At 39.0% G+C, this 57671-nt stretch carries 48 protein-coding genes (1 of these 48 running past the window's edge); 25 read left to right on the top strand and 23 right to left on the bottom strand.

Features of this window, described 5'->3' with window-relative positions; all coding sequences use genetic code 11:
- From rpsA to IQ31_RS22860, 5 genes are all read right to left on the bottom strand, one after another.
- Positions 1-1431, bottom strand: the 5' portion of a protein-coding gene (rpsA, locus tag IQ31_RS22880; RefSeq protein ID WP_075991301.1) for a 30S ribosomal protein S1. It extends 501 nt beyond the left edge of the window; only the first 1431 of its 1932 coding nucleotides appear in the window; the start codon lies at positions 1429-1431; its stop codon lies beyond the left edge, outside the window.
- A 228-nt stretch (positions 1432-1659) separates the two neighbouring features.
- A complete protein-coding gene (locus IQ31_RS22875; protein WP_145330312.1) occupies positions 1660-2625 on the bottom strand; it encodes a YihY/virulence factor BrkB family protein in 966 nt (321 codons plus the stop codon).
- 1 nt (position 2626) lies between these two features.
- Positions 2627-3034, bottom strand: a complete 408-nt coding sequence (locus tag IQ31_RS22870) for an acyl-CoA thioesterase (RefSeq protein ID WP_075991303.1) — start codon at positions 3032-3034, stop codon at positions 2627-2629.
- Entirely contained in the window at positions 3034-4074 is a 1041-nt protein-coding gene (gene mltG / locus IQ31_RS22865) for an endolytic transglycosylase MltG (RefSeq protein WP_088160436.1), read from the bottom strand. Before mltG ends, IQ31_RS22870 begins: the two co-directional genes overlap by 1 nt.
- Before the next feature lie 143 nt (positions 4075-4217).
- Complete coding sequence (locus IQ31_RS22860) at positions 4218-5204, bottom strand: PASTA domain-containing protein (RefSeq protein ID WP_075991305.1); 987 nt, start codon at positions 5202-5204, stop codon at positions 4218-4220.
- A gap of 146 nt (positions 5205-5350) precedes the next feature.
- Between IQ31_RS22860 and IQ31_RS22855 the strand changes: the two genes are divergently transcribed.
- Positions 5351-6358, top strand: coding sequence for a D-alanine--D-alanine ligase family protein (locus IQ31_RS22855; RefSeq protein WP_145330310.1), 1008 nt, complete (start codon positions 5351-5353; stop codon positions 6356-6358).
- 116 nt (positions 6359-6474) lie between these two features.
- Here the strand turns inward: IQ31_RS22855 and IQ31_RS22850 are convergent, their stop codons facing one another.
- From IQ31_RS22850 to IQ31_RS22835, 4 genes are all read right to left on the bottom strand, one after another.
- The gene (locus IQ31_RS22850) at positions 6475-7683 is read right to left on the bottom strand and encodes a serine hydrolase (RefSeq protein WP_244294564.1); all 1209 of its coding nucleotides are present in this window, start codon (positions 7681-7683) and stop codon (positions 6475-6477) included.
- A 64-nt stretch (positions 7684-7747) separates the two neighbouring features.
- Entirely contained in the window at positions 7748-8398 is a 651-nt protein-coding gene (locus tag IQ31_RS22845) for a hypothetical protein (RefSeq protein ID WP_145330306.1), read from the bottom strand.
- Between the two features lie 4 nt (positions 8399-8402).
- Positions 8403-8897 carry a dihydrofolate reductase gene (locus tag IQ31_RS22840; protein ID WP_088160440.1) on the bottom strand — a complete coding sequence of 165 codons (495 nt, stop codon included), beginning with the start codon at positions 8895-8897 and terminating at the stop codon, positions 8403-8405.
- A 65-nt stretch (positions 8898-8962) separates the two neighbouring features.
- Positions 8963-9784, bottom strand: a complete 822-nt coding sequence (locus IQ31_RS22835) for a thymidylate synthase (protein WP_088160441.1) — start codon at positions 9782-9784, stop codon at positions 8963-8965.
- 267 nt (positions 9785-10051) lie between these two features.
- Here IQ31_RS22835 and mtaB point away from each other — a divergent pair, with 267 nt between their 5' ends.
- A complete protein-coding gene (mtaB, locus tag IQ31_RS22830) occupies positions 10052-11374 on the top strand; it encodes a tRNA (N(6)-L-threonylcarbamoyladenosine(37)-C(2))-methylthiotransferase MtaB (protein WP_075991309.1) in 1323 nt (440 codons plus the stop codon).
- A 177-nt stretch (positions 11375-11551) separates the two neighbouring features.
- Here the strand turns inward: mtaB and IQ31_RS22825 are convergent, their stop codons facing one another.
- On the bottom strand, positions 11552-12448 hold the full coding sequence (locus tag IQ31_RS22825) for an EamA family transporter (RefSeq protein WP_145330304.1): 897 nt from the start codon (positions 12446-12448) through the stop codon (positions 11552-11554).
- 175 nt (positions 12449-12623) lie between these two features.
- Between IQ31_RS22825 and IQ31_RS22820 the strand changes: the two genes are divergently transcribed.
- From IQ31_RS22820 to IQ31_RS22810, 3 genes are all read left to right on the top strand, one after another.
- Complete coding sequence (locus IQ31_RS22820) at positions 12624-13196, top strand: C40 family peptidase (protein WP_046673998.1); 573 nt, start codon at positions 12624-12626, stop codon at positions 13194-13196.
- A gap of 91 nt (positions 13197-13287) precedes the next feature.
- Positions 13288-13791 (top strand): hypothetical protein, encoded by a 504-nt coding sequence (locus tag IQ31_RS22815; RefSeq protein WP_236560122.1) that lies wholly within the window; start codon positions 13288-13290, stop codon positions 13789-13791.
- Positions 13792-14136: 345 nt separating this feature from the next.
- Positions 14137-15696, top strand: coding sequence for a calcineurin-like phosphoesterase C-terminal domain-containing protein (locus IQ31_RS22810; protein WP_145330302.1), 1560 nt, complete (start codon positions 14137-14139; stop codon positions 15694-15696).
- A 387-nt stretch (positions 15697-16083) separates the two neighbouring features.
- On the opposite strand, the gene IQ31_RS22805 is transcribed toward IQ31_RS22810, so the two are convergent.
- From IQ31_RS22805 to IQ31_RS22785, 5 genes are all read right to left on the bottom strand, one after another.
- The gene (locus IQ31_RS22805) at positions 16084-17409 is read right to left on the bottom strand and encodes a mechanosensitive ion channel family protein (protein ID WP_145330300.1); all 1326 of its coding nucleotides are present in this window, start codon (positions 17407-17409) and stop codon (positions 16084-16086) included.
- A gap of 39 nt (positions 17410-17448) precedes the next feature.
- On the bottom strand, positions 17449-18819 hold the full coding sequence (locus IQ31_RS22800; protein ID WP_145330298.1) for a nucleoside permease: 1371 nt from the start codon (positions 18817-18819) through the stop codon (positions 17449-17451).
- Positions 18820-18864: 45 nt separating this feature from the next.
- Positions 18865-19491 carry a bifunctional nuclease family protein gene (locus tag IQ31_RS22795; RefSeq protein WP_088160444.1) on the bottom strand — a complete coding sequence of 209 codons (627 nt, stop codon included), beginning with the start codon at positions 19489-19491 and terminating at the stop codon, positions 18865-18867.
- 115 nt (positions 19492-19606) lie between these two features.
- On the bottom strand, positions 19607-20581 hold the full coding sequence (locus IQ31_RS22790; protein WP_115049713.1) for an electron transfer flavoprotein subunit alpha/FixB family protein: 975 nt from the start codon (positions 20579-20581) through the stop codon (positions 19607-19609).
- A gap of 20 nt (positions 20582-20601) precedes the next feature.
- Positions 20602-21339 (bottom strand): electron transfer flavoprotein subunit beta/FixA family protein, encoded by a 738-nt coding sequence (locus IQ31_RS22785; protein ID WP_145330296.1) that lies wholly within the window; start codon positions 21337-21339, stop codon positions 20602-20604.
- Between the two features lie 401 nt (positions 21340-21740).
- Here IQ31_RS22785 and IQ31_RS22780 point away from each other — a divergent pair, with 401 nt between their 5' ends.
- Positions 21741-22073 (top strand): tetratricopeptide repeat protein, encoded by a 333-nt coding sequence (locus IQ31_RS22780; RefSeq protein WP_070565050.1) that lies wholly within the window; start codon positions 21741-21743, stop codon positions 22071-22073.
- An 84-nt stretch (positions 22074-22157) separates the two neighbouring features.
- Entirely contained in the window at positions 22158-22577 is a 420-nt protein-coding gene (locus tag IQ31_RS22775; RefSeq protein WP_145330294.1) for a copper resistance protein NlpE, read from the top strand.
- A gap of 171 nt (positions 22578-22748) precedes the next feature.
- Here the strand turns inward: IQ31_RS22775 and IQ31_RS22770 are convergent, their stop codons facing one another.
- The 4 genes from IQ31_RS22770 to rsmI all read right to left on the bottom strand — a co-directional run bounded on the left by IQ31_RS22770 (position 22749) and on the right by rsmI (position 27206).
- Positions 22749-23885: a cysteine desulfurase family protein gene (locus tag IQ31_RS22770; RefSeq protein ID WP_145330292.1), complete on the bottom strand. Its 1137-nt coding sequence runs from the start codon at positions 23883-23885 to the stop codon at positions 22749-22751.
- Between the two features lie 208 nt (positions 23886-24093).
- Entirely contained in the window at positions 24094-25719 is a 1626-nt protein-coding gene (gene lnt, locus IQ31_RS22765; protein WP_145330290.1) for an apolipoprotein N-acyltransferase, read from the bottom strand.
- 23 nt (positions 25720-25742) lie between these two features.
- Positions 25743-26504, bottom strand: coding sequence for a PH domain-containing protein (locus tag IQ31_RS22760; protein ID WP_145330288.1), 762 nt, complete (start codon positions 26502-26504; stop codon positions 25743-25745).
- A 36-nt stretch (positions 26505-26540) separates the two neighbouring features.
- Positions 26541-27206 carry a 16S rRNA (cytidine(1402)-2'-O)-methyltransferase gene (rsmI, locus tag IQ31_RS22755; protein WP_112373630.1) on the bottom strand — a complete coding sequence of 222 codons (666 nt, stop codon included), beginning with the start codon at positions 27204-27206 and terminating at the stop codon, positions 26541-26543.
- A gap of 111 nt (positions 27207-27317) precedes the next feature.
- Here rsmI and IQ31_RS22750 point away from each other — a divergent pair, with 111 nt between their 5' ends.
- The 6 genes from IQ31_RS22750 to IQ31_RS22725 all read left to right on the top strand — a co-directional run bounded on the left by IQ31_RS22750 (position 27318) and on the right by IQ31_RS22725 (position 37181).
- On the top strand, positions 27318-28391 hold the full coding sequence (locus tag IQ31_RS22750) for a class I fructose-bisphosphate aldolase (RefSeq protein ID WP_145330286.1): 1074 nt from the start codon (positions 27318-27320) through the stop codon (positions 28389-28391).
- Between the two features lie 309 nt (positions 28392-28700).
- Positions 28701-29972 carry a serine--tRNA ligase gene (gene serS, locus IQ31_RS22745; protein WP_145330283.1) on the top strand — a complete coding sequence of 424 codons (1272 nt, stop codon included), beginning with the start codon at positions 28701-28703 and terminating at the stop codon, positions 29970-29972.
- A 647-nt stretch (positions 29973-30619) separates the two neighbouring features.
- Positions 30620-33856, top strand: a complete 3237-nt coding sequence (locus IQ31_RS22740; protein ID WP_145330281.1) for a SusC/RagA family TonB-linked outer membrane protein — start codon at positions 30620-30622, stop codon at positions 33854-33856.
- A 13-nt stretch (positions 33857-33869) separates the two neighbouring features.
- Positions 33870-35360, top strand: coding sequence for a SusD/RagB family nutrient-binding outer membrane lipoprotein (locus IQ31_RS22735; RefSeq protein ID WP_075991327.1), 1491 nt, complete (start codon positions 33870-33872; stop codon positions 35358-35360).
- 517 nt (positions 35361-35877) lie between these two features.
- On the top strand, positions 35878-36165 hold the full coding sequence (locus IQ31_RS22730; protein ID WP_145330279.1) for a hypothetical protein: 288 nt from the start codon (positions 35878-35880) through the stop codon (positions 36163-36165).
- Positions 36156-37181, top strand: coding sequence for a hypothetical protein (locus IQ31_RS22725; RefSeq protein ID WP_145330277.1), 1026 nt, complete (start codon positions 36156-36158; stop codon positions 37179-37181). The genes IQ31_RS22730 and IQ31_RS22725 overlap by 10 nt, the downstream gene beginning before the upstream one ends.
- A 198-nt stretch (positions 37182-37379) precedes the next feature.
- On the opposite strand, the gene IQ31_RS22720 is transcribed toward IQ31_RS22725, so the two are convergent.
- Positions 37380-38039 (bottom strand): hypothetical protein, encoded by a 660-nt coding sequence (locus IQ31_RS22720; RefSeq protein ID WP_208734352.1) that lies wholly within the window; start codon positions 38037-38039, stop codon positions 37380-37382.
- A gap of 19 nt (positions 38040-38058) precedes the next feature.
- Entirely contained in the window at positions 38059-38649 is a 591-nt protein-coding gene (locus IQ31_RS22715; protein ID WP_145330273.1) for a hypothetical protein, read from the bottom strand.
- 615 nt (positions 38650-39264) lie between these two features.
- Here IQ31_RS22715 and IQ31_RS22710 point away from each other — a divergent pair.
- Genes IQ31_RS22710 through IQ31_RS22695 form a run of 4 tightly spaced genes read left to right on the top strand, consistent with a single transcriptional unit; the run spans position 39265 to position 46279 of the window.
- On the top strand, positions 39265-39639 hold the full coding sequence (locus IQ31_RS22710; RefSeq protein ID WP_145330271.1) for a hypothetical protein: 375 nt from the start codon (positions 39265-39267) through the stop codon (positions 39637-39639).
- A gap of 14 nt (positions 39640-39653) precedes the next feature.
- On the top strand, positions 39654-41720 hold the full coding sequence (locus tag IQ31_RS22705; protein ID WP_145330269.1) for a TlpA family protein disulfide reductase: 2067 nt from the start codon (positions 39654-39656) through the stop codon (positions 41718-41720).
- The gene (locus IQ31_RS22700) at positions 41713-44910 is read left to right on the top strand and encodes a SusC/RagA family TonB-linked outer membrane protein (RefSeq protein ID WP_145330267.1); all 3198 of its coding nucleotides are present in this window, start codon (positions 41713-41715) and stop codon (positions 44908-44910) included. The genes IQ31_RS22705 and IQ31_RS22700 overlap by 8 nt, the downstream gene beginning before the upstream one ends.
- Positions 44911-44929: 19 nt before the next feature.
- Entirely contained in the window at positions 44930-46279 is a 1350-nt protein-coding gene (locus IQ31_RS22695; RefSeq protein ID WP_145330265.1) for a RagB/SusD family nutrient uptake outer membrane protein, read from the top strand.
- 64 nt (positions 46280-46343) lie between these two features.
- Here the strand turns inward: IQ31_RS22695 and IQ31_RS22690 are convergent, their stop codons facing one another.
- Complete coding sequence (locus tag IQ31_RS22690) at positions 46344-46667, bottom strand: hypothetical protein (RefSeq protein ID WP_145330263.1); 324 nt, start codon at positions 46665-46667, stop codon at positions 46344-46346.
- A gap of 158 nt (positions 46668-46825) precedes the next feature.
- Positions 46826-47392, bottom strand: coding sequence for a MauE/DoxX family redox-associated membrane protein (locus tag IQ31_RS22685; RefSeq protein WP_145330261.1), 567 nt, complete (start codon positions 47390-47392; stop codon positions 46826-46828).
- A gap of 291 nt (positions 47393-47683) precedes the next feature.
- On the opposite strand from IQ31_RS22685, the gene IQ31_RS22680 reads away from it, so the two are divergent.
- From IQ31_RS22680 to IQ31_RS22645, 8 genes are all read left to right on the top strand, one after another.
- Entirely contained in the window at positions 47684-48250 is a 567-nt protein-coding gene (locus IQ31_RS22680; protein ID WP_145330259.1) for an RNA polymerase sigma factor, read from the top strand.
- A gap of 11 nt (positions 48251-48261) precedes the next feature.
- A complete protein-coding gene (locus IQ31_RS22675; RefSeq protein WP_145330257.1) occupies positions 48262-49515 on the top strand; it encodes a FecR domain-containing protein in 1254 nt (417 codons plus the stop codon).
- Positions 49516-49970: 455 nt separating this feature from the next.
- Positions 49971-53108 carry a SusC/RagA family TonB-linked outer membrane protein gene (locus IQ31_RS22670; protein WP_145330255.1) on the top strand — a complete coding sequence of 1046 codons (3138 nt, stop codon included), beginning with the start codon at positions 49971-49973 and terminating at the stop codon, positions 53106-53108.
- A gap of 11 nt (positions 53109-53119) precedes the next feature.
- Positions 53120-54742 carry a SusD/RagB family nutrient-binding outer membrane lipoprotein gene (locus IQ31_RS22665; protein ID WP_145330253.1) on the top strand — a complete coding sequence of 541 codons (1623 nt, stop codon included), beginning with the start codon at positions 53120-53122 and terminating at the stop codon, positions 54740-54742.
- A gap of 12 nt (positions 54743-54754) precedes the next feature.
- A complete protein-coding gene (locus IQ31_RS22660) occupies positions 54755-55615 on the top strand; it encodes a DUF1735 domain-containing protein (RefSeq protein ID WP_145330251.1) in 861 nt (286 codons plus the stop codon).
- Between the two features lie 66 nt (positions 55616-55681).
- A complete protein-coding gene (locus tag IQ31_RS22655) occupies positions 55682-56374 on the top strand; it encodes an energy transducer TonB (RefSeq protein ID WP_145330249.1) in 693 nt (230 codons plus the stop codon).
- 147 nt (positions 56375-56521) lie between these two features.
- Positions 56522-57361 carry an IS256 family transposase gene (locus IQ31_RS22650; protein ID WP_244294563.1) on the top strand — a complete coding sequence of 280 codons (840 nt, stop codon included), beginning with the start codon at positions 56522-56524 and terminating at the stop codon, positions 57359-57361.
- Between the two features lie 62 nt (positions 57362-57423).
- On the top strand, positions 57424-57671 hold a 248-nt coding region (locus tag IQ31_RS22645), incomplete at its 3' end, for a helix-turn-helix domain-containing protein (protein WP_145330247.1).

The following is a 57671-nucleotide window of genomic DNA, read 5'->3' as shown; positions in this document are numbered from 1 at the left end:
AACTTTAGTGAATTCGTTAGGGTGGTTGATTTTTTTAGACCAAGATAAATCAGAGATGTGGATCAAACCGTCGATACCTTCTTCTAACTCAACAAATACACCGAAGTTAGTCATGTTTTTAACAACAGCTGTTTGTTTAGAACCTACAGGGTAACGCTCAGTGATGTTTTTCCAAGGATCTGGAGTCAATTGTTTGATACCTAAGCTCATTTTACGCTCATCGCGATCTAATGTTAAGATTTGCGCTTCGATCTCATCACCAACTTTCAAGAACTCTTGTGGAGAACGTAAGTTTTGTGACCAAGACATTTCAGAAACGTGGATCAAACCTTCAACACCAGGGATGATTTCTAAGAAAGCACCGTAATCAGCAACTGTTACGATTTTACCTTTAACTTTAGAACCAACTTCTAATGCAGTATCTAAAGATTCCCAAGGATGCTCAGATAATTGTTTCAAGCCTAAAGCGATACGTTTTTTCTCATCATCAAAGTCTAATACAACAACGTTGATTGTTTGATCTAGCGATAAAACTTCTTTTGGATGCTCGATACGACCCCAAGAGATATCTGTGATATGCAATAAACCGTCAACACCACCTAAGTCGATGAACACACCGAAGTCAGTGATATTTTTAACTGTTCCTTCTAATACTTGACCTTTTTCTAATTTAGCAACGATTTCAGATTTTTGGTTTTCTAAGTCGTTTTCAATTAATACTTTGTGTGATACGACAACGTTTTTGAATTCGTGGTTGATTTTCACAACTTTGAATTCCATTGTTTTACCTACGTATACATCGTAGTCACGGATAGGTTTGATATCGATTTGAGATCCAGGTAAGAATGCTTCAACACCTTTGATATCAACGATAAGACCACCTTTAGTACGGCTCTTAACGAAACCAGTAATGATTGCATCATTTTCCAATGCCTCATTGATAGCTTCCCAAGATTTTTGAGTTTTAGCACGTTTGCGAGAAAGTACTAATTGACCGTTAGCATCTTCTTGAGATTCAACGAATACGTCAACTTTGTCACCAACTTTTAATTCTGGTAAGTCACGGAATTCTGATAAAGAAACTAAACCGTCAGATTTGAAACCAACATTTAAGACTACGTCTTTGTTGTTGATAGAAACTACAGTACCTTCAATAATTTCACCTTGGTTAACTTGGTTGAAAGTATCTGCGTATTGTGCTTCAAGTTTAGCGCGTTCAGCATCGCTATAATTTCCGAAACCTTTATCATTTGCATCCCAGTCAAATTCACCTTCTGGTGTGATCCAAGTGTTTGATTTGATTTCGTCGATTAAGTTTGAATCAGCTTCTGATTCAATTTTTTCAGTGTCTTTCACTACTTTAGTGTCAGCACCTTGTAGCTCTGCGTTTTTCGCTGCTAATTCTTTTTCTGCTTCTTGTTTTTTTGCCATTAATTAATTTTCTCCTTTTTCCTACTTTGTAGGAGTTGCAAAGGTACAAAAAAACTTTAAATGCAAAATTTTATTTTTCTTATTTTATTGAAAGACTTTCAGTTATAGGGGACTTTTTACATGCCAACCCTGCAAGGGATGGTATTTGAATTGTACTATTGCTAATTCTCGACTTTATTTGCGGAAATCCTTTTCCGATAAAATAGATTTTAAGTGGCTTAAGACACCTTAGTCTTCTCTCTTAAAAGAGTTGAAAATGCGTGGCTTGGCAATAACAATGGTTTGTTTGGACAGCGCTATTGCCGCATTAAGCTCATAGCCCAATAATAAAATAAGTGTATTCAGGTAAATCCAGAGCATGATGACGATCAATGTCCCAATGGATCCATACAGTTTGTTATATGCACCAAAATGATTGATATAAAAAGTAAATATTGAAAATGTCAATATCGCTAGAATGGTAGCCATAGAAGCTCCTGGACTGAAGAGTTTCCATTTGTTGGAGTTGGAAGGGCCAAATTTGTAAATACAGCTTACCGTGAAAAAATAAATAGCGAATATAATCAGCCAACGGGCTATTTTAAGTAGAATCGCCCAGAAGCTCGATTTAATACCTGTCGTCTCTTTGAGGTAGTCTATCGTAATGCCAGCTATGGTAAATATCGTCATCCCCGCTGTTAAAGCAAAAATAATCAGAAAAGCTAAGGCTAAAGCAAGCAGTCGTTTTCTGATCCAAGGTCTTCTCTCCGTCATCAGGGAAGCTTTATTGAAGGCATTCATTAGGGAGGCCATGCCATTGGTCGCAAAATAGGCCGCAAACACAAAACCAAAAGACAGCAATCCGCCATTTTGGTTTTTGATAATATCCTCCAATGTCGTTTCAACAACGAGAAATGCATTTTTAGGAATTACTACTGCAAGGAAATCCAACAACTGTTCCTGAAAATTATTAATCGGAATATAAGGGATTAATGTAAATAGAAAAATGATTCCTGGAAAAATGGCCAATAGAAAGCTATAGGAAAGGGAAGAAGCCTTGCTGACGATGGAATCTCTGGAAAGCTCCTGAAAGAAAAATACCGCCACAGTATAAAGTGGTAGTGAGCCAAAGCCAGGTAGTACGACACGTTTACTCCATTCGATTAATCTAAAATAAGGTTTAAAATTTAATAGCCATTGGTGGATTTTCCCCATATCAATTAAAATATTTACTCATCTTATCCAGAAAAACCTGTGGCGGCATACAAGGTCTATTTTTCTCCATATTGACAAAGACCAAGGTTGTCTCTCCCTGGTTGAGTAGTTCCCCATTTTCATTGAAAAGCTCATATTCGAAAATGATGCGAACGGCAGGTTTCTGGCGGATTGTTACCCGTATCGTGATCAAGTCATCGTATTTGCCTGGTTTCAGATATTTGGTCTTCATCTCCGTAACGGGGAGCATGACACCCATTTCTTCCAGCTCCTTATACGATATCCCCGTGCTCCGCAGCATTTCAGTTCTCGCTATTTCATAAAACGCAGCATAGTTTCCATAATAGACATAGCCCATTTGGTCTGTTTCTGCATAGCGGACGCGAATCTGGTGGTCAAATACAAACATTATTTTTTAATATTTCTAGCGTCCAGAGCCTGTTGGAATTTACGTGCATTGATCAAATGCTCAGCCTCTGTTTTTGCAAAATTATGGTAACCAGAAAAATCATCTTTGGCACACATGTAAATATAATCATGTTGCTTAAAGTTTAAAACCGCATCAATTGCAGCGATGCTTGGAATTGATATAGGGCCTGGAGGCAATCCTCTATAGATGTAAGTATTGTAAGGATTGTCTGTTCTGAGGTGCTTGTTCAATACCCTTCTAATGGTAAAGTCATTATTAGCAAAGATCACCGTAGGATCTGCTTGCAATAACATACCTTTTTTGAGACGGTTTAAATATAAGCCGGCTATCATGGGCATTTCATCCTGGTGTAAAGCTTCACCTTTCACAATCGACGCCAATGTGCTAACCTGTTGTGGTGTCAGATTAAGTGCTTTTGCTTTTGCCGTGCGATCCGTATTCCAAAACTTTTTCCATTCATCATCAAAACGAGCAATTACTTTTTCCGGATTGGTGTTCCAGTAAATTTCGTAGGTATTAGGGATGAACATTGAAATGAGATTTTCTTTTGTAAATCCATATTTCTGTGCGGTAGCCTCATCATTCAGTACAGCAATAAATTGGGCAGAATCTGCCTCAAAACTTTTTCCAAGAAGTGCGGCCATATTTTCTTTCAGTCGCACATTGGAAAATCTGAATTTTACAGGTTCTTGGTAACCGCCAATCAAATTGCCGACTAAGCGTCTATTGTTCATCCCTGGGGTTAACAGATAACGTCCGGGTTTTACACTTTCTTCATATTTTTTATATTGTGCTGCACGCTCAAAGGAAGCGATATCATCCACTAGATTTGAATCCTTGATTGATTTCAGTACATCCTCATATTTTTCACCCTCGTGTATGTACAGGTACTTTTTCTCTCCCGATACATTCGAAGCATAAAATGCTTTATAAAATGTCCAGGCAAAATAACCTCCAACAACGATAACGATTAGCGCAATAATTTTTAACCAACTTGGTATTCCTTTTTTATTTTCCATTCTAAAATTTTTTATTCATCTGTTGTTCGCTATTCATGGCGTTTATATAACCCTTAGCGATCAGTGGTTGATGAATCTGCCAAGAACTCTAATCTATTACGATGGAGATCATTCGACGCAGCTTCATTTTTGAGTAAATAAACTTAAAATCCTAAACTATTCCCTTTATTTTCCTTTTCCTTTTTTTGCCCTGCTGCAGGATTTGTCGTTGTCGGTTTAGCTGCAGGGGTATTTGTTGTGTTACTTTTTGCTGGAGCAACAGGCTTTGACTGAACCGGAGGTTTTGCCGCTGGCGGAGTAACCTGTGTTTGGTTTGCCTGTGGTTTAGGTGTTGTTGTACCTCCAGTCGGAGCACCTGTTGTTGCTGTTGGTGCCGTGAGTGAAAGTGTTACGTCAATTTTAGCCCCTAAACTGGTCAGGCCCTTTTCTATTCCTGGTGACTGCACACTGATTACTGCAGTGGCTGTATCCGTTACGCTTGGATCGTAGGTTACAGTACCTAGACCTAAGCCAGCTCCAGACAAGGCGAACTTTGCTTCGTTTAATGGAAGCCCAACTAAATTAGGTATCTCCACCTCATTTGCTCCCAATCCATTTCCCAAAACCAGATCTATACGTGAACCTTTAGGAATCATGCGTCCGTTGCGGATAGATTGTCCCGCAAATTGAGCATCCAATACGATATCCCTGGCGATGTCAGCGACATAAGAAGTGTCACCGATTCGAAGGTTATGGTTTTTCAAGATGGCTGTTGCTTCAATCAATGTTTTATCTTTTATATTCGGAAAAGCAACTTCAGGTGCAACCTGTGTGATAATGGTCAAATAAATAGTCCGACCCGATTTTACATGAAATCCTTGTTCGGGATCCTGCTCTATGACCATGCCAGGTTTGGCATCCATCTGATAGACGGAGTCAATTTGATATTCCAGCCCGGCGTCCTCCAAAGCTTGGATGGCAGCACTGATATGAAGGCCTTTCACTTTAGGAACGGCGATAGATTCATCATGTTTGGTATATATTTTCAGTCCAATATAAACGAAAAGGAATAGACATACTATCGCGATAACAGCGGCAATAAGATTTTTCCTAAAAGTGGGGGTCTGAAGATATTGTACGACTTTGGACATTTCTCTGTTTGATAAAAATTAATTCTGCATAGAACCGCAATATTAAAGCCAAGTTTGCAGAATGATTAAATAAAATTATTCCTCACAAAATTATTCGTTTTTCCGTGTATAGCAAATTATATTTGCTATTCGAATCGCTAAAATTTATGAAAGCAAAAATAGCATTAATAACTGGAGGTTATACAGGAGAAGCTGAAGTTTCTTTTAAAAGTTCTGCCTTCGTCAATTCTCAACTTGATCACGACAAATACGATATATATTTGATTACAGTGACCAAAGAAGCATGGTACTATGAAGATTTAGACGGAAAGCGTCATCCGATTTCAAAAGCTGATTTTACCCTTCCATTGCATGGGGATATCTTGACTTTTGACTTAGCTTTTATTATGGTGCATGGTGTGCCTGGAGAAGATGGAAGACTTCAGAGCTATTTTGATTTGTTAGATATTCCATATACCTCATGTGATGCTTTGACGTCCGCATTAACTATGAATAAAGGGTATACAAAAGCGATCTTATCGGATATTCCCGAGTTGCATTTGGCAAAATCGGTCCTACTGTTTGAATCGCAACGCCCGGAGGCACTCAAAATCGTCGAAAGTAATCTTTCACTCCCTTATTTTGTGAAACCTAATGCCGGTGGAAGCAGTATCGGAATGACCAAAGTAAAGGAATCTGCACAACTGCAGGAAGCGATTGACAAAGCTTTTGATGCGGAAAATACAGGAAAACAGGTTATTGTTGAAGAATTTGTGACTGGACGCGAATTTTCCGAGGGAATTTTTCGGAATTCAAAAGGCGAGCTTGTTGTTTTGCCCGCTACAGAAGTTCGGACTACACGCGAATTTTTTGATTATGAAGCCAAGTATGTACCTGGATTAACCGAGGAGATTACGCCGGCAGACCTGACGGTCGAACAGCAGGAGCGTGCTGCGCGTATTTTAAGAGAAATCTATGTTAGATTGAACTGTAAAGGTATGGTTCGCGTGGACTTCTTTTTGGAAAACGATACCGATAAATTTTATTTTATCGAAATTAATACCATTCCCGGGCAGACTCCACAAAGCTTTATTCCGCAGCAGGTACGGGCTTTTGGAATGAAGGAGGGGGATTTTTACGGCGAGTTGATCGAAACAGCCTTACAATCGAAATAGTTCTATTTCAAAAATACCTTGAAGCAAGCAGCCTTCTGCCCAAAGTAGATAAAAATATGCCGCAATAGCGACACACAAAAACGGCTTTCATACATTGAAAGCCGTTTTTGTGTGTTTTATTTTCTGAAATCAAATTTGGATAGATCGGGTTTAAACTTCTTAACCCTTTTCAATTCCTCCTGATAAATTACCTGCCCGATATTCTTTAAAAAGGGGTAGGTTACTGTGTCGTATTCATAGCGTCCATCGTTGTAGATGCCATTTTCATTGGACTGCACAACAACGGCGAGCATAAATTCTACCCCATGTTCAAAGTCGACGATATAAGCATTATCAATATTATAGCCATAAGAATCTCCATACTTGTTGAAGATCCGGATGTTGGGATTTAAGGTCGCATTTTTTTCACGGCCATAAAAAAGGAGCTTGCTATACGTTGGCCAAAATTCTGTTGGATCATATTTCGGGAAATCCGATTCAAAGGGATAGCGCGACATATAGTCATAGAGTAGGTCATAATCCTCCTTTTTTAGATTAAATCGTTCTTTAGGCTGAAATGCTTCCGGAAAGAGTAATTTCTTCAATATGAACTGTTGATCTTCTAGTGCGTAGACATTAAGCCCCTCAAAACTCCAGGGCTCATGAATAAGTTCATCTTTATCGTTCATATAACCTTTCCCCTGAAGTGTATTGGCCAGCTTCAGGGTATAGTCTTTTGGGTCGAATTGGGCCGCTTGTTGGTAGATGATATCTTTTCCATTGTAAAAGGTAATGGGATTGGTGTGTTTGGCCCATATTCCTTTGTCGCCAATGGCAAGACGGTTGACGATACGGCTGTATTTGGTGCCGTATTTTTTTAGTTTTGCATTCAGTTCAGCACGGCCAATAAATTCAAACAGTCTATTTTGTGCATCATTGTCGCTGGTCAACAGTATTTTTTTTACGTATTGTGCAACAGAGGGAAGACCATTGGCTGCCGACTCGTCCACAAGAACCTTAGTCTGCTTTTCAAATGCAGAATCAATGCGGAGGGGAGTATCTTTGGTTAAACCGGCTAGATGGAGGTCGTTGATTTTTTCTAAGGCCAGAATTGCTGTCGGCAACTTTACTGTACTTGCGGGATAAAAATACCAGTTCGGATTCAGTCGATAGCTATAAGATCTGAAATGTGGCCTATTGGATTTGTCACGATCAATTTGTGTATACAGAATCTGCACCTCATTTTTCGTCGGATGACTTAATATGTTTTGAAATAGATCAGGATGACTTTGGAGTAATTTTTCCAGGTAAACAGTATCTATCTGCTGAGCGTATGCGTCTGACATGAATAGGGTGAAAATTAAGATGAAGTATTTGTGCATGTGCTTTAGATCAAAGTGTTGCGCTTGTTTAGTCCTGTAGATTAAGCTCTTCTATAGCTTTTAACAATTTGTTTTTTGACAGGAGTTTTTTTGCTTTTTCATTTCCCTCTACATAAGGCTCCAAGGTTTCTTTTTTCAGTGGTAAAATTTCCTTCGCCTTTTCCATCTTGAAATGCGATATGGCAGGCTGATTGATATCAGCGGTCATGCTATAGCGGCGGATTCGCTTTTCATAACTGACAGTGTCGACCAAAAATAACCAACAGCTGTCCTGTGGAATGCCTTTTATTTTCTTGTTCCAATAATCTATCCGATAGATTTCTTTCGTCTGATCGGGCGTTACTGTATATTTCTTGCCTTTTTCCCGCCAGGATATTTCACTGGGTGCTGTTGCGGTTCTCAATTTTATTTTTGTTTTTGCAACAACAGTGCTGTCATTTTTCAAAACAATATAAAATTTATACCTACTGCTTATCGGTTCGCTATTGAAAGAATAGAGTGGAGGGGTATACAACCCTGCTAAAGTAACGTTCCCGCCAGGAGTTCGTATTGTGGTAGGCGGGCGAAATTGTGCGAGAGCTTGGGTCGAGGTACCCAGTAGAAAAAAACTGAAATTTAATGTCAATAGGATCATGGAGCTTTTTGCCCCATGATATTGCGTTTTGATATTCGTAAACATGGAATTATTTTCTCGAATAAACTTCAAAGGTATAAGCAAATGCATGTTTCTCATCTGCCTGATGCGAATCTGAGGAAATTAATTCCCATTCTTCGGAAGGCAATTCAGGGAAGAAAGCATCTCCTTTTAGGGTTGTATGTACTCGTGTCAAAAGCACTTTGTTTGCCAAGGGTAGCGCTTGCTGATAAATGTTTGCGCCACCAATGATAAACACTTCGCGTTCATCCCGGCAATATAAAAGTGCCTCTTGAATACTATTGGCTACATCAATATCTTCTCCCTGGAAATTCGCATTACGCGTGATGACAATATTCCTTCTGTCCGGTAAAGCTTTGCTTATGGCCTCAAAAGTCTTTCTGCCCATTAGGACAGAATGCGCAATGGTATTTTTCTTAAAATATTTAAAGTCGTTGGGTAAATGCCAAGGCATCTGGTTGTCGATTCCGATGGCATTGTTTTCCGACGCTGCTACGATTAATGTGATCGTTGGGTTGCTCATTTTTGATATAATGTGATTATTCGTCCGCTAAAATAATGTTGTTACAAAATTAGGTGCCTTCATTGTTAAACGGCAACCGGAGCTTTGATATGTGGATGTGATTCGTAGTTTAACAATTCAAAATCTTCAAACTTGAACTCAAAGATATCTTTTACTTCAGGGTTTATCTTCATCTGTGGTAGCGCTTTTGGCTCGCGGCTCAATTGGAGCTCCGTTTGCTCGAAGTGATTACTGTAGATGTGTGCATCGCCCAGAGTATGGATAAACGCTGCGGCTTCCATGTCGCAAACCTGTGCGACCATCATCGTTAACAAAGCATAAGAGGCAATGTTGAAAGGTACGCCAAGGAATATATCCGCACTGCGTTGATACAGTTGACAGGACAATTGTGGTTTCATGATGCCTTTTTCGGGCTGTGCTGGCGCCACATAAAATTGGAAAAAAGCATGGCAAGGAGGGAGTGCCATATGCTCTATTTCCGCAACATTCCATGCCGATACAATAATGCGGCGTGAATCCGGTGAATTTTTTAGTTGGTTGATCACCTGTGTGATCTGGTCGATATGGCGGCCATCAGGTGTTGGCCAGGAGCGCCATTGTGATCCGTATACAGGGCCTAAATTTCCTTGTTCGTCAGCCCACTCGTCCCAAATGCTTACGCCATTTTCTTTGAGATACTGAATATTGGTTTCACCTTTAAGGAACCAGATCAGCTCATGTATAATGGATCGCAAGTGTAATTTCTTCGTCGTTACCAAAGGGAAACCTTCCCGAAGGTTGAAACGCATCTGATATCCAAAGACACTTTTGGTACCTGTGCCAGTACGATCTGTCTTTACAACACCATTCGTATATACATGTCTGAGTAAATCTAAATATTGTTTCATCTGTAAAAAAGTAATTATTAAATACTAAATATCAAGGCTATAATCGAACTGGATAGGGACGAATAGCGCTATTTTATGTGTCTGATTCTCAATCGGGGAATATTTGAATACATCATGTCCGGACTAATTTCGTTTGCCTGTAATAAGCCGCCGGTGCATTCAGCCTTTCAAGATAGTCAAAACTAAGGAAAATCCTTATAACGAGAAAGTCAAAACTTAAAATGATAAGAGCGGTTACTGAAAAAAAATGTAATTTTGCAAAATATTATGGAGAATAAAAAAGTAGCTTTTTATACACTTGGATGTAAACTGAATTATTCGGAGACATCATCCATTGGTCGTTTATTTAAAGATGCGGGCTATGATACTACAGCGTTCAATAGCCGTGCAGACGTTTATGTAATCAATACATGTTCGGTAACGGATAATGCTGACAAGAAGTGTAGAAAAGTAGTGAAGGAAGCATTAAAGCACTCTCCCAACGCCTATATTACGATTGTTGGCTGTTATGCGCAGCTAAAACCAAAAGAGATTGCAGAGATTCCCGGAGTGGATATGGTCTTAGGTGCAGCTGAAAAGTTTAATATAATTGAGCATATCAATGATTTGACGAAACAGGAAAAAACGATCGTTTATAATGGTCCAATCGATGAGACCAATCAATTTGTCTCGGCTTATTCGATTGGCGATCGTACGCGTACCTTCCTAAAAGTACAGGACGGGTGCGATTATTCATGTACATTTTGTACGATTCCTTTGGCACGTGGCGGAAGCCGCTCGGGTAAGATCGAAGATATTGTGCGTCAAGCGGAAGAAATTGCAGCTTCAGGCGTAAAAGAAATTGTGTTAACGGGAGTTAATATTGGTGATTTTGGTATTCGGGATGGTAAGCGTGAAGACCGATTCTTGGATTTGGTAAAGGCTTTGGATGAAGTCGAAGGTATCGACAGGATTCGGATTTCTTCGATAGAACCTAATCTTCTTTCCAATGATATTATTGAGTTTGTGGCGCAATCAAAACGTTTTGTTCCACATTTTCATATGCCACTGCAGTCTGGAAGCAATAAAATTCTGAGTTTAATGCGCAGAAGGTACAAAAGAGAACTTTACACAGAGCGCGTCGCATTTATCAAGTCATTGATGCCTAATTGTTGTATTGGTGTTGACGTTATTGTCGGATTTCCGGGAGAAACACGTGAAGACTTTATCGACACGTACAATTTCTTGAACGATTTGGATATTTCTTATCTGCATGTCTTTACCTATTCAGAAAGAGAGAATACGATTGCAGCTCAAATGGACGGTGCTGTACCGGGAGCTCAACGTAGTGACCGTAGCAAAATGTTGCATATCCTTTCGGAGAAGAAGCGCCGTGCTTTTTATGAGTCACAGCTTGGCGAGACTGGTGATGTCTTGTTTGAGGCCGATGAGAAAGATGGATATATGCATGGCTTTTCTAAAAACTATGTCAAAGTACGGACCTTATACGATCCATTATTGGTGAATGAGGTTGTGCCGGTTAAATTTATGGACGTAACGGATTCCTGTGAAGTGGAAGTAGAAGAAATTCCGGAGACATTGACACATTAATCTTTTTAAGGGTTATACTATATTAAGATTTATAACATATAAAAAAGGCAATCTTCCCGCATAAGATTGCCTTTTTTCGCTAAAGAGAATTCCAAAATTTCCCTATTGATTGCAGTATGCTGTTGTATTTCTGATCAAATTGACGGCTGAAATCTGACCGGAAGTAAATCGGTACCTCTAATGCGTACTGCTCTTTGCTGCGTTCAACCAGATGACGGTACCCAAGATCAAAAGCACCCCGAGCCATTGTATCGTGGATACACTTTCATGAAGTATAAAAAATGACATACAGGTGGCTACAGGTAGCTCCGCCGAACTCAATATTCCGCCTAAGGAGAAGCCTGTTTTAGGTAAGCCGTAGGCAAACAATAAAGGCGGGATGACTGTGCCAAATAGAGAAAGGATCAAGCCGAAATAAAGGAAGTTACCATCAAATTGACCATTCCATAAATAAGCAGGTGGAAATAAGGTAAAGACCATGATACAGGCCCCCGTTACCATAATAGCGCTTTTTTGAATGGGGTGATAGTCATTGCCGACACGACCGTTGACGATCATGAAGACCGAATAGGCGGTCGCCGCTAAAAGACCAAATAAGACACCTGTTAAGTTGAGCTGTTGTAAGCCTTTTTCAATAAGTCCAGTCGCTAATAATGTTGCAATGAGTACAATGCCGATGCCAATCAGGTTGTTTTTTGAAGGTTTTGCCTTGAAAAAGATAAATTCAATCAGCACACCGATCCAAATATACTGCATCAACAGTACAATGGCCAAGGAAGCCGGAACAAGCTGTACACATTTGTAATAGAGAATGCTCACCAAACCGGTCGAAGTACCACTGATTAATATCTTGATCCATGAAGATTTCTTGCTTGAAGAGTGAAATGACTTTGCCGAAAAGAGTTTGATGATGATATAGATAAGCCAAAGGATAAGCATGCCAAACAATACCTGAATTCCCGTTACCTCTCCTAAATTCAACCCTTTACCATAGGCTTTTTTAACAAACGTTGATAGTATCCCAAAACTACTCGCACCTAAAAAGACAGCTAATGCACCTTTTAATTTTTCCATTCTCAAATAAATTAGGCGTCAAAGTTACGATTTCTGAACAATTCTTTTTCTTATCTGACGTTCTTATCAAGAAAAGCAATCTCCGGGGGCAAGCAAATTTATTGGATTTCAACAGCAATTTAATTAAGTTTGTTATGCAAGTAAGTTTGTTAAGCAAGAACGTAAATCGAACAGCATGGGTGTCAGATCTTATTTTATCTTCTTTTTAGGTGCAGTTCTATTTTTGAGCAGTTGTTCAACGAAGAAAAAGGTACTTAGCTCCAAAACACATTCTTCCAATGGTTCGGTTTTGACAGATGCGAGCTCAGCGCGTGGAAAAACTTTTTCGGGATCCAAACTTGACAATTATGCAGACTTGCTCAATGTGAGTACCAAAAAACTAAATCCGCACCTTTATTCCTTTATTGACGATTGGATGGGGATACCGCATCGTATGGGTGGACAGACCAAATCGGGGGTAGATTGCTCGGGATTTGTTAATCTGCTCTATATTGAAGTATACAAAGGGAATTTGCCGCGGACTTCGCGTGACATGGAAGGAATAGTAAAGAGAAAAAAGGTCGATAAACTTGAAGAAGGAGATCTCGTGTTTTTTTCTTTCGGACGAAATGGAATAGATCATGTTGGTGTATACCTGCATAATAATAAGTTCGTTCATGTTTCGACACGGAAAGGTGTTATTATCTCTGATCTTTCCGACAGTTGGTATGCGAAGACCTTTGTTGACGCGGGCTCTCCCAATATCTAAACGCGTGAATTTCATGTAGGTTTTATGTCATATCTTGATATAAACTTTTATACCCTGTATAAATCCTTATTTTTGTCAAAATTTTATAGAAATGACAATCAAGAGTAAGAAGATTTTTTTGGGCCTTTGTATTATTGTGCCGTTTTTGATGTATTGTGTTTATTACTACAGTAATATGATCAAAAATGCCCCTTTTCGTTTTGCCGATTTTGAATCCATTGAATTCAAATATGGCGAGCCGAACCACATGGTCAACGAATACAATTCAAAAACACGTATCTATAAATATTTAGACAAAAAAGATTCTCTAATTACCGATACTGTAAAATTTACAAAAGACGATTTATTATACCTGCATCGCAAAGCAATGGAGCTCGGCTTTTGGAACTTGGATACTGATATGACCGGTCCTGAATGGCAGCAGGATTCAACAAATTCTAAAGTCCCACGTTTTTATTTAGAGTTCAACTATAAAGATAAGTCCAAGCATATCACTTTGGATGCAGATTTTGCAGGCAACCCTCGGATGCACGATGCAGCAAAATCAATGATCGATGAAGTCAACCGCATGTTGGCAACTGCGCAAGCCAGATAGTTAAGAAATAGGCCCTAAGGGTAAAGAGAGAAATCAAGTCATTGGTTTCTCTTTTTTTGTGCCGAATATCCGTCTGAAAACAAAGGATGGAAGAAGGATTTAACCGGCCAACAACATATATGTTAATGGGGATTTTATAGGGACTTAATAGGGACCTGATAGGGACCTCATTCGGATGAATACGTATAAAACACGGATAAAGTCCCTATAACGATACTGCCAAATATGGATTAATTAATACAAGAGTGTTAAATGGCTTCCTTTGTTTTTTTGATAAATTCTTTATATTCTCTTTATACTCTGTTAACCTGAATCGAATACCTTAGCGCCAAAACAAAATTTCATATGAAAGCATTTTTGGCACTAGCAATTTCCTGGGCATGCGTAAACGCTGTGCAGGCGCAAGATTTTGCAAAAGGAAAAGTTTATCTGGACGCAAACAAGAACGGAAAATTAGATAAAAACGAACAAGGCATTGCGTCTGTTTCTGTTAGTAACGGGCGTGAAGTGACAACGACTGATAAAGATGGTAATTACCAATTGCCCGTTGGAAATGACAACATCATTTTTGTGGTTAAACCAACAGGCTATGCTTTGCCCTTGGATGAAAATAACCACCCAAAATTCTATTATATCCATAAAGTAAACGGTAGTCCAGTTTCAAAATACCCTGCTGTTGCTGCTACAGGAAAAATCCCTGCTGCTGTAAATTTTGCAATGTATCAACAAGATGAGGATCCTAATTTTTCAGCTTTTGTTTTTGGTGATCCACAGGCTTACACGGAGGAAGAACTGGCCTATTTCAAAAATGGTGTGATCAATGAAATTTCCGATAAGACAATTGCAAAATTCGGAATAAGCTTAGGCGACTTGGTGGGAGACGATCTTTCACTTCAGCCAAAATATAAATCGGTGATTTCCACGATGGGCTTGCCATGGTATAATGTCATGGGAAACCACGATATGAACTATGATGCTAAAGTGGATAGCCTCTCCGATGAATCGTTCGAGCGGACGTTTGGCCCCAATAATTATGCGTTCAACTATGGAAATACGCATTTTATCATTCTTGATAATATCATTTATCCGAATCCACGGACAGGTAAAGGTTATTTAGGCGGATTCCGTAAAGATCAGCTTGATTTTGTGGAAAATGACTTAAAAAACGTTGCTAAAGATAAATTGATTGTGTTGGCATTTCATATTCCTTTATACCATCAAAACTCGGATGTCTTTCGTAACGAAGATAGACAACGTCTGTTCGATATTTTGGCTCCATTTAAGCATACCTTGTCTTTATCCGCGCATACACACTTTCAGCGGCAATATTTTTATGGGCAAAACGAAGGATGGAAACAAGAAAAGCCACATCACGAGTATAATGTGGGTACGACCTCTGGCGACTGGTATTCAGGCGAGTTGAATGAAAAGGGAATTCCTGTTTCTACAATGCGGGACGGTACACCAAAAGGGTATGCCATCTTAAAAATCGAGGGCAACCAATACAGTTTTGATTATAAGGTTGTCGGTAAGCCAGCAACGTATCAGATCGATTTATATGGCGCATCGGTCGTTCCAGAAAAATACACAAAGAGATATCCGATATACGCTAATTTTTTCATTGGAAAGGAAGGTGACAAGGTAACGTATAGAATCAATCAGGGCGAATGGAAGGAAATGGATTTTGTCAATGAAAACGATCCGGCATTCCTAAATTCTCTTGCTAAATACGATACAGCAACTGAATTAAAGAATACGCGTAGACCTTCGAACCCCGAAAAATCCAGTCATCTGTGGACAGCTAATTTGCCCAAACTTAAAGCTGGTAAATATCAGATTGAGGTTCAGGCGATTGATCTTTTCAATAGAGTACACCTGGCAACAAAGACTATTGAGGTGAGATAAATAACCATTTGTAGAGTTGTTTTAAGTTTAAAGATAGCTTAAGATGCACTTAACATAACGATCCTATATTTGTGTAGAGTAATTTTTGATTCATAAAGAGTTAGGGTTAATGTGTAGATCTGTTGTGAAACACGTCTGAAAATTTAGTTTGTTTTTAAAGTGAAGGTAATCTCCCCAGATTACCTTTCACTGTTTTTAGACCTTTGACTTTAAATTATGCTGCCAAAATTTAAGTCCTTCTACTACGATCCATTTTTACACTTTATCCGGTTTGCAGCTACAAACTTTGTTAAGCTGTTAACCTGGTATATGAATGTTAGTGCGGTAGCTGCTTTTTTTTCTGAAAGTGACTGATGTTGTTGGCGGGAAAGAACTTTCAGTTCGGTTTTACCGCTGTTGGTCTGCGAAGTCATGAAGGCTTTTATGCCGGATAGCACGCCGAAAATCATCCGATGCCGGATTTTCAAAGATCTCCAGGTCGAAGTATTTTGTGGCGGCAAATAGGTGGTCGAATACATCCGAAACAATTCCTTCGTAATATTCCCAGCGGATATCGTTTACAAAGAAATAAAGTTCGACTGGAACACCGTGTTCGGTTGAAGCAAGCTGACGCACCATCAAGGGCATGGTCTTGTGAATATTGGGATTTTGACGTAGATAGGTGAGTGTATAAGCTCTGAACATCCCTAAATTGGTCATTTTGCGGCCGTTTATGGGACTTGATTGATCTATCTGCTGTTCCGTGTTGAATTGGTCAATTGTCTTGGCACGCTCCTCGATATAAGGCCGCAGAATCTGTATATTTTTGAGCCTTTCAATTTCTTCATTTTCCAAAAAACGGATCGTGGAAATTTTGATGTTTATGGCCCGCTTTAAGCGCCGCCCGCCCGATTGCTGCATGCCCCTGTAATTTTTGAAAGAATCCGACAATAGCGTATGCGTCGGTATCGTCGTAATGGTCTTATCAAAGTTCTGTACTTTCACATTATTGAGGTTAATCTCTTTGACAGTTCCATCGGCGCCATATTTAGGCATTTCTATCCAATCTCCGACACGGATGGAGTCATTGGCCGAAACTTGTATACTGGCAACAAATCCTAGTATAGTGTCTTTGAATACCAACATCAGAATTGCGGATGCGGCACCCAAGGATAATAAGAAAGACCAGGGAGATTTTCCTGTCAATATTGAAAAGCAGATCGTTCCGCCGATAAATAATAAGATAATCTGACAGACCTGTAAATAACTCTCCAGAGGTTTGTCTGCAAAAGATTTCTTCATGCGCAGCATATCCCGCAAACTTTTCAGGAGCGAATGAATAATCAATAAACTGACGACAGTCGTGGCTATGTCAAGTATTTTATTGCTGTTTTCTTTCCAGGTTGGAAAACCCATGAAGATAATGGGCATGATATATTGTGCCACTAATATCGGAACAAAATGAGCAACAAGTTTCAGTGTTTTATTACGGATCAACAGATCATCAAAGCGGTTTGTACTACGTCTGATGGCTTTGATTGTTAACAGGAGTAATGTTCTTTTGGTGAAATAGTCAATGATGATCAAAAACAAGACAACCAGTAAGAGTAAAAGGATCGAGTTCACAAAGTGGCTCCCCTGATTATCAAGACCAAGTTGTTTAATCCATTGAAATGTCCAGTTGTAGATGTAGGATTGGGAATCTTTGAATAATTCCGTTGCTGTGCTTTGCATGTTACAAATATACAAAAAGCCGCAATTAGCGGCTTTCGGTTATTTTGAGTTTAGCGGTTCACGCTCGTGTTTATGTCTAAAGAATACAGCAAAGAAGATTGCTATAACCAAGGTGTAGATGGCAAATGCAAGCCAGATGTCATGCCAGTCTTTTAGCATGAGGTTACCGCTTAACATGCCGTCAGGTAATATGGAAATACTCTTTTCCTGCAGGAAATGTAGAAAATGGGTATTATCGATTGTTGTATCCAGGTATTGTGCGAGATCCTTGCTGTTTTGAAAACTTTTGGTAAAGTAATGGTCAATGATCCAACCCGATGCAAAACTGCCTACAACGGCACCGAAACCGTTTGTCATCATCATAAATAAGCCTTGTGCCGAGCTGCGTATGCGTGATGTTGTGGAGGTTTCAACAAATAAAGAACCCGAGATATTAAAGAAGTCAAATGCCATACCATAGACGATACAGGATAATACAATCATCCAAAGTCCGCCTGCAGGGTCACCAAATGAGAATAATCCAAAACGTAATACCCAGGCTAACATAGAAATCAGCATGACCTTTTTTATACCGAATCTTTTGAGAAAAAATGGAATAGCCAAAATAAATAGTGTCTCGGATATCTGGGAAATCGACATAATGATGGTCGAATATTTCACAACGAAAGATTCTGCAAATTTAGGATAGAATTTAAATTCATCCAAAAATACATCACCGTAGGCATTGGTCAGTTGGAGTGCGGCCCCCAAGAACATGGAAAAAATAAAAAATAAAGCCATTTTATAATTTCCGAAAAGTTTAAATGCCTCTAAGCCTAATAGTTGTGTCCAGGAGGCATCTTCCTGTTGTAACTTTTTTGGTGGACATTTAGGTAGCGTAAAAGCATAGAGACTTAAAGCCAGCGCTGCGGTTCCGGCGATATAAAATTGATAAGCTGTAGCCTTGTTGCCGGTTAAATTGGTGATCCACATGGCGACGATAAAGCCTATCGTTCCGAATACCCGGATAGGGGGGAATGCCTTGACCAAATCGTAGTTATTTTCATTCAATGCCGTATATGCAATGGAGTTGGATAGGGCCAAAGTGGGCATATAAAAACACATCGCCGCTAGCATTGCATAAAAAAAAGTGTTTGGATCATTTACCTGCGGTAAATAGAATAAAACACCCGCATAACATAAGTGAAGAATAAAATATAATCTTTCGGCATTTATCCAACGATCGGCGATAATTCCCATCAAGGTAGGCATAAATAAAGAAGCGATCCCCATGGTTGCAAAAATAGCTCCAAATTGTGTACCATCCCATTGTTTTGTGCCAAACCAATAGTTTGCTATTGTAATCAACCATGCTCCCCAGACAAAAAACTGAAAGAAGCTCATAATGGTCAATCTTAATTTAATAGACATAAATCGATGTTATTTAAAATTTTTGTTTCGCTTTAATGAAAGGAGTTATTTTCTTTTGGAAATCTCATCCCTAATCAATGCAGCCTGCTCGTAGTTTTCTTCGGTCAATGCCTGATTAAGTGCTTGCTCCAGTTGCTCATCTGTCAACGTGGAGAAAGGATTTTGTGGGGATTTTGAAGGTGTTTTTTCTTCGATCTCAACAACACTTGGATCCTGAACTTTGTTGGATTTGTCTAGGTTTTCCAAAAATGCAAACTCATGTCCCTCAATGATAATTCCAGCAGAGGACATAATAAATTCGTAGGCATAGATCGGAGCTTCAAACCGTACAGCCAGTGCAACGGCATCGGATGTGCGGGCATCAATCTCGACAATCTTGTTGCCGTCGGAACAGATAATTTTAGCATAAAATATCCCTTCAATCAAATTATAGATCAGTACTTCAATGAGTTTAATACCAAAAGAATCTGCAAAAGATTGAAATAGGTCGTGTGTCAGCGGACGACTAGGAATCATTTTCTCTATCCGAATAGCAATAGCTTGAGCCTCATGGCTGCCGATAATGATGGGCAATCTTCTGTTGCCCTCCACTTCTCCCAATACAAGAGCATAAGCCCCAGATTGCGTTTGACTATAGGATAAACCAACGATATCTAATCTGATTTTCTTCATTTTAATTCCAAAGCGGTCTACAAACTTAGATAAATTTGCTTTTATATGCAATTATAACAACTAAAAACTCCCCATTCATTTTGGATAAATGGGGAGAATATATTGGATGAAAGCTTTAAATACCTTTGTAAGCCTTCAATGCCTGCGTTAATTTCGGAACGACGTCGAAGGCATCGCCTACAATTCCATAGTCGGCCACCTTGAAAAAGGGCGCTTCTGGATCTTTATTGATGACAACAATTGTTTTGGATGAGCTTACTCCAGCCAAATGCTGGATTGCTCCGGAGATACCGATTGCGATATAGAGATTGGGACTCACTACAATACCTGTCTGGCCTACGTGCTCCGAATGCGGGCGCCAGCCAGCATCGGATACGGGTTTTGAACAGGCTGTAGCCGCGCCAAGCACATCGGCGAGTTCTTCAATTATCCCCCAGTTTTCAGGTCCTTTTAGACCACGGCCGGCAGAGACGACGATTTCAGCTTCCGGTAGGGATATTTTGTCTGTTGCACGAACAATCTCTTTGACCATAGTTGTAAAATCTGTTTGGTCAATATTCGGGGCAAAAGTTTCGACATTTGCGCTACCACCGGTCTCTTTTGTTTCATAAGCATTTGGACTAAGTGCGATGACTTTTATATCCGAGGTTAGTTCGAGCGTAGCGAAAGCCTTATTGGAAAATGCCGTTTTTTTGACAGTCAGTTTGTCGCCATTAATGGTCGGCAATTCGAGTGCGCCATCGGCCAGACCAGCCTCCAATTTGGCTGCAATACGTGGAGCGAGTCCCTTACCTGAGAATGAGTTGGACAGCACAAGTATTTTTGAACCGGTACTTTTTACGGCTTCAGCAATGATGCTTGCATACGCTTGGTTTACAAAAGAAGCAAGTTGTTCATTATTGACATTTAATACTTTGGAAGCACCGTACTTGCCTAAACCAGCAAGTTCGTCTTCAGCGACATTTCCGATTGAAATAGCCACAAGATCAGTCTGTATGTTATCGGCGATGGATTTTGCATAAGAAACAACTTCAAAAGCAGATTTTTTGAATTTTCCATCGGTATTTTCTACATATACGAGTATAGACATGGTGTTTTAGCGTTTAAAGATTAAATAACTTTAGCTTCGTCGTGAAGAAGAGAAACTAATTTTTCTACCTCGGCAGCGTCAACAAGTTTGACTGTACCCCGTGGAGCGGGCGTCTCATAGCTGACAATGTGTTCAAGAACGTCTATTGCGGAAGGTTCCAGCACATCCAATGGTTTGGTCCGCGCACTCATAATACCACGCATATTAGGTATTTTTGGCTCGGCAACACCTTCTGCAGTGCCAATGACGATTGGCAGCTTTGCTGTCAATACTTCTTTTCCACCTTCAATCTCGCGCTCAACTGTGACTGCGTCGCCCGCAATGTCAACTTTTTTGGCAATGGAAACAGAAGGGATATGCAGCAGTTCTCCTACGATTGCTCCCACTTGAGCACCGTTATAGTCGATGGATTCCCGGCCGGTTAAGATCAAATCAAATGCATTGTCTTTGGCATATTGTGCTATCTGATTCGCAACAAACCAAGCATCGCGCGGAACGGCGTTAATCCGTACAGCATTGTCTGCGCCAATTGCCAATGCTTTTCGAATGGTTGCATCTGTAGATGCATCGCCCACATTGATGACAGTTACGGTTCCTTTTCCACCTTCAGCCAACTCAACTGCTTTGGATAAAGCAATTTCATCATAAGGGTTTATAATGAATTGTACACTAGCTGTATTAAATGCAGTGTTGTCATTTGTAAAAGTGATTTTGGATGTAGTGTCAGGGACATTACTTATACAAACTAATATTTTCATATACGATTGGTTTTACTCAAACTTACCATATTTTCTTTCAATTAAAAAGTGCTAAGGCGTTTTAAATGCTGTTAAAAAGTTTTCTTGAGATTTTGATGAATTTGTAATTTTACTAGTTTTTTTCTTTTATTTTTTTTGATGTGATATAATATTGAGGTGTTTTATTGTCTTTTTTGTAATTTTTTATTTTAAATAGCCGGTTCTTGACAATAGATTTATTGCGTCAGTAAATTGTCATTTTATATGCTAGCATAGTAATTTCATAAAGCATCACAGCTCATTCGGGGTTCCTGTTTATAAAAACCTTTCGTGTGATATGGAGAGACGGGGAATTGTTTTAGTGGATATACAATTAAATTGCATATAATATGCAATTTGTCTAAGTTTGAAATAAAAAAGATATGTCGACACGATTGGATCAACTGAATGAATTTTTGAAAGAGAGCCCTGAAGATCCATTTTTAAAATATGCGATTGCAGCTGAATATCTCAAGCAGGAAGATGAACAAGAGGCCATGGGAAGATTTGAGAATTTAGTACATACAAATCCAGATTATGTAGGAACGTATTATCATTTGGGTAAATTGTACGAAAAATTGAATAGACAGGAGTCCGCGATTAATACCTATAGATCCGGGATTGAGATCGCGCGCAAGACGCGTAATTTCCATGCTTTGGGCGAGTTACAAGGTGCATTGTCATTCTTGACAGACGATGATGAAGAAGATTTTTAATCTTTTCTAAATTTTTGGTATTTAATTTGTTATGAATTTATTGGTGTAACTGTTAGATGCTGATTTTTTTGAATTTGGAATGAGATGAAAAGGTATATTTGGATTGTGGGTTTGTTATTGACAATTGGAATGGTGGGATGTGATAATCCCAAACAAAGTGTTGCGGTCTATAAAGATAATTTACAAGACCTAAAAGGTAGGGATAAGGCGGAAGTAGTGATTGGTGAATATAGAGGTGTCATGCCTTGTGCGGATTGTGATGGTATAGAAACGCTTATTTCATTGCACGCAGACAACACCTACCAATATTCATCTAAATACCTTAATAAAAGTGATGATGTGTTTATGCGTGAAGGGAAATGGAAATTGGATGGCAACATCATTACATTGGACGGCGTCGATTATAAGTTCAAATTAGGAAATCGGATACTCAGTCAACTGGATCTCTATGGAAATGACATAACGGGCGATATTTCCAAATATTATGTTTTGACAAAAAATTGATATGTAGCCTAAGGGATTTATTAAAACATAAAAAGCCGAAAATATACTTTCGGCTTTTTATGTTTTTGGATGTATAGCTGTTTTTCGGCTATTGAATAAGTTCTTTCTTGCTGCAAGCCTGATAATTTATTTTTCACTTGCGGGGCATGCTCGACGCTTTACCTATAAATGCTATTTGTTCTTTGTACAAAGTTCTTTCAAGGTTGCTACCACAAAATCGACTTCTTCCTTTGTATTATGCTTGCAGAATGAAAAACGAACCGAAGGACGCTCCGAGCTTGATTTGATTGCACCCAATACATGCGATCCGATGTCTGTTCCTGAGCTGCAGGCACTGCCACCAGAACAAGAGATTCCTGCAATATCCAGGTTGAATAAAAGCATGTCAGCAAGGTCACTACATGGGAAAGAAACATTCAGTACGGTATACAGTGATTTTTCTGGTTCAATAACACCATTAAAATCAATTTCGGGGATTGCTTTTTGCAACTCGTCGATCATATAAGATTTGAGTCCTTGAATATAAGCGCGGTGTTCTTCCATGTGCTCATAGGCAAGTTCCAAAGCTTTGGCAAGACCCGCTATTCCATAGACATTTTCTGTTCCGCCACGCATGTTACGTTCTTGTGCTCCACCGTAGATCAATGGTTTAATTTTGTTGTTGGCATTAATATAAAGAAAACCAACTCCTTTCGGACCATGGAATTTATGTGCAGCTCCGGTTATAAAATCTATTTTCAGACTGCCAAGATCATGTGGGTAATGACCCATGGTCTGTACAGTATCCGAATGGAATATCGCATTATAGTTTTGGCATAACTCGGCGATGCGTTGAATATCGTTGAGATTTCCGATCTCATTATTGGCATGCATAATGGAAACAAAAGTACGCGGATTGGTACTTAAAAGTTCTTCCAGCTGGTTGAGATTTAAATTACCTTTCTGGTCAACTTCCAATAAATCAAGGTGTACCTTACCAGCTTTCTCCAACTCCTCTAACGTATGCAATACCGCATGGTGCTCAATAGGTGAGGTGATGGCATGGGTTATTCCAAAGTCGGCGATTGACCTAACGATGGCCATATTGTCCGCCTCGGTTCCACCCGATGTGAAGAAGATCTCGGCTGGAGATACATGAAGCAGATTGGCGATCGTTTTACGTGCTTTTTCTACAATTGTTTTTACTTGTCGTCCGTGACTATGGATAGAAGATGGATTTCCAAAGTTATTGTTCATCACATCGACCATTACTTTTATTACTTCAGGATCTAAGGCTGTAGTCGCTGCATTATCAAAATATACTTGCATGCCGCAAAATTACAAATCTCTCAAGTAAATTAGAGGTATTAAATGACTTATTTTTATCATTTTATTTTCCTAATTGTAGCTGACAGTGCTGGCGTAGCGGGTCTCATCAGAATTAGGCTCTTTTGCCTGGAAAGGAATAAGATGAGTATTTTTCCGTTCTGATGAAAAAAATAGCGCCAATCTATTACTTCAGTTTGGCACTACTTTTCTATTTTGACAAGTTCTTTTTTGGTCTGACCACGATGAGTATCACAATTCCTCCTAGTGCGAGCACCAAACCCAAATAGGCAGCGATATCACCTGCTTGCGTGTAGAACGTAATTTCTTCATTTAAATTAATTTCCTGATTTAGGGCCGCAGGCTGCCACCATTTAGTCTGTTGTACAATATCACCACGTTGATTGATAAAGCCTGAAATCCCTGTATTTGCCGATCGGGCAACCCAGCGCCTGTTTTCAATCGCACGCAGTTTGGCATACTGTAAATGCTGGTCTTTACCCGAAGTATTGCCCCACCAGCCATCATTAGTGATAATGGCAATAAACTGAGCGCCTTTTTTGACGTATTTGGAAACATAATTGCCCCAGATGGATTCATAACAGATAACGGGTGCGGCACCAATACCGCTCTGGGCATAGAATACGGAAGGTTCAGCCTGTTTTCCGTAGCCACCCGTCGTACCACCGAATGCTTTAAATAGAGGTTTCAGGAAGTTCATCGCTGCTCCAAAAGGCATTTGCTCTACGCCCGGAACGAGTTTGGACTTATGGTAAAACTGAAGTTTGGAGGAATAATCGATCAATGTTGCGGCATTGAAATTATCCTGATATACATTAGGAGCTATTTCACGCGCAGTAGGTGTTTTTGCATAGTTGTAAAGCTGATAACTTTCAATACCTGAAAGTACATTGCCATTTTTATATTGATCTAAAAATTTTAAAATGCGCTGGTAAGAATAAGTTTCCCTAAAGTTTTCCTCATCAAAATCGCCGTTCTGTGAAAGCGCAGTTTCAGGCCAGATAAAAAACTCTGTATTGGGTTTGGCGACCGAATTTGATAAAGAGAATAAGGTATTTAATTGTTCTTCAGGACTTAAATTGAATTTAATATAAGGGTCAATATTAGGCTGTACGACGACAATCTGTGCCGGATTCTGATGTTCTTCGTAGTTGAAGTAACGTATCAGCGAGTAGGTACTTGGAATTAATAAGACTGCAGCCAAAGAAGCAATCGGGACAATCTTATGTTTGATCGGATAAAGTCCTTTTCGATTGAGGTAAAGTGTAAATACTAAGATATTGACCAGCCAGATCCATATTGTTCCGCCATAAACCCCTGTGATGTCATACCATTGGATCAATTGATGGAAATTGGCGAAACCATTGCCCAAAGTCATCCAGGGGAAGGCTAAATCCCAGGATTCGTGTAGAAATTCATAGCTTATCCAGAATCCCATTAATCCGAAAAGGGATAACAGAATGTTCGTTTTACGTCGTAATTGCCCATAAAGCCTGAAAGCTAACGCCATTAAAGCGGCGCCAAGGCAAAAAGGGATCAGGCTGATGATAACAGCGGCAAAAGGCGGCATAACTGCCGAAATGGAGTTGTATACCCAGTAAATGGAGGCCGTATTCCAGATAACTGCGGTGAGTCCTGCAGTAAGAAATATGTTGAGGCCTTTCTTTTTGAATGTTTCACTCCGGATAATATTTTCCACTGCAATGAGTAGTGGAACAAACCCAATAAATAACAATGGACTGGAATAGGGGATTGGAGGCCAGCCCAACCACAATAAAAAGGCACTTAAAAGTGCCAGTAAATAGTTGTTTTTCACAATATATTTTCTTCCATTTATGATTATAAACTGGATAAAACTTCTCTCTTTTTACTCTCGTATTCCTCTTGGGTAATCAATTGTTTGTCGAAGAGTGTTTTTAATTTTTTGAGCTTTAAGGTAATTTCATCATCTTCCTCTTCTTTGGCGGGAGCGGGAGGGACGATAGGGGCTGCCGAAACCGGAGGAACAGCAGGGGTTGATCCGGTCGGTTGCTGTGCCTGAATTGGCGCCGCTGGAGTTGGCTGGCCAGATACATAGGACTGTGGTGCCGATGGAGCAGGCGCTGTAACTGCTGGCTGAACCGCTGCATTATTTTCTTGTCGCTCGATGATCACTTCCTTTGCAACTGTTGGAGCAATGACTATTTTTTCTTTTTCGGCGGCCAGTTCGGCTTTTTTATAATTTTCAAGTGCAGCTTTAATATATTGATAAAGCTTTCTCGCCTGAACTTTCGGGATATAATCTATGCTCAGATTTTCTCCTGTAAAAGGGATAACAGTCACTTTTGAACCAAATATTTCTTCCTTAAAAGCAATATCCTTGATGTCTTGCCAGCCGAAGATTTCAAAATCAGTGGCCAAGCCCAGTTTGGTAAATTCGCACATAAAAATGCGTTTATTACTAATCGTGATACTATCCGGTAAAATGGTCACAGCAGGTTTCTTTTGAACTGCGATATAATCTATTTTTTCTCCTGGAGTAAGCATATCTTGGACTTTAGTCACCAATTTTTCAATGATTTTTATGTCCTGCCCATCCTGTGCAAATTGTTCCATGTTCATGTCAAATACTTTTTAATACCTAAAGATTGTCAAAATTTATTCCAATCCTGCTACACAAAATACAAATTCTCCTTTAATCGGATTGTTTTCAAAGTGTAATTTTAAATCAGTTAATGTTCCCCGAACATTTTCTTCATAGAGTTTGCTCAACTCACGTGATATCGACGCCTGTCTTTCTGGTCCAAAAACGGTGATAAATTCTTCGATGGTTTTGAGAATACGATGTGGTGACTCGTAGAAGATCATTGTTCTTTTTTCTTCTGCCAACGCTTTTAAGCGTGTTTGTCTTCCCTTTTTTACGGGTAGAAAGCCTTCAAAGCAAAAACGGTCGTTGGGAAGGCCCGAATTGACAAGCGCTGGAACAAAAGCTGTTGCGCCTGGTAAGCACTGCACTTCAAGCCCTTCTTTGATGGCTTCACGCACAAGCAAAAATCCCGGATCTGAGATCGCCGGTGTCCCTGCGTCTGAAATCAATGCAATGTTTTGCCCTTCTTTCAAGAATTTAATGATTTCAGATACCGCTTTATGTTCATTGTGCTGATGATGCGCAAATACTTTTTTGTCGATTCCAAAATGCTTCAAAAGCGGAGCGCTGGTCCTTGTATCCTCTGCTAAGATGAGGTCCACTTCTTTCAGGACATTGATCGCACGGAACGTCATGTCCTCCAGATTGCCAATAGGTGTTGGAACTAAATATAACATGGTCAAAGTTAAGTTTTTTTTACTATATAATATGCGCTAAAACATTCTGTGCTTTTTGGAGTTTTATTTTAAAGATTATGGTAAACTCCATCACTTTATTTTAAATAAATTATGCAATACATTGAAAAAATTCAAGCACACTTAGGTGCTGAAGCGAGTTATTTGTTAGAATTCGATCGACCCGCGGTTTCCAAATCAATGCTTCACCTACCGGCGGCAAGTTTTATCGATCAGGTCTATACTTCGAGTGATCGTAGCCCGCAGGTCTTGCGGAGTTTGGGACAGCTTTTTGGAACGGGTCGGTTAGCCAATACCGGGTATCTTTCGATATTGCCCGTAGATCAGGGAATCGAACACAGTGCAGGAGCTTCTTTTGCGCCAAATCCTCAGTATTTTGATCCGGAAAATATTGTCAAGCTAGCTTTGGAAGGAAACTGCAATGCCGTGGCATCTACCTTTGGTGTTTTAGGAGCCGTTGCCCGAAAGTATGCACACAAGATTCCGTTTCTGGTTAAAATCAATCATAATGAACTATTGACCTATCCCAATCGAGCCGACCAAATCTTGTACGGAACAATTCGCGAAGCCTGGAATATGGGGGCAGTTGCGGTAGGGGCGACCATCTATTTTGGATCTGAGGAATCAGACCGTCAGATTATCGAAGTGGCAAAAGCATTTGAAGAAGCACATTCTTTGGGGATGGCGACGGTATTATGGTGTTATCTGCGCAACTCGGCCTTTAAAGTAGGTGATAAAGATTATCATTTAGCAGCGGATCTTACCGGACAGGCCAATCATTTGGGCGTAACGATCAAAGCGGATATTATTAAGCAAAAACTACCCGAATTAAACGGTGGCTTTAAAGCATTGAATATGGGTAAAAGTAGTTATGGAAAGTTGGATGAACGTATGTATACGCAACTTTCTTCCGATCATCCTATTGATTTATGCCGCTATCAAGTGCTTAATTGCTTTGCCGGTCGGGCTGGCTTGATCAATTCTGGCGGAGCTTCGGGACAGAATGATATCCAGGAAGCTGTAAAAACTGCGGTTATCAACAAGCGTGCAGGTGGCACAGGGTTGATATCTGGTCGTAAGGCTTTCCAAAAGCCAATGAATGAAGGTGTCGCATTATTACATGCCATTCAGGATGTGTATTTATGCGATGAGGTAAGCATTGCTTAGCAAATGCGCATCACATGAGTTCATCAGGTTGAATCTCAGCACAGGGCTTTGAATATAGATCGAATTATAGAGCGTATCGATTAGGCGTCTAATGGATACGCTCTTTCTATGAATTATGGGGTGTAAATATCGGTTCCATGGAAGATTGGTCTTCCATGGGCTGATGGATGTTAGCCGGTGCGGTGTAATGAAAATAGAGCGCCGTAAAGTAGTCAAAAAGCCTTTTGGATGGTGGTTTAGGAATAAAATTGCTTGTAAATAAAGGCAAATTTATCTAAGTTTGTTCACTATTTTAAATAACACATTATTATGTTGCAATTGAATTATATCCGTGAGAACAGGGATACGGTAATCGAAAGATTGGCTGTCAAGCATTTCAAGGAAATTGGATTGGTCGACGATATCATCAGTTTAGATGAAGATCGCCGTAAGATCCAATCGGAATCGGACGCACTTTCGGCAGAGGCTAATGCGGCAGCAAAACAGATTGGAGATCTGATGCGCCAAGGTAAAAAAGAAGAAGCTGAAACCGTTAAATCCAAATCCTCGGGATATAAAGAGCAAGTGAAGCAACTTTTGGATCAATTGGGTACAATTGAGGCACAATTGAATGAGAAGATCGTACAATTACCTAATTTACCGCATCAATCGGTTCCAGCAGGAGTAAGTGCTGAGGACAACGAAGTTGTTTTGAGCCATGGCGAAATCCCGGCTTTGTCGGAGGAGGCATTGCCGCATTGGGAATTGTTGAACAAATATGATATTGTTGATTTAGAGCTTGGCGTAAAAGTTGCCGGTGCAGGTTTTCCTATCTATAAAGGTAAAGGTGCTAAATTGCAACGGGCATTGATCAATTTCTTTTTAGATCAGGCCGCAGAAGAAGGTTATGAGGAAGTACAGGTGCCCATTTTGGTCAATGAAGATTCTGCATTTGCTACGGGACAATTACCGGATAAAGAAGGACAGATGTACTATGTGGGTAACGACAATCTGTATTTGATCCCTACAGCTGAAGTTCCGGTCACCAACATTTATAGAGACGAGATTGTGAAAGAAGCACAGTTTCCAATTAAACATTGTGCTTATACACCATGTTTCCGTCGTGAAGCAGGTTCTTATGGTGCACATGTACGTGGATTAAACAGGTTGCACCAATTTGACAAAGTGGAGACGGTACAGCTTGTACATCCTGAAAAGTCTTATGAAGTGCTGGAAGAAATGAGTTTATACGTACAGCGTCTTTTGCAGAAATTAGAGCTTCCTTATCGTGTATTGCGCCTTTGCGGTGGAGATATGAGTTTTACTTCTGCATTGACCTATGACATGGAAGTGTATAGTTCTGCTCAGAAACGTTGGTTAGAGGTATCTTCCGTTTCCAATTTTGAAACTTATCAAGCGAATCGTTTGAAAGTCCGTTTTAAAAATGCTGATGGCAAGATGCAACTGGCACATACCTTGAACGGTTCGGCATTGGCTTTACCACGTATTGTCGCAGCGATACTGGAGAATAATCAAACGGAAAAAGGAATTAGAATTCCTGCAGTTTTGGTGCCGTACACCAAATTTGAGTATATCGATTAAATATCAATAAATAAGTCGTCTTTAGACTTATTTAATCTCAATATGAAAGACGCTCAGCCTGAGAAGGTAGAGCGTCTTTTTTTGTTATAACTCGATTTTAAAATGTTTAGAATTATTATAAATTACATGCGATTTTAATACAGAAAAATAGGAGATTAACATGTTAACGTTTTCTTATAACATTGTTAATGTTTTGTTAATTATGGTTCATTCCGTATAAAATTCTGTTTGAAAATTGTTTGAAGAATTTTTATTCTAAAATGATTCTTTTGTAACAATTTGTAAAATTGTGAACTTATTATTGCGGTATTTCCTGTTTTCTGGAGATTATGTTAAAAAACTTGTAAAAGCAACTTTGGCTTTCTATATTTGACGCCGCTAATAAAAATCGCACTAACTATTATTTACTGTAAATGCTGAAAAGAGCAAATTTTACAGCTGGATATTTATCTAAGGACTGACCCTGCATCTACCTGGGGCCCGCTTTTCCAAAAATATTTTCAACTGTTACTGAATAAACTGCAATAGCATGTTATGTTTTTGCTGTTTATTGTCTAGGCAATTTATGTTTAGACGGTTATGATAACGGATATAATTTATATCAATATATAGGATTAGAAAAAATAATAAAATTAACTAACTAAAACATGAAACAAACATTACTAAGTTTTCTTGTTGGCGGTATGATTCTGACTTCGGTTGCATTCGCTCAAGAAAAGAAGATTAGTGGTCGTGTTACATCTGCTGACGGTAAAGCAATACCAGGGGTGACAGTAGTTGTACAAGGAACTAATCAGGCAACGCAGACTGATACTGATGGTAATTATTCATTGAATGTACCGGCAGGTAAGGTTGTCGTATTCCGTTCCGTTGGTTTTGATGATAAAACTATTATTGTTAATAACAACAGTACGGTATTCAATGTCTCTTTAGTAAATCATGACAATGCTTTGGAAGAAGTTGTTGTTACAGCAAATGCAATTAAGAGGGAGAAACGTTCGTTAGGTTATTCTGCGCCAACAATTAAGAGCGACGAATTGACAGAAGGCCGTAATTCGAGTGCGATCAATTCTTTAGCTGGTAAAGTTGCAGGGGTAAACATTACCTCTACATCAAATTCTCCAGGTAGTTCATCTCGTGTTGTATTACGTGGTGGTTCTTCTATTGCTGGAAATAACCAAGCACTGATTGTTGTTGATGGTACGCCGATTGATAATACAAGTAAAGTTGGTGGATCAAGTGATCTTTCAAGTGTGGATTTTGGTAACCGTGGTAATGATATCAATCCGGATGATATCGAATCCGTGACCGTATTAAAAGGCCCTGCGGCGGCGGCATTGTATGGTTCAAGAGCTTCGAATGGTGCGTTGATCATTACAACGAAAAGTGGAAAAAAAGGTGCGAAAAGTGCCATTACATTTAGCTCCACCAATACATTGTCTTCTATTTTGAAGTTACCTGAATTTCAAAATGAATACGGACAAGGCTATGCTGCATTTGATGAAAAGACAGGAGCTTTTATTGATTATGTGAATGATCCGAGGGAAAATGGTTCGTGGGGAGCTCCTTTTACAGGCAATGTTCAAGAATGGGGACAGGCGATAGATGGCGTTCGCCAGAAGAAAGCTTATTCTGCAGTAAAAGATAATGTACGCGATTTCTTTGATCTGGGTATTGCTTCTGACAATAACCTTAGTTTTTCAGGCGGTTCAGAAAAGTCTACATTCTATCTGGGATTAAATGCCTTGAATTCAAATGGTGTTTATCCTGGGAAGAAAGATAACTACAATAAATATGGTGTCAGATTTAATGGAACCACGGAATTCTCTGATAAATTCAGTGCCGGTGTTTCTGTAAATTATAGCCGTATTAACAGTAACAATGTCGGTGGTGGCCAAGGTGGCGGTTCTGTTTATAACAACCTATTGCAGACCCCGCGCGATATTGATGTTAAAGGATTGAAAGATCTTTCAAATCCGTATAATGCGTATGGATATACGGATGCAAACGGTGTTTTGCATGATGATGTATACGGTTATTACGGTGCTTATACCATGAACCCTTATTGGGTATTAGCGAATTATAATAATTACAATGATGTGAACCGCATTATGGGGAACTTCAATGTGAATTATAAGCCGACCGAATGGTTAACATTTCAAGAACGTGTAGGTTTAGACAATTATACCGATCGTAGAAGAGCGCAGTCTCCAAAATATAGCTACCTGCCTGCTGATAACTCTACAGGTAATTATGTGAAAGGAAACGTTCAAACGGATCCAGGAAGTTATAGAATCGATCAATTTAATGTGAATGAAATTGTACATGATTTCATGGCAACCGCTACTCATAAATTTAATGAGGACTGGGATGCATCATTTATGATTGGTAATAATATTCGTCAACGCAAAACTTCGAATAATAGCACTGCTACCAATTCAAGTGGAGGACTTGTAGTACCAGGTTGGTATAATTTAGCTAACTCGAATGGTCCATTGGATCTAATCGAAGATACTTGGAGCAATCGTCGTTTAGTAGGTGTTTATGGAGATTTGAATGTTTCGTATAAAAATATAGCTTATTTACAAGCTACAGCACGTAACGATTGGTCATCCACTTTGCCAAAACAAAATAATTCTTTCTTTTACCCAAGCGTAAGTGGATCATTTGTTCTATCTGAATTGTTTAAACCTGAATTGAAGAGCAAGTTCAATTATGCCAAATTACGTGCAAACTGGGCGCAAGTTGGTTCAGATACAGATCCATATCAATTAATTACAACGTTCTCTAGAAGTACGATTGCTGGCGGTTTTGGTTCAACAACTTTTCCATTTGGAAACGTATCCGCGTTGATGTCAAGTAATACAATTGGAAATGCAGGTTTGAAACCTGAAATCACAACATCATTCGAAGTAGGTGCTGAATTAGGTTTCTTAAATAATCGTCTTTACGCAGATTTCACTTATTACAAAAATAATTCGAAAAATCAAATCCTAAGTATTCCAATTCCAGTTTCAACAGGTTACGGATTTGCCTTGGTAAATGCTGGTAAGGTCCAAAATAATGGTGTTGAATTGACATTGAGAGGAACACCGGTGAAAACAGAGAATTTGACATGGGAATTGTTTGGAACATTCACAAAAAATAACAGTAAAGTTATCGAATTGATGCCCGGTGTAGAACAGGTTTCTGTCGGTGGTTTCTCTGGTATGAATATCGTGGCAGCGGTAGGTCGTCCATATGGTGAGTTTTATGGAGTTACAAATGCTACGGACGCTCAGGGTCGTACGATTGTAGATCAGGCATCCGGTATGCCATTAGCTACTGAAAAACCACAATATTTAGGTACCTATAATCCAGATTTCCAAGCATCCTTGGGTACTAACCTGACCTACAAAAATTGGTCAATGAGTGCTTTATTTGATACAAAACAAGGCGGTGTATTCTTTTCAAGAACAAAAGATATCATGGCTTTCGTTGGAACATCTGCTGAAACCGGTGGTGAGCGAATTGCACAGATTTTCCCAAATTCTGTCTACTTGGATGATAACGGAAACTCTATTGAAAATACATCGGTAACCTACGATAAGCAAAATTACTATGGTTCACTGGAGTCTGGAATGAATGTAGTGGACGCAACTTACATCAAGCTTCGTAACTTGACACTGAGCTATAAATTCACGAAAAATCAATTGAAAAACACGCCTTTTGGAGCTGCTTCTATTGGTTTGTTTGGAAATAACCTGTTTATCTGGACGCCAAGCGAAAATAAATATGCTGATCCGGAGGTGAATTCATCAGGTGCTGGTAATGCACAAGGTTTTGATTTTACCGCACAACCTTCACTGCGTAACTATGGCATTAATGTTAAAGTTTCATTTTAAAAGCGAATAAAGTATGAAAACTATAAAATTTAATAATACCAAGAAATTCCTAGTTGTGGCTTTAGTTGCGACAATGGGCTTGACTGGATGTAATAAATTCTTGGATATCAATGAGAATCCAAATAACCCGGAGTCAGCAACACCTAGTTTGTTATTGCCGACAGTAGAAGCCTCAATCAGTCAGGTGGTTGGAAATTCTTTTCAGGTATTTGGTAATATTTGGGGACAGTATTGGACACAAAACCCAACGTCTTCTCAATATAGAGTTATCGATCAGTATAGAATCACCAATACTTCTATGGATAGAGTTTGGGGTAATATCTACAGGGGAACTTTAAACAACGCTGAATTGATTATCAATTCAAAAGTGGCGGATAACGAAAATTATAAAGGTATCGCTCACATTTTGAAAGCTTATGCATATCAGGTTGCAACCGATGCTTTCGGGGATATTCCGCTTTCTGAAGCATCAAAGGCTGATGGAAATTTGAGTCCAAAATATGAAGCTCAGGAAGTTGTATACGATTCAATTTTTAATTATATTGATAAAGGACTATCTTTACTAGCTGTGAAACAAGCCATTCCAGTAGCAAGTCAGGATATGATTTTCAATGGCGATCTTGAAAAATGGAAGGCTTTTGCTAATACCTTAAAATTAAGAGCTTATTTACGCCTTTCTAATGTGAACGCAACCAAAGCTGCTGCAGGTATTAAAGCACTTTATGCGAGCAATGCTGTTTTCTTGAATCAAGATGCGACAATCACTTATACAACAACAGGGGGTAATGAAAATCCTTTCTACAATGAAATGGTTGGTTTAGGAAAAACTCAAAATGTTGTAGCTAGTGGAACCGTTGTGCAAGCTTTTGTCAAAAATAATGATCCTCGCAGATTTGCTTTCTATGACAAAGTTGAATACACAGATCCAGAAACGAACGAACCAAAGATACAGGATACAATTGCTTACATTGCTCAAGGGACGTATTCAAGTAATTCAAAAAAATTAGTATCTACTCCTTCTCCAATGGTTGGAGGTAATGCCATGAGTCAAACATCTGCAGTAGCACCAGTAAAACTGTTTTCTGCAAGCGAAAGTTTGTTCTTACAGGCTGAGGCAGTTGTAAGAGGTTGGGGAACGGGAGATGCACAGAGCTTATATAGTGCTGGTATTACAGAGAGCTTTAAAGCAACAGGTAACGCCGCAGATGCTGCCAAATATATTGCTGATGCGCCAGATGCTAAATTCACTGGCGATGTGGAGGCTAAAGTAAAAGCTATTATCACACAAAAGTATTATGCAATGTGTGGTTTCCAAGGCTTCGAAGCTTGGACTGAATGGCGAAGAACGGGGTATCCAACCTTCTTTGTTAAATCTGCAGCTTCAACTTTAGGTGAAGACAGAATGCCTTTGCGCATGCCTTACGCACTTAGTGAAGCAACAACAAATAGCAATTATCCAGGTAACGTTGTAATCTATACACCGGTATGGTGGGACGTTAAGTAGTCTCTTAGATTATATGCTTGTGGGAGCGGCAATTTCGAAAGAAATTGCCGCTTTTTTTCGCTATAAATAGCAGGGATATCCATACTTAATTTTATTGGAAAAATTTGGGGTTGAGCCCCGACATATTTTCTGGCTCATCAAAAAACACAAGGAAATCCCAATTATTTTACTGTGCTTTCTATAATATCCTGTTTCATCCATGTTTAGTTTAATAAAGGTGACTAGGTTTGTTTTATTCAAGAGAATATTTGAATAATAGATCTCGAAAGTGATAGTTTTCTGAAAATTATCATTTTGTTGTTAGGAAGGCCAAAAAAAGTAAATAATGTACATTACAACATCTCTACCGAATGGTTGAAAAAATAAGTAGCTCTTATTTTTTATGATTCTAGTTAAATAGCTAAAAGCTCCGATTAAAATATTCGGTACGGTTTATCAGTACACACTTTTGTGTAGAATTAACCAATAGGCATATAAAATGTATTTAAAATTAGTATGCTTGCAAACTTATATAAAAATGAAAAGATATTTGATGTTTATTGCACTGCTAGGGCTAGGCTTTAGCGCGTGTAAGAAAGAAGAAGCCGTAAAACCTAAAGAAGAGACTATTGTAATTGATGGCGAAGAATTCGGAAAAGACTTTGTTTACACCACTACCTCGAAAATACTGAATATACCAAAAGACAGTATTCACTACAATTCAAAGACTCACACCTTGAACATAGACTATCTCAATTTTTCCATGAATATGGACAAGTTTGCCACTGATTTAAGAACCGCTAAAGCTGGCAAATTATGGAAATAAGAAGATTTTTTATTGCAATTTTATTTATTTCCTTATGTAATTTAGGATTTGGACAACGAATTAGGTTAGAATCGGCTGGGCTTACAAACGTTTCTTTTAAAGGAAACGTCATATTTTTAAAATATAATGCTCCTACCGCTATGAGATTTTATTTCATGATGTCCAAACCAGCAATTGCCCCTTGGTCTGGCTTACCTGTGAAAGGAGAAGCTAAGTTATTCTACTATAAAGATAATCAGGAGGTTGTTTTGGTAACGGCTCCTTTCACTAATGCTGATTGGCCGTCTGGAGGAACATTTTCACAAATGATTCAGAAAGATTTTACAGTTCCAGCAAATACTGTGACAGTTAGTAATCCAGTTGTGGATGTGCAAGCTAGGTGGAGATATTATAAAGAAGGCTATCCTGACCCTGAGACTACAAATGGATGGACCGAGTGGTATTACGCTAGCACAAGGCCTTTTGCTCTTAATCCAGATGAAATTCCTGCTTCCAGTTTTAGCGGATCAAATTCCACATGTGGAGAAAGTGTTTACACAATTACAAATCCTTATAAAGTAACTCTTGAAAACGCAGCTGGTATTGCTACATTGACATCATTAGGGAATAATCAGTGGAAAGTCATTAGGATTGGAAATGCTGTAGGAACGGTCATCCTTAGATCAACTTATGAGGGAAAAGTATTCAATTATCCTATTGAAGTAAGTTCTGAAATGAAAGGTACAATAGATGGGCCAGTTGGAATCAAGCAAGGATGGAATGATAATTACTTCTATTTTAAACCAGAACCTGGTATGGATTATACAAACGTAAATTGGTCGGTAGATTCACCTCATCTAATTACCACCCAGGTAGATAAATATACTTTTAAAATTTCAGTTCCGACAAATTATCCTTTGATGGACAAAGGAAGAGGAGACGATGTCGAAATCTATATTAGATCGAATGGAGAGTGTGGTGTAATGGAAAAATCTCGTATATTAAGAATATTACCAGCAAGACCTATTAAAAACTAGAATATAAAAGCCTAGACTAAGACTCTAGGTTTTTTTTGTATTTTCCCTAAAACCTATCAGATCTCTTTCGTATGCTAAATTTGAAAATGATAAAGAGCAATGCATCTTAATAAACCCTAGTTTTCTAAAGAACTTCGGTTTAGGGATTTATTTTCTATGGTAACTTTAGATGTTCGATATTTTGAGGAGATATTTTTATTAACTACTTTTCTGGTAAACAAACCGCCCGTTCTCATCTTTCTTACTTGTCAGTTTAGGTGTTCCTTTTGTACCTTTGCATGCCTTTAATGCATTCGCAAGAAACAATGGACGTATTGTGCTACCAAGTTCCTTCTCATAGTCTTTGAGAATTTGTAGCGCATTTTTATTTTCGTTAAAGTATCCTGTGGAAATTTGATGAAATACCCAATCTTTAACAGATTGTTCCGATATTATACTTGGGGATTGAAGTAATACATCTTTTCGTTCAGCAGATAAGTCGCCTAAAAGTTCTGTTCGACCATCTTTGAAGAATTTTTCAGCTTTATAAACAACTGGAGCCGATTCATTCCTTGCTACAGATATTTGAATTGTATAATCTATTTGAGTTATATCTGGAACTATTTGCTCAATGCTACAATCGAAAATCTCACGGAATATATTATTAAATGGCACGGAGTAAATTAAAGTATGGGTGGGATCTTCAGCGTCACGAACATAAAAGTCGCGTTGGCCCATGAGAAAAGATAGCTCGAATTGACTATAACCTCTTTTCTTCCTCAAAAGAAATACATTGAGCATTTTTTCGACCTCTATTCGTGGCATTGTAGTAATGTTAGTTATTTCAAATCTAAGATCAACTTGCATAAAATTGGCCATTTCTTTGACCACAAAGATACTAATCCTTTTTGTGTTTACTGACAAGGATGTATGTATTAAGGTCTCCTTTAAGCACTATTTTGAGTCTTTTACCGTTGCCCTTTACAGCGCGTTCTAATGGACGGGTAAAGTCTTTTGCTTCCCAATTTTGATTTTGGACTTCATTGGCTTTAATCACAATTTCATTTAGGGTCTTTGCTTTTCTGAAAAAAGTTTGGTCTTCCATTAACGCATTTAGGGTAGGCGCTGGACCCGCACCAGGTGGGATAGGAGGAACTTCTTTGAGAACTTTATCATTAGATAAAATTTCTGCGGGATAGAAGTCATATATCCTGTAATCTGTTTTGATGATAGAGCTATCTCCTGAATCCTTAAGTTCTTGTTGCCTCATTTTTGCAATTTGAGAAAAGTATATAGCAATTTCACTCAAAATCTCATCATTGTATTTTGAGTTATGTGCACGACTTTCAATATGTCCAATATATTTCTCTCCTTTCTTTAAAAAGTTTGAAAGCTCTTCTGCAACGATATTTAAATCTAATCTTATACGTCTTACCTGTATAATCAAATAAAGCTCTATAGGAAATAAAAACCAAATATTTGTAGCCATAAATAAAGGAAGTAATAAGATATCCTTATGCTTTATGTCTTAAATAATTTGATTTTTAAATTCTATTTTATTATCTTTGTTTTAGAAAGATATTAGATCAGTCATCTATAGTTTAGGTGTTTAAATCAAGAGTCTTGCGCCTGTAATTTCTCACGCCACAACGCAAGGCAGTAGTTTAAATACCCACGTCTATACTTTTATGCTATATTTGCATGTAAGATAGATGTGGGCGCTACTGTAAATCCGTGTTGTGTAAGGCGTGAGAACTTTATTTCAGGTACGGTTTGTAGCCCCACATTTATCATTAGGAAACCTACCGACAAGACTCGTTACCAATAAACGAGTTATGAACAAAAAACAAAGATCAAAAAACATCATCACTGCCCCCGAGTAGCTCGGCTGGTTTGGCCAAATAAGATTTGGCTTCTCTCGCCATGGAACGCGTAACGCCAATATTATACACCTTTGTGATCCCTCAATCAAACGCGCTCTGGCTCCCAGAATGAATTAATTATTACTAATGTGAACTGAGTAACATCAGGCTCCCAATAAAAAGCTGATTTCGATCGGAAGGGGCATGCTATGTACTTTCGGTTATGATTTATCTACTGAAAAATGAACAGGATTTTAGCGCTACAATTTGCTTTTGATCGTATGATTTATGATGTCCATTGCCTCGATTATGACCCTATAAAGGAGATTGAGACATTCTGGAATCACTATGCGCTGGAGACTGTATCTGCTAATACTTCGGAACTATTAATTGCTTATGTTGATGGTGACGTGAAGAAAAATAGGCTTCTGAAAGATGAGGAAATACAAGAATTTGCAACTGCCTTGTATCGCGTATTGATTGCTTATTGTATCGCCAATCATCACCATATAGACCTGAGTACAGTACAGCTGTCTGCAGAAGCAAAAGAGCGCATCGGAAAAGAGCTAGAGTTGAGCAGAAAGGTCGCTGAGTTTTTCGGTCGGTTATCGAAGTAACCACTAACAAAAAAATGATGAATACCCTAAAATTAATAACCTTTTTAAAGGCCTATATAACCTATATCTTTCAAGTACCTGTCAAGCAGTACTTAAGCACAGATATAGTACTATTTACACATCTGTTGCGCAAGAAAATTAGACAAGGAAAAACGTACTTTAAAGGTATTTCGATCCTGCTAAAAAAGCGCTACACGAGCGACTTTCAAAACCTAATAAAGATGGAGGCTTCTTCGGACTTTTGTCTGCCCAACTTCGCCCCAGCTTCTGCCTTTCATGCTATTGGCATCGAGTTTTCATCGGGATTTCATCGGGCCACACCGATCAAAACCCGATGCCGACCCGATGAAAATCCGATGAAACGTAGAAATTCGGTAGTTATTGGTTATTTAACGGTTGACTATACGTTCGCACAAGAAACACACAAGCTTGACTATAGCGCGACCCTAGGTTCACCCTTGCTAAGCCCTTGTTATACACAAGGACAACTAAACGATTGCACAAGTCCCACCCAACAAAAGCAAGCTTTTCAGCAGGTGGGAGAGTCTAGATTGACTTATGGAGTAGAATCTGAACGATCTGTTTTAAGGTTCTTTAAGTCGATCTGTAAGGCTTTGGAGTTTCGAGCCAATACTTTGCTTGGATCAATAGGCTTAGTTGTTCAGCGGGCTTTAAAATGCTTTTTATTCGTTGCATATTATAAGCGTGCGTATCGCATGGTTTTAACATGGATGTTTTTATGTTTTGTTTCTATGTTTAGTTTATCAGCTCAGACCCCCCGCAAGGACAGCGGGGCCGATGGGCTTTCAATCAAATCGCTGGAAGTAGGGAGCATTATTGAAAATCAATTATGGAATATGCCATTGAAGACTATCGATCACACTAAAGTTGAAAAAACAATAACATTGCAGAAGTATCGCGGCAAGAAACTTCTTATTCTGGATTTCTGGACAGTATGGTGTGCACCATGCATTCGTAAACTGAAAGAGTTATCGGCCAGTCAAACACTGATAGATACTAATGCGGTAGTCATACCCGTTACCATAAACGATGCACATGCAGCAGGCCGGATACTACAACAGAATAATATTGGTTTTTCTTCCATCTACGCAGATTCTCTCCTGAGAAAATATTTTCCCCATGTAAGCGTCCCTCATCAGATCTGGATCAAAGATGGTCGGGTAGCCTATATTACAGATGGAAACCTCACTTCCGTTGCCAATATAAATAAATTGGTGCACAACAAACCTGTTCAATTGCTGCCAAAGAATGCGGAAATAAGTCGCGAGGAACTACGTAATCTATCTAAGCCGGATATAGACTCAAATAGAATTGGACAGGTGATATTAAGTAGTGTGTTTGCTAAGTCTTTGCCATACAGTGTTTTTGCAAAATTCGATACAAAATATTCGCTGACTTTATACAATCATTCTGTTTTAGGTCTTTTGCTTTATGCGAATCGTAAAGAAATTCCTTTCGTAGGGATGCGTAATCGGGTCATATGGAACGTAGCAGATTCAACGCGGTATTGGATGGAATTGCCGGTAGAGCTTATCAATACAAAGAAGTATGAAAAGGAAAATGCATTAAGAGCTTGGAAAAGTTCCAATTTATATTGCTATTATCTTAAAAGTAACGAGATGCTGGACGAACAACAGAAGACAGATCTATTAAAATTGGATCTAGCTAAATTGCTTGAACTAAAATTTAATGCCCGATCCTACGTTGCGACAAGCAGGGTAGAAGCTTGGTGTCTCTATATTCGGGATGCAGCTGTCTTCAAAAAATGCTACAGTAAGAGTGGTGCTACAGGAAAAATAAAAGCTGACAAGGGCTATTTTAGTTTGGTCAATAGACCTCTGCAATCTTTGGTTTCCTATCTAGCCGATAATAATTATAAAGATAAATTGCCTGTTACTGATGCTACTGGTTATGCGGGGAATGTCAGCATGGATCTTTACGCTGATACAAAAAACCTCTGCGCAGTTGATGCTGCTTTGCAACGTTACGGCCTGGGGATAAAGAGAGATACAATAGCCTTGCCTATGCTGGTGATAGAAAGGAGGGGCGATCATGATTAATCGTTATTGTATACTTGCTTTCCTCGTTCTAATTACATTTTTTACTGCCAAGGGTCAATCATCTATTAAAGGGAGAGTTGTCGACGAAAAGACGCAGAAAGGTATTGCAGGGGCCACTATCAAGGCCGATCATTCGTTGGTACTGGCAAAAACGGACAGCGAAGGTGCTTTTGTTTTTTCTTTAAAGACATACGATACGGTCTGGATTTCATCGGTTGGGTATAAAGCAAAAAAGCTTGCTATTAAGCGTGAACAGAAAAATGTGTTGGTCAGTCTGATGCCCGAATCGGTGATGATAGAGGAGGTGCAGATCAGTACCGGTTATTATTCATTACCAAAGGAGCGTGCTACAGGTAGCTTTGATTTTATCGATAGAAAGACATTGCAGCGGAATACTTCTTCGGCGATACTGGATCGATTGGAAGATATTGCTCCTTCACTTCAGTTCGACAAAAGAAAAATAGGTCAGATGAACAGCGATAATAACCGGACTGCTATGCGCCTTCGTGGTACCAATACAATCTATGCCGATGGTTCTCCTTTGATCATATTGGATAATTTTCCGTATGACGGTGATATCAATGGGCTCAACCCTAACGATATTGAATCAATAACGGTGCTTAAAGATGCGGCTGCGACGTCTATATGGGGTGCAAGGGCTTCAAATGGTGTTATTGTGCTGACTTCAAAAAAAGGAAAGAGAGATCAGCCATTGACAGTCAGCCTAAATGCAGTTAATTCTTTTTCTCCTAGACCGGATTTGACGTATGGTAAGGATTTTATTAATGCCAAGGACTATATTGATTTGGAGAAAGTTTTTTTTGAAAAGGGAATATATGATGCACGGTATAGCGATGCGAGCAAATCTCCATTGTCGCCGGTGGTTACATGGCTATATCAGCATAGGAATAATAAGATTAGCGATACCGATCTGGACCAGCGATTACGTAGTGCCGCACAGATAGATCTGCGCGATGAGGCGAAGCGGTACCTTTATAGGTCTTCCTTTTTGCAGCAATACAATGTAAATATGCGGGGCGGTTCTTCGGATCTCAGTTATTTTTTCTCTGGCGGATGGGATGGACAGCGTCTCCATGATATTGGCAATAGTCAAAAAAGAACCACCTTTTCATCTTCAGTCAGTTATTATCCGATAAGTCAGCTGAAGTTTGATTTTGGATACGGCTTTATTGCAAATAACAATGTGGCTAACACGGTGGATTTTAGAAATTTTGATTACCTCTATCCTTATATGTCGTTGAAGCAGGAGGACGGAAATGCACCTGTTCTAAGGGATTATAACTTAGAATATGTAGCGGAAGCTCCAACTTCAGGATTGCTAGACTGGAACTATAGACCATTGGATGAGCTCAATCTTCAAAGTAAGCGCTCCGGCATGAATGAGAATAGGTGGTCTTTAGCGATCAATTATGGAATTGTCAAAGGAATACGCTTGTCTCTCAATCTGCAGTCATTGATGGCATCGACCAATTATCGCAATCTGGAGAAAAAGGATGCTTATTATGTACGGAATTTGGTTAATCGCTATACACAGGCCGATGGGAGCCGGGTGTTTCCTTATGGAGATATACTCAGTCAGAGCCGGCAGCAACTGACCTCTAAGTCTGGCAGACTGCAGCTTGATGTCGATCGTCAGTTTGGATCTCATCGTGTTGTATTTCTTTCAGGCATGGAGCAGCGTGAAGTGGTCACTAAGCTGGATGATTACACACTGTATGGCTATAATGATGAATTGTTAACATCACAGATGATACTTGATTATACTAAGGTTTATCCACTTCGCCCGCAGTCTTCCGGAAGAATTCCTTTTCCGATGAGTACGCTTAAAGAAAATATTGATCGATACCTGTCTTATTATGCCAATTTGGGCTATGATTGGAAATCTAAATACCTGTTGTCGGGGAGTGTGCGCTGGGATGCTTCCAATCTGTTTGGCGTCAATACCAACCAAAAGGGTATTCCGCTCTGGTCTGTTGGTTTAGCATGGAATATGGGCGACGAAAATTTCTTTAAAAACGATGTTGTTCAGCAACTGAAATGGCGTGTTTCCTATGGCAAGAACGGTAATATTGACCGAAGTATGACTGCCTATCCTACAGTGTCATATAGTGTCAACTCATCGACCAATTTACAGCAGGCCTTGGTCACATCGCCAGGTAATCAAAATCTGCGCTGGGAAAAAGTGGCGACGTTAAATGTGGGAATGGATTTCAGGATCAAAGGAAAATTTAGAGGATCAGTGGATTACTATCGAAAGAAATCGGATGATCTTATCGGTATTGATCTTATCGATCCCACAGTGTATTATGGAGGTTCTCAGGCTAAGTTAAAACGTAATTATGCGAAAATGGAAACTGCTGGAATGGATCTGACTTTGGGCTATGGAGAAATAGGCAGCAGAATTAAATGGTCCAATGAATTTTGGTTATCGAAAACTAGCAACCGGGTGACCGATTATTATGGTGACAACACTATTACTGTAATGGGCTATACAACGGGTATGGATAAGCGTCCAATAAAAGATAAGTCACTGGATGCGCTGTATAGCTTGCCTTGGTTCGGTCTTGATCATACTACCGGCAATCCCTTGGTGATCAATGATGGCGTAAGGAATACCGAGTATACCAAATATATAAATAGTTTATCAATGAATGACCTTGTTAACCATGGCAGCAGTGTGCCCATCTGGACTGGGGCTTGGAGAAATAATTTTAGATGGAAAGACCTAACCCTGAGTTTCAATATCGCTTTTAAATTAGGATACTATTTCAGACGAAATTCAGTGGAATACAGCTTGCTGATGACAAATGGCAAAGGCATGCACGAAGATTATCTCAATCGTTGGAAGCAAGCGGGTGATGAAGCTGTGACAAATGTACCGTCAAATCCTTTTGCAAATATTGCGAACAGAGATATCGTGTATACGCAGTCTGAGATATTGGCAGAAAAAGGAGATCATATACGCCTGCGCGATATCAGACTAGATTATTCGCTGTCTAAATTGCTACATAATCGCTTCAAGATAAAGGATCTATCAATTTATGGGTATTTAAACAATGTCGGAATCTTGTGGCGCAAAAATAAGCTGGGTTTGGACCCCGATTATCCGTCTGCCTCTTATTACCTTTCACCACGTATTTTTTCTCTTGGAATTAAAATGAGCTATTAACCTTAAATGAACAGAGATCATGAAAGCTAGAAATACACTAACATTACTCTTCGTCTTCTTTTCCATCCTTATGCAGGGATGTAAAAAAGAATGGCTGGAGATCCGGTCATCCAAAGGATTGGTCATACCGAGCACCCTTGTAGATGCAGAAGCTATTCTTAATAGAACGTCTATCATGAATGCCAGCAGAGCCTCGCCGCTGGGCGATATTGCCGCAGGAGATTTTGTGGTTCCACCTAGTTATTGGTCGAGTCTGGTTCCATGGCAGGCGAACGCCTACCTCTGGCGAGATGAAGTTTTTATTGATAACGTTGGGCTGGAAAACTGGGGTAACTTTTATCAGCAAATCTATTACGCTAATTTGGCGCTGGACATCCTGTCAAAAAATGATAAAACCACCGATACCAATAAATTTAATAATATTCGCGGCAGGGCACTATTCTTCCGGTCATGGGCTTACTTTCAATTGGCACAAGTATATTGCATGTCTTACAGCGAACAGAATAAAAGTAAGCGGGGTCTGCCATTGAGAGAGGGAACTGATCTCGATGTAAAATTAGACCGTTCAACGCTAGAACAAACTTATATGCTGGTTAAGACGGATTTGGAAGAAGCGGTATCCTTATTAGATAAAAACTCTGAAAACATTTATCAGCCCAATAAGAAGTCGGCACTTATGATGCTAGCAAGAGTTAATCTAATTATGCAAGACTATAAGGAAGCTTTAGTTCATAGTGACGAGGCCATAAAGATTGACGGAACACTTTTGGATTACAACAAATTGAATCTTTCCTTGGCCTACCCATTTAAAGAAAATAATACCGAAGTGATTTTTTATGCTTCCATGAGTTATGCGCAGATTATCTCGGATACTCGTATTGATGTAAACGCAGAACTGTTGAAAACTTATGAAGACAATGACCTTCGCAAGAAAGGTTTTTTTAACCTGAAAAACGGTATTTACAATTTTAAGGGTTCTTATATAGGATCTGGTGTTTACTTTGCAGGACTTGCAAAAGATGAACTTTATCTCATTCGGTCCGAATCATATTTGCGAACGGGTGATGCAGACAAGAGTCTGGCGGACCTCAATCATTTATTGATAAATCGTTACTCGGACTTTCAACCTATAAAGGATTTGCCAAACGCCGAGCTATTGAAGCGGATACTCTTGGAGAGAAGAAAGGAATTGCTTTTGCGCTGTATTGCATGGTCGGATCTGAAACGGCTTAATTTGGATAAAGAAACTGCGCGAACAATTACAAGGAGTGTTGAAGGCAGTACTTATATCTTGGAACCGAATAGTGAACGATATGCAATGCCGATTCCAAAAGCTGTAGTTGACCTGGGTAAGTACGAACAGAATTAATTATTTCTAATCAGCTATCTCCCACATATTACGAGGCGGGAGATAGCTGATTATCCGTTATTGATTAATCTTCGTTACGGAATTTTGCATCATTAAATGGGACAGAACCTCCTTTCAGTTCTGTATCATTGATATGCGTAGCTGGAGGTGTGCCATTTGAGTTGGATTCCAATTGTATTTCACAGACAATTGGAAGTTCTTCCTCGCTACAGTCGCTCGTGGGCGAAGTACTCCCCGTACTGGAGATATTTCCAGACGAATCTACAGGGTACCACATTAAACCAGCTTTATTATAGTTCTCAGCAATCTTGAAGCTGGAGAATCCAATTATTGCAGCTCCGGCTAACATCACCGTTGCATGCTTTTTGATGAAAGATATTGCTTTCATACCGAGGCCTTTTTTATAAGAGCAAAAAAAGTTTACCTCCACAAAAAACTCAATTTTTTTATTAATGACTGAATCTTTGCTTTAACGAGGCGCTTCAGTCTGTTTTATACCTCGGGATCGATTTTTACGGGCTGTCCATCACGTGTCATAATTTATTTCTATACCGGCCAAGCCGGGAATAGTGCAAATTTTCGCGGAAAGCGTATTTGAGAAGTGTGATAAAGACAGAGTGTGACAATACCTAAATGAATGGGCGGTATAAAGGTAAAGCCAATTGATAGGTTCCTTTTCTTGTGCCTTTCCATGGGGCTGGTTGGGCCAGTCAAGTACCATCCCAATATGGATAACGTAAAAAGGACCATATTTACCACCAAGTGCCATTCCCACGACAAACTTTCAAATACGGATGCGCAGCCACACGGTTTCTGCGGATATAGATTGAGTAGTCCCAATGCAATATAGACACTGAAAGAGGATAATAAAGCTATAGATAGCAGTAATCCTATTTTTTTATACCGACCGGCTAAAAGGATTCCGGTAGCGAGCTCAATAGCAGGAAGTGTCAAAGAAAGAGGTTTTGCCCAGCTGCTTGGTAACGGTTGCCGGAGAAGAGCAGCTTGGAATGCGCTGGGTTCCATGAGCTTGTCTATAGCTACATAGATCCAAAAGACCATAAATGCGATTCGGATACTTTCCATTGTGATATGTGCTGTTTTTGCATTCATTTTTTTAGTTGTTACTGTCTTTTCTAATCTATAAAAGAAGCATAAGAGTATCGGGTTGAATTTTGAATTCAACTATTTGTAAATCAGTATATTGTAAATTATATTTCTTGGTTTGTTATATGGCTTTTATTATCTTTGATTTATTAATGATTTAAAATCTAATCTTCTAATTCTTCTATATACTACTAGCAATAAAGGCTAGTTCGTACCTGCTAATACGCTGTAATTTTTATAAGTATCTGATTTTTAAGTTTATAATTTTATCAAAATGATATTAGAGAGGGTAGACGAATGGCAAAAGAAACAAATATGTACGATCGTTACTTTTTTCAATTATTAGACTCAAAGCCTAATGCAGCGCTTGAGCAGATTTTTGCGCGTTATGGCGGGAGTCTGGAAAAGTATATCCGTCGTTTTATTTATGATCATGACGATCTAATCAAGGATGTATTGAATGAGACATTAATCGTAATCTGGGAAAAAAGGCAATTGGTCGCGAAGCTAGAAGCACCCGTATATTGGATGCAGCGCGTAGCGAAAAATAAAGCTCTTTATTACATTAGAGATGAGGCAAAATATAATAAGATTTCTCTCGATAATGGCCTGGACATGGCTAGTGGTCAATGCGCAGACGATATATTTGCCTATAACGAACTTGAGATGCTGATCTTGGAGGCTTGTGAAGAATTGCCTCCCCAGGATCGGGAGCTCGTCATTAAATCGAAGTTTGAGGGTAGGAGTAACAAGGAATTAATGGCAACCTATGGAATGGCAGAACAGACGGTGAAAAATAAATTGTCTAGGGCACTGAAGGTGATCCGAAAAAAGTTGAAAGATCTTATGGGCTTATTTGTTTAATACAAGGTGAAATGATTTACAACAGAACATATGTAAAGGAACTGATTAGGAAGCGTATGGACGCGAGTATCAGTTTTACAGAATCCGATCAATTAGAAGCAGCGGAGAAAATTTTTAGTGAAGAGGAAGTTGATGCAATGATTGCCGAGGTGATCGAAGAAATGTCTACTAATCGGTCAAACGAACTGTCCATCGAGTGGCGGCCTGATTTTGAACAGATCCGGTCTGCGGGAGATCGGTCAGCTAGAAAAAAGAAAAGGCAATTATGGTGGGGATGTGCTGCAGCAGCGGTTTTATTCCTTATAGTGTCGGGTGTAATTTTGATTTCAAAACACAGGAATTATAGGGCTGAAATCGGTCTGGAATGTGCTAGTATGTCCTCTGGTACGGAAATACCATTGTCTGAATCTGTAGGTACAATAATGCTTGCTGATTCATCTATTATTCGATTGGATACGAATGCAACCGGAGTATTGCTTGATTTAAACGGTATTTCGCTCGCCAAGACCGCCGAGGGGATATTGGAAGTTGATAAATCATCCAGCGGGCGGGAAGTAAATACAAACGACACGGCTATTGTGATCAGAACAGCTCCTCGTCAGCAATGTGTTATAGAATTCCCTTACGGTATGCGGGTCCGGCTAAATGCCCAATCAACCCTTCGTTATCCGTTGACGCAAGGAGATAGTACACATCTGTTTATCGAGGGCGAGGCGCTTATAGATATTCCTAGTCAACTATTTGGGAGCGTGATGGTAATACAAACTAGCAATGGAAAAATTTTGAGTGATTACGGGAGGTTTGAATTAGCTTCTTATGCCCAGTTTACGCGAGCAACGGTATCATATGGAGAAGTTTTAGTTTCTGATCGCAGATCAAGCAAAAGACAGGTGCTTCAATGTTTGGATGAAGTTGCGGTTATCAAATCCTATTTACCGAAGGGTGAAGAAATACGAAGGGATAGTTTATTTTATTTAACGAACGGGGATTTTGAACAAGCTTCGCAATGGGCGAATGCTGTTCGTGAATATAAAGATGTCCCACTGACAGAATTTGTCTGGCAGATGAGCCGCTGGCATGGATTTACGGTTAAAAACATGAAATGCATACCGAACAAGTTGATAAGTACGACTGTCTGCTATAAGACCACTCGGGAAAAGGTCTACGCAGCGATACGCGATGCTGGCGTGTTGATGTATGAGAAAAAAGGGATGATAAGTTTTTGTCCTGAAGATCATAGAGATAGTCGTACGGCGATGAAATGAGAGGTATTTGTGAGTCAGGTAAAGTGTACAGATAAGTGGGCTTTGGGGATTAAGGTTGGAATGAATTTTACGAGAAATTTATGTTTAAAAATGGAAGTCTGATCGGGATATGACGCTTCCTAGATGAGGTGAATTGAATAAGAAACGACCTATGTATATTGTTGGTTTTAATAATATTCCTAGCTAATATTATCTTTTTAAAAAAAAATAATATGCTGTTTTATAGTGGTTTATGTGTTTCTATAAAATAATTGTTATAATAAAGTTATGCCTGCATTGCAGAAGTTAAAAAAAGTTATAATTTTGTATTTAACATTTTTTAACAGCTCACAGCTAAAAAATGTACGACTAACTTAAAAACAGATTATCACAATAATTGAAAAGTGATCTTAACTAGCCTAGATCGTTGTAATTGCCGAGAATTTAAATAAACATACTTAATTAAACATAAACATATGAAACACAAGCTACTCAGTTTTTTATTGGGGGGTGCTATTCTAACTTCGGTAGCATTCGCTCAAGAAAAGAAGGTTAGTGGACGAGTGACAGGTACAAATGGCGAGGGGTTGCCAGGCGTTACTATTGTTATTCAAGGTACTAACCAAGCCACACAAACCGACGCAAACGGTAACTATTCCATTAATGTTCCTACGGGAAAAATTTTAGTCTTTCGTTCTGTAGGTTATTCAGACAAAACAATCACAGTTGCACAAGGTTCAAGTTTGTATAACATACAACTTAGTGGAAATGAATCTGTTCTTGATGAAGTCGTTGTGACTGGTGCGGGGTTAACTGCTAGTCGTCGTTCAATTGGAGCTGCACAGACCACAATTAAAGCGGAGGATTTACAACAGGCTAAGCCAACCAATATCGTCACAGGTTTAACTGGTAAAGTCGCAGGTCTTACTGTACAAGGTGTAGGATCGGGTGTGAACCCTAATTACCGTGTCATGTTAAGGGGGATGCGTTCGTTAACTGGTAATAACCAAGCATTGATTGTTATTGACAACGTAATTTCTCCATCTTCTATGCTGGGGAATTTAAACCCAGACGATGTTGAAGATATTACAGTTCTAAACGGATCTTCCGCGGCTGCCTTATATGGTTCGCAAGCTTCTAACGGTGCTTTGATTATTAAAACGAAAAGAGGTGCTGCTAGTAATGGATTAGAGGTAACTATCGATAATACGACTACATTTGAGAATGTTAACTTTTTGCCTGAAGTTCAAAAACGTTTTGGTTCAGGCTATTCGGCGCATGATATCTTTTATGTACCCTACGAAAACCAACAATATGGACCTGCTTTTGATGGGTCTATAGTGCAAATTGGTGATCCTCTAGAGGATGGATCAACACAAACAGGACCTTATTCGTGGAATGGTGGAAAGGATAAATTTTGGGAAACAGGAGTGACAAACATGACAAATTTGGCCGTGGCATCCAAACATGAGAATAGCTCTTTCCGTTTTTCAGGGCAATATTTAAAATCGACAGGTACCGTTCCTTTTGATAAATATAATAGAGCATCTGCTCGTGTAAACGGAAGTCGAAAATTAAATGATATTCTCAATATTAATTATACTTCATATTACGCTCAAAATAGATACGATCAAACATCTGCAAACGCAAATATTTATGATGCGGTTTTGCAATCTCCGGGTCAGGTGCCGTTAACAAGCTATAAAGATTGGCAAAATAATCCTTTTGCAAATCCAAATGGTTATTATAACGCTTACTATAATAACCCTTATTTTATTGCCGCAAATAATCGCCAAAAAATTAGGAATGATTATTTCATGGGTAATGTGGAATTGAATTTTAAACCTTTGTCTTGGTTAGACTTTATGGGACGTGTGGGTATGACCACTTCTAATCAATCCTATAAATATACGACTGGTAAATTCACCTTTACACCTTATGCTGCTGGTTTGCATGGTGCATATAAAGGAACGAATATTACTGGTAGCGTTTCCGATGCAGCAAGTTATTCGACAAGTATTGTGTCTGATTTTAATGCACATGCGACACATACAAACGGAGATTTCAAATTCGACTATACGGCGTTATTTCAATATGTTCAGAATCAATCTTCGAATTTGTCAGCTACAGTTAATGGTTTGGTTGTCGATGGTATTTACAATCAGGGAAATAGTTTGAATCCTCCATCTACAGGCCAAGCGGATTATCTAGCGAGAACTTTTGGTCTAGCTGGTAAAATTGATGTAGCCTACAAAAATTATTTATTTTTGACATTAACGGGACGTAATGATTGGGTTTCAATTTTAGATCCAGACAATCGTTCATTCTTCTATCCAGGGGCAACTGTTTCATTTGTTGCAACTGATGCAATTGAAGCATTAAAAGATTTTCAACCATTGAACTTTTTGAAGCTAAGAGGGAGTTTATCTAAAGTAGGTCAAGTCAACGTTGGTAGCTCATCCAACTTTGGAGCCTATGCAACGGTACCTACTTTTGGCCAAGGTTCCGGATATCCATATAATGGAATTGGTGGTCATACAGTTGGTAATCAGATAGTTCAACCTGGATTAAAGCCGGAAATGACGCGATCTATTGAATTTGGTTTTGAATCTGCATGGTGGAATAATAGGGTATCTGCAGATGTCACATATTTTAATAATAAAACAACAGACAATACAGTTCCAACAGATATTTCTTGGGCATCTGGTTATAATAAATATTTACTGAATGCAGGAACAACCACAGGTAAAGGTATCGAATCGAGACTAAGCGTATCACCAATCCGTACGGCAGATTGGGACTTGACTTTAGGCGGAAATTTTACTTATATTCAGAATAAGGTTGTCGAAATTGCAGAAGGTTTAGATCAGTTGGCTTTGGCTACGTACACAGGTGGTACAGGATCTTACGCAGTAAAAGGCGAAGCTTTCCCTGTAATCATGGGTTCTACTTATAATAGAGATCCTGAAGGACGTATTATTGTGGATCGTATTACAGGATATCCAACTACAGATGGTACATTGAAGGTGCTGGGAGCAGCGCTTCCAACGCATACATTAGGTTTAAACTTTTCATTATCTTATAAAGATCTAACATTTTACACAAGTGCTGAGTATCGTACAGGTAACTATATCTTTAATAATGGAGCAGATTTGTTTGATTTCTCCGGATCAGGAATAAATACCGTTGCTTACGATCGTGAACGATTTGTTATTCCAAATTCATCTTATTGGGATGAAGCAACAAATTCTTATGTAAAAAATACAAACATTACTGTTTATGATGGTGGAGCTGATTATTGGACAATGGCTACTGGACGACGAAATATTGACGAAACCTATGTGACTTCAGCAGCATTCTGGAAAATCCGTGAAATGTCATTGTCTTATAATTTACCGAAATCTTTTCTTGCCGGTCAAAATGTGATTAAGAAGGCTCGAGTGAGTGTACAAGGTCGTAACTTGTTTCTATGGACACCTGCTACAAATGTTTATACCGATCCAGAATATTCTGATGGAAACGGATCATCCAATGGAAATGCGCTTGGTTTGACAGGTTTAAGTCAAACACCGCCGTCTCGTTACGTTGGTTTTTCTGTTAGTTTAACTTTTTAATATCGAATCTCATGAACAATAAAATAAAATATTTATCCGTAGCAATGTCTACTTTATTGGTAGCTTCTTCCTGTAAAAAGGCTTTGGATATCAATGATAATCCAAATTCACCGACTCAGTCGACCCCAGAGCTTGTTTTGCCTCAAGCTATGGTTGCAACAGCGCTTTCTGTTCCAACATATAATACCTATGGCGGACGATTAGTAGGTTATTATGCTACATCGGGCGGGGTCTCTGGTTGGGGTGATATGATTACCTACGATTTTTCAACCGGGTTTATGACTGGCTTGTGGAGTACTCCATATAATACATTGACTGATCTTCAGTATGTTGTAGAAAAAGCAGGCGAAGGGAAAGCCCTTTTTGTACAAGCTGCAGAGGTCATGAAAGTGTATAATTATGCGAATCTTGTGGATACCTATAATGATGTTCCTTATTCAGATGCGTTAAAGGGCGCTGCTTCGCTAACTCCTAAATACGATAAGGCAGCTGATATCTATGTCGATCTTGCTAAAAAATTGGATGCAGCAGTGGCTTTCTTTAAATCGGCTACTGCTAGTGATGATTTTAAAACGGCAGATGTTATATTCAAAGGTAATACGACCTCGTGGGCTAAATTTGCTAATACATTGAAATTGAGGTTGGTGTTAAGAGCTGGTAGTAAAGCTACATTTGCTAATAAGACAATAGATAATATTGGCGTTATTGAAAGCGATGTAATTGTACAACCTGTATTTACCAAAATTTCGGGTAAGCAAAATCCGATGTGGAATACTTGGGCTTATGGCGCTGATAATGCCGCTGTGGGAACATGGGGAACCCAATTTATTCCTACCAATTATATAATGGCTTTCTACGATGGTTTTAAAATATCTGACTCGGAACGTGCATCATTAGTCTTCGCAAATGGAATATCAACCAATAAAAATCAACTTGGAAATGTTGATAATCCTCCAACTGGAGTTGCGCCATCTGCCTGGGTCATGCGTCCAGTCTCGGGTACGATAAGCGGTACAAATTATAGAGGGTTAGGCGTTATCAAAGGTCCTGCTGCTGGTCAACCATTGATGTTAGCTGCAGAAAGTCAATTTTTGGCTGCTGAAGCTGCATTAGACGGACTTATTTCTGGTGGAGATGAAGCATCCCGAACTTATTTTAGAAAGGGAATAATGGCATCTTATAACTACTTATACATGAACGAAGGTGATGCGCCTACTAAAAGTGCAGCTGATGCTCAAGCTTATTTAACGAAATATGAAACTGATAATAATGATACTTATTTAGTGAAATTTGTAGATTATTTAGATCAGTCTAACCCTAATAAACCTGAAAGAAAAGAGACTGGGAAAGAACAAAAACGCGAAGCTATCATAACACAAAAGTATATTGCTTTGAATTTTCTATTTGGCCATGAGGCATGGAATGAATTTCGTCGCAGTGGATATCCAAAGAATGTTGGTTTAAACACTACTGCGAATGCTAGAACGACGTTTGTTTCAATAGCGTCACGTGCAACGTCGGAAGACAAATTACCAACTAGAATATTATATCCAAATACTGAATTTAGTTATAATGCAGCAAATGTTCCTGCAGATATAAATAAGTATTCTTCTAAAATATTTTGGGCTAAATAAATTTAGATTAACATGAAAAAAATAATAAAATATATTTTCTTAGCGTTAGCTTCTCCATTAGTGCTAACGTCTTGTTTAAAGGATAAAGACTTAATAGGACCGGATGCTGATGGTGCTGTTGCGAATATTATAGAATTTGGGGATGTATCTGTTCCAATATCTAACGAATCGAGTTCTATACCTTTATACTCTTTAGCATTTGATATTGCTCCTACTGGAGTAGTAAATTTGAAATTGAAATGTGTTGGAGCTAAAACAGCAGAAAGTGATATTAAAGTAACAATAGCTGTTGACAACTCATTACTAGAAAAATATAATGACGAAAATGAAACCGAATATGAGGCGATGCCTGCTTCACAGTATAGTTTAAGTGCGACTGAGGCGGTAATAAAAAAGGGTGAAAGAGAAGTCGCTGTCCCAATTAATTTGAAACCGGATCAGTTTACTTTTGATGCTGATTATGCTGTTGGTTTAGCTATAAAAACAGTATCCTCTGGAGAAATTTCGGGAAATTTTGGCAAGATTATATTGAATTTAGGAGCTAAAAACTTCTTTGACGGTGTTTACAAATATACGACATCTGCGAATACGGCTTTAGTCCCTAATGCAAATAAAACAGTCAAATTAGTAACGATTGGAAGCAATAAATGTATGCTAGACCCTGGTTTGCTAGGAACTTATTCTAATCAGGTAAATTATACAATTGATCAAGCTACTAATAAAATTACTGTAGAAATGTTTTCTCTTCTGCCAATTGCGACTAAGTCCACCAGTGTTTATGATCCAGCAACAAAGACATTAACGGTTAACTGGACATCAAATGGTGGAGCCAGAACGTTTGAAGAAAAGTTTGTTTACACTGGATCAAGATAGATTTAGAAAGGGGGAAGTGTCGAATTTCCCCTTTTAAATAATGTGAATTTTCTGAAACAATAAGATATGAAAGCAATAATTTTTAGCTTAATCGGGATGCTTAGTTGCGTATTCTCCTTTGGACAGGAAAATGCAGCCCTACCAAAAATAGGATATGACAGTTTTGTCAAACAGGTCAATCGTTCTTTCAAATTAACGGATAGTGAGATCTCTAAAGATATTTCAGGGGAAATCATATTGGACATCCGTGTAAATCAATTTGGAAAAATTGATTCAGCTGATATCGCGAAGGATATTGAAAAAGGGATGGGGATACGTTTGTTGAAGGCTGTTAAAATGTCTGGGGATTGGGAACCTGCTACGAAAAATGGAAAACCGATTGCTTCTTGGGTACGTTTTCCTTACAAAGTGTTGAGCTTTAAAGAGTCTGCAAATTCAGCTGCAATAGTAAAAGCAGAACCAATTGAAGGCATGTCTACTTTCATTGAAAAATTCTATAAAAATTTCCAATATCCACCTGAAGCACTGAAAGCAGGTTTGTCGGGTGATTATGAGTTAAATTTTATTGTGAAAGAAGATGGGAAAATTACTGGTGTTAAATTAAAAGATGATCCTGGTTATGGCGTGTTAACGAGCGCGCAACGCGCCCTTAACAGAGCAGGTAAGTGGAAGCCAGCAACCCAAAACGGGGAGGCTGTAAAGTCTTCTGTTGTTGTTCCATTCAAATTGAATTTGAAAGAATTCAGAACACATATCTAGTTAGATCAAAAAGGAATTTTTATGTAATATGGTAGTATCTTTCTAACTGTGTAAGTTGAAAAGTTATTCTGAAGATATTTTGAGCCCTCAAAGCTCAAAAAATATTTTCGGAAATAACTTTTTATTATTTTTAAACATTACATAGTTATGATCGACAAAGAAGAATTATTAAACAACAAGGAGTTTTACAAATCCTTTAAAAGTGGAGAAGATCTAACATCCTTCTTCAAAACAATGCACAAACGAGCTGTAGAACATATGCTAGAAGCCGAGCTGGATGCCCATCTAGACAACGAAAAACACGAAAAAACAAAAGATGGAAATTACCGCAATGGACACGGAACCAAGAAAATAAAATCCTCTTTCGGAGAATCTGAGATTAAAGTTCCCAGAGATCGTGAGGGTAGTTTTGAACCTGCATTAGTTCCGAAAAAACACAATATTATCGATGGTTTGGAAAATATCATCATCTCATTTTATGCCAAAGGAATGAGTGTAAGTGATATTGAAGAACAGATCAAAGAGATGTATGATTTTGATATTTCTACCTCCACTATCTCCCGAATTACAAACGCTGTTGCCAGCGAAGTTGTTGCTTGGCAGAACCGTCCTTTAGACGATTTATACCTAATTGTCTGGATGGATGGAATCGTTTTCAAGGTTCGGGAGAATTCGAAAGTCATTAACAAAACCATTTATTTGGCAGTCGGATTAAATCGTGAGGGAAGAAAAGAAGTGCTAGGAATGTGGCTTGGGAAAAATGAAAGTTCGAGCTTCTGGATGAGCGTTTTAACGGATTTAAAAGCTCGTGGTGTTGAAGATATTCTGATCACAGCAACCGATAATTTGAATGGATTTACTGGGACTATCCGCTCCATTTTTCCTGAATCTCAAACCCAAATCTGTGTCGTTCATCAGATTAGAAATGCTTGTAAATACGTTGTTTGTGTTAATTCGCATATAAATACCCCCAGCAATTCGCATTAAAATGCCACCACCTTAAACAATTAAGGTTTTACTTGTTGAGAGTATAATAAACTCTCAGCGTTATGTATAAAGTGGCTATGTACAATACGATAAAAACACTTTTGGAACACGGCAAATCTTTGCGGGAGATCTCAAGGGAACTTGGGATGTGCCGCAAGACCGTTTCGCGTATCCAAAAAGCGCTGCTGAATGGAGATTCAGCTCCGAGGCAGCAGTCCCGTTCCAGTGGTCTTGAGGTATTTCATGAACAGATCGAGCATTATCTGGCCAGTGGACTTTCGGCACTGCTGATCCACCAGAAATTGATCCA

Origin of the sequence: Sphingobacterium siyangense (assembly GCF_007830445.1) — a bacterium.
In the GTDB taxonomy this organism is placed as follows: Bacteria; Bacteroidota; Bacteroidia; order Sphingobacteriales; family Sphingobacteriaceae; genus Sphingobacterium; species Sphingobacterium siyangense.
The sequence above is the reverse complement of the archived record's forward strand: the minus strand, read 5'-3'. Positions and strand labels throughout refer to the sequence as shown.

Bases quoted from the DNA above. Each gene is read 5' to 3' on its own strand.
- IQ31_RS22875 (WP_145330312.1), bottom strand. From the start codon at position 2,625: ATGGGGAAAATCCACCAATGGCTATTAAATTTTAAACCTTATTTTAGA.
- IQ31_RS22870 (WP_075991303.1), bottom strand. From the start codon at position 3,034: ATGTTTGTATTTGACCACCAGATTCGCGTCCGCTATGCAGAAACAGAC.
- mltG (WP_088160436.1), bottom strand. From the start codon at position 4,074: ATGGAAAATAAAAAAGGAATACCAAGTTGGTTAAAAATTATTGCGCTA.
- IQ31_RS22860 (WP_075991305.1), bottom strand. From the start codon at position 5,204: ATGTCCAAAGTCGTACAATATCTTCAGACCCCCACTTTTAGGAAAAAT.
- IQ31_RS22855 (WP_145330310.1), top strand. From the start codon at position 5,351: ATGAAAGCAAAAATAGCATTAATAACTGGAGGTTATACAGGAGAAGCT.
- IQ31_RS22850 (WP_244294564.1), bottom strand. From the start codon at position 7,683: ATGTCAGACGCATACGCTCAGCAGATAGATACTGTTTACCTGGAAAAA.
- IQ31_RS22845 (WP_145330306.1), bottom strand. From the start codon at position 8,398: ATGTTTACGAATATCAAAACGCAATATCATGGGGCAAAAAGCTCCATG.
- IQ31_RS22840 (WP_088160440.1), bottom strand. From the start codon at position 8,897: ATGAGCAACCCAACGATCACATTAATCGTAGCAGCGTCGGAAAACAAT.
- IQ31_RS22835 (WP_088160441.1), bottom strand. From the start codon at position 9,784: ATGAAACAATATTTAGATTTACTCAGACATGTATATACGAATGGTGTT.
- mtaB (WP_075991309.1), top strand. From the start codon at position 10,052: ATGGAGAATAAAAAAGTAGCTTTTTATACACTTGGATGTAAACTGAAT.
- IQ31_RS22825 (WP_145330304.1), bottom strand. From the start codon at position 12,448: ATGGAAAAATTAAAAGGTGCATTAGCTGTCTTTTTAGGTGCGAGTAGT.
- IQ31_RS22820 (WP_046673998.1), top strand. From the start codon at position 12,624: ATGGGTGTCAGATCTTATTTTATCTTCTTTTTAGGTGCAGTTCTATTT.
- IQ31_RS22815 (WP_236560122.1), top strand. From the start codon at position 13,288: ATGACAATCAAGAGTAAGAAGATTTTTTTGGGCCTTTGTATTATTGTG.
- IQ31_RS22810 (WP_145330302.1), top strand. From the start codon at position 14,137: ATGAAAGCATTTTTGGCACTAGCAATTTCCTGGGCATGCGTAAACGCT.
- IQ31_RS22805 (WP_145330300.1), bottom strand. From the start codon at position 17,409: ATGCAAAGCACAGCAACGGAATTATTCAAAGATTCCCAATCCTACATC.
- IQ31_RS22800 (WP_145330298.1), bottom strand. From the start codon at position 18,819: ATGTCTATTAAATTAAGATTGACCATTATGAGCTTCTTTCAGTTTTTT.
- IQ31_RS22795 (WP_088160444.1), bottom strand. From the start codon at position 19,491: ATGAAGAAAATCAGATTAGATATCGTTGGTTTATCCTATAGTCAAACG.
- IQ31_RS22790 (WP_115049713.1), bottom strand. From the start codon at position 20,581: ATGTCTATACTCGTATATGTAGAAAATACCGATGGAAAATTCAAAAAA.
- IQ31_RS22785 (WP_145330296.1), bottom strand. From the start codon at position 21,339: ATGAAAATATTAGTTTGTATAAGTAATGTCCCTGACACTACATCCAAA.
- IQ31_RS22780 (WP_070565050.1), top strand. From the start codon at position 21,741: ATGTCGACACGATTGGATCAACTGAATGAATTTTTGAAAGAGAGCCCT.
- IQ31_RS22775 (WP_145330294.1), top strand. From the start codon at position 22,158: ATGAAAAGGTATATTTGGATTGTGGGTTTGTTATTGACAATTGGAATG.
- IQ31_RS22770 (WP_145330292.1), bottom strand. From the start codon at position 23,885: ATGCAAGTATATTTTGATAATGCAGCGACTACAGCCTTAGATCCTGAA.
- IQ31_RS22760 (WP_145330288.1), bottom strand. From the start codon at position 26,504: ATGAACATGGAACAATTTGCACAGGATGGGCAGGACATAAAAATCATT.
- rsmI (WP_112373630.1), bottom strand. From the start codon at position 27,206: ATGTTATATTTAGTTCCAACACCTATTGGCAATCTGGAGGACATGACG.
- IQ31_RS22750 (WP_145330286.1), top strand. From the start codon at position 27,318: ATGCAATACATTGAAAAAATTCAAGCACACTTAGGTGCTGAAGCGAGT.
- serS (WP_145330283.1), top strand. From the start codon at position 28,701: ATGTTGCAATTGAATTATATCCGTGAGAACAGGGATACGGTAATCGAA.
- IQ31_RS22740 (WP_145330281.1), top strand. From the start codon at position 30,620: ATGAAACAAACATTACTAAGTTTTCTTGTTGGCGGTATGATTCTGACT.
- IQ31_RS22735 (WP_075991327.1), top strand. From the start codon at position 33,870: ATGAAAACTATAAAATTTAATAATACCAAGAAATTCCTAGTTGTGGCT.
- IQ31_RS22730 (WP_145330279.1), top strand. From the start codon at position 35,878: ATGAAAAGATATTTGATGTTTATTGCACTGCTAGGGCTAGGCTTTAGC.
- IQ31_RS22725 (WP_145330277.1), top strand. From the start codon at position 36,156: ATGGAAATAAGAAGATTTTTTATTGCAATTTTATTTATTTCCTTATGT.
- IQ31_RS22720 (WP_208734352.1), bottom strand. From the start codon at position 38,039: ATGGCCAATTTTATGCAAGTTGATCTTAGATTTGAAATAACTAACATT.
- IQ31_RS22715 (WP_145330273.1), bottom strand. From the start codon at position 38,649: ATGGCTACAAATATTTGGTTTTTATTTCCTATAGAGCTTTATTTGATT.
- IQ31_RS22710 (WP_145330271.1), top strand. From the start codon at position 39,265: ATGAACAGGATTTTAGCGCTACAATTTGCTTTTGATCGTATGATTTAT.
- IQ31_RS22705 (WP_145330269.1), top strand. From the start codon at position 39,654: ATGATGAATACCCTAAAATTAATAACCTTTTTAAAGGCCTATATAACC.
- IQ31_RS22700 (WP_145330267.1), top strand. From the start codon at position 41,713: ATGATTAATCGTTATTGTATACTTGCTTTCCTCGTTCTAATTACATTT.
- IQ31_RS22695 (WP_145330265.1), top strand. From the start codon at position 44,930: ATGAAAGCTAGAAATACACTAACATTACTCTTCGTCTTCTTTTCCATC.
- IQ31_RS22690 (WP_145330263.1), bottom strand. From the start codon at position 46,667: ATGAAAGCAATATCTTTCATCAAAAAGCATGCAACGGTGATGTTAGCC.
- IQ31_RS22685 (WP_145330261.1), bottom strand. From the start codon at position 47,392: ATGAATGCAAAAACAGCACATATCACAATGGAAAGTATCCGAATCGCA.
- IQ31_RS22680 (WP_145330259.1), top strand. From the start codon at position 47,684: ATGGCAAAAGAAACAAATATGTACGATCGTTACTTTTTTCAATTATTA.
- IQ31_RS22675 (WP_145330257.1), top strand. From the start codon at position 48,262: ATGATTTACAACAGAACATATGTAAAGGAACTGATTAGGAAGCGTATG.
- IQ31_RS22670 (WP_145330255.1), top strand. From the start codon at position 49,971: ATGAAACACAAGCTACTCAGTTTTTTATTGGGGGGTGCTATTCTAACT.
- IQ31_RS22665 (WP_145330253.1), top strand. From the start codon at position 53,120: ATGAACAATAAAATAAAATATTTATCCGTAGCAATGTCTACTTTATTG.
- IQ31_RS22660 (WP_145330251.1), top strand. From the start codon at position 54,755: ATGAAAAAAATAATAAAATATATTTTCTTAGCGTTAGCTTCTCCATTA.
- IQ31_RS22655 (WP_145330249.1), top strand. From the start codon at position 55,682: ATGAAAGCAATAATTTTTAGCTTAATCGGGATGCTTAGTTGCGTATTC.
- IQ31_RS22650 (WP_244294563.1), top strand. From the start codon at position 56,522: ATGATCGACAAAGAAGAATTATTAAACAACAAGGAGTTTTACAAATCC.